Annotated in this window: 52 protein-coding genes (2 of these 52 cut by a window edge); 20 read left to right on the top strand and 32 right to left on the bottom strand. The window is 62.5% G+C overall.

Annotated features, from left to right (window positions below; translation table 11 throughout):
• The 6 genes from ABF859_RS04040 to ABF859_RS04015 form a co-directional block, all read right to left on the bottom strand.
• Positions 1-136, bottom strand: the beginning of a protein-coding gene (locus tag ABF859_RS04040) for an HAD family acid phosphatase (protein ID WP_415526369.1). The gene continues 551 nt to the left of window position 1, outside the view; only the first 136 of its 687 coding nucleotides appear in the window; it begins with the start codon at positions 134-136; its stop codon lies beyond the left edge, outside the window.
• Positions 133-1,299, bottom strand: coding sequence for an MFS transporter (locus tag ABF859_RS04035; RefSeq protein WP_415526367.1), 1,167 nt, complete (start codon positions 1,297-1,299; stop codon positions 133-135). The genes ABF859_RS04040 and ABF859_RS04035 overlap by 4 nt, the downstream gene beginning before the upstream one ends.
• 81 nt (positions 1,300-1,380) lie before the next feature.
• Positions 1,381-2,145 carry a CDP-diacylglycerol diphosphatase gene (locus tag ABF859_RS04030; RefSeq protein ID WP_415526365.1) on the bottom strand — a complete coding sequence of 255 codons (765 nt, stop codon included), beginning with the start codon at positions 2,143-2,145 and terminating at the stop codon, positions 1,381-1,383.
• A complete protein-coding gene (locus tag ABF859_RS04025; RefSeq protein WP_415526363.1) occupies positions 2,142-3,620 on the bottom strand; it encodes a Ppx/GppA family phosphatase in 1,479 nt (492 codons plus the stop codon). Before ABF859_RS04025 ends, ABF859_RS04030 begins: the two co-directional genes overlap by 4 nt.
• A gap of 5 nt (positions 3,621-3,625) precedes the next feature.
• Positions 3,626-5,785: an RNA degradosome polyphosphate kinase gene (locus ABF859_RS04020; protein WP_415526669.1), complete on the bottom strand. Its 2,160-nt coding sequence runs from the start codon at positions 5,783-5,785 to the stop codon at positions 3,626-3,628.
• 228 nt (positions 5,786-6,013) lie between these two features.
• Entirely contained in the window at positions 6,014-6,676 is a 663-nt protein-coding gene (locus ABF859_RS04015) for a DnaA ATPase domain-containing protein (RefSeq protein WP_415526361.1), read from the bottom strand.
• A gap of 153 nt (positions 6,677-6,829) precedes the next feature.
• On the opposite strand from ABF859_RS04015, the gene purM reads away from it, so the two are divergent.
• Together purM and purN are read left to right on the top strand one after the other, a co-directional pair.
• Positions 6,830-7,903, top strand: coding sequence for a phosphoribosylformylglycinamidine cyclo-ligase (gene purM, locus ABF859_RS04010; RefSeq protein ID WP_415526668.1), 1,074 nt, complete (start codon positions 6,830-6,832; stop codon positions 7,901-7,903).
• Positions 7,900-8,532, top strand: coding sequence for a phosphoribosylglycinamide formyltransferase (gene purN / locus ABF859_RS04005; protein WP_415526359.1), 633 nt, complete (start codon positions 7,900-7,902; stop codon positions 8,530-8,532). The genes purM and purN overlap by 4 nt, the downstream gene beginning before the upstream one ends.
• A gap of 24 nt (positions 8,533-8,556) precedes the next feature.
• Here the strand turns inward: purN and ABF859_RS04000 are convergent, their stop codons facing one another.
• Together ABF859_RS04000 and ndk are read right to left on the bottom strand one after the other, a co-directional pair.
• The gene (locus tag ABF859_RS04000; RefSeq protein WP_415526357.1) at positions 8,557-9,228 is read right to left on the bottom strand and encodes a glutathione S-transferase; all 672 of its coding nucleotides are present in this window, start codon (positions 9,226-9,228) and stop codon (positions 8,557-8,559) included.
• Between the two features lie 135 nt (positions 9,229-9,363).
• Positions 9,364-9,786 carry a nucleoside-diphosphate kinase gene (ndk, locus tag ABF859_RS03995; protein WP_011253445.1) on the bottom strand — a complete coding sequence of 141 codons (423 nt, stop codon included), beginning with the start codon at positions 9,784-9,786 and terminating at the stop codon, positions 9,364-9,366.
• A gap of 146 nt (positions 9,787-9,932) precedes the next feature.
• Between ndk and ABF859_RS03990 the strand changes: the two genes are divergently transcribed.
• The 4 genes from ABF859_RS03990 (at position 9,933) to ABF859_RS03975 (ending at position 15,960) form a co-directional block, all read left to right on the top strand.
• The gene (locus ABF859_RS03990) at positions 9,933-11,840 is read left to right on the top strand and encodes an ABC-F family ATP-binding cassette domain-containing protein (protein ID WP_415526355.1); all 1,908 of its coding nucleotides are present in this window, start codon (positions 9,933-9,935) and stop codon (positions 11,838-11,840) included.
• A gap of 243 nt (positions 11,841-12,083) precedes the next feature.
• Entirely contained in the window at positions 12,084-13,862 is a 1,779-nt protein-coding gene (locus ABF859_RS03985; protein WP_415526353.1) for a Hint domain-containing protein, read from the top strand.
• A gap of 116 nt (positions 13,863-13,978) precedes the next feature.
• Positions 13,979-15,124, top strand: a complete 1,146-nt coding sequence (locus ABF859_RS03980; RefSeq protein WP_415526351.1) for an AI-2E family transporter — start codon at positions 13,979-13,981, stop codon at positions 15,122-15,124.
• Between the two features lie 53 nt (positions 15,125-15,177).
• Entirely contained in the window at positions 15,178-15,960 is a 783-nt protein-coding gene (locus tag ABF859_RS03975) for a MerR family transcriptional regulator (RefSeq protein WP_415526349.1), read from the top strand.
• Here the strand turns inward: ABF859_RS03975 and ABF859_RS03970 are convergent.
• Genes ABF859_RS03970 through ABF859_RS03960 form a run of 3 tightly spaced genes read right to left on the bottom strand, consistent with a single transcriptional unit; the run spans position 15,923 to position 19,439 of the window.
• The gene (locus ABF859_RS03970; protein ID WP_415526347.1) at positions 15,923-16,345 is read right to left on the bottom strand and encodes a hypothetical protein; all 423 of its coding nucleotides are present in this window, start codon (positions 16,343-16,345) and stop codon (positions 15,923-15,925) included. The two genes, ABF859_RS03975 and ABF859_RS03970, sit on opposite strands and share 38 nt — an antisense overlap.
• Complete coding sequence (locus ABF859_RS03965; RefSeq protein WP_415526345.1) at positions 16,342-17,484, bottom strand: DegT/DnrJ/EryC1/StrS family aminotransferase; 1,143 nt, start codon at positions 17,482-17,484, stop codon at positions 16,342-16,344. Before ABF859_RS03965 ends, ABF859_RS03970 begins: the two co-directional genes overlap by 4 nt.
• Positions 17,481-19,439: a polysaccharide biosynthesis protein gene (locus ABF859_RS03960; RefSeq protein ID WP_415526667.1), complete on the bottom strand. Its 1,959-nt coding sequence runs from the start codon at positions 19,437-19,439 to the stop codon at positions 17,481-17,483. The genes ABF859_RS03965 and ABF859_RS03960 overlap by 4 nt, the downstream gene beginning before the upstream one ends.
• 87 nt (positions 19,440-19,526) lie before the next feature.
• Here ABF859_RS03960 and ABF859_RS03955 point away from each other — a divergent pair, with 87 nt between their 5' ends.
• Entirely contained in the window at positions 19,527-20,498 is a 972-nt protein-coding gene (locus tag ABF859_RS03955) for a glycosyltransferase family 4 protein (protein ID WP_415526343.1), read from the top strand.
• Between the two features lie 15 nt (positions 20,499-20,513).
• Here ABF859_RS03955 and ABF859_RS03950 read toward each other — a convergent pair whose 3' ends face one another.
• Entirely contained in the window at positions 20,514-20,915 is a 402-nt protein-coding gene (locus tag ABF859_RS03950; RefSeq protein WP_415526341.1) for a MarR family transcriptional regulator, read from the bottom strand.
• 302 nt (positions 20,916-21,217) lie between these two features.
• Positions 21,218-22,609: a leucyl aminopeptidase family protein gene (locus ABF859_RS03945; RefSeq protein ID WP_415526339.1), complete on the bottom strand. Its 1,392-nt coding sequence runs from the start codon at positions 22,607-22,609 to the stop codon at positions 21,218-21,220.
• Between the two features lie 59 nt (positions 22,610-22,668).
• Between ABF859_RS03945 and ABF859_RS03940 the strand changes: the two genes are divergently transcribed.
• The 3 genes from ABF859_RS03940 (at position 22,669) to fdxA (ending at position 25,966) form a co-directional block, all read left to right on the top strand.
• Positions 22,669-25,266, top strand: coding sequence for a helicase-related protein (locus ABF859_RS03940; RefSeq protein WP_415526337.1), 2,598 nt, complete (start codon positions 22,669-22,671; stop codon positions 25,264-25,266).
• Positions 25,263-25,541, top strand: a complete 279-nt coding sequence (locus tag ABF859_RS03935; protein ID WP_415526335.1) for an RNA-binding S4 domain-containing protein — start codon at positions 25,263-25,265, stop codon at positions 25,539-25,541. Before ABF859_RS03940 ends, ABF859_RS03935 begins: the two co-directional genes overlap by 4 nt.
• A 92-nt stretch (positions 25,542-25,633) precedes the next feature.
• Positions 25,634-25,966, top strand: a complete 333-nt coding sequence (gene fdxA / locus ABF859_RS03930) for a ferredoxin FdxA (protein WP_011253433.1) — start codon at positions 25,634-25,636, stop codon at positions 25,964-25,966.
• A gap of 184 nt (positions 25,967-26,150) precedes the next feature.
• On the opposite strand, the gene cyoD is transcribed toward fdxA, so the two are convergent.
• From cyoD to ABF859_RS03905, 5 genes are all read right to left on the bottom strand, one after another.
• Positions 26,151-26,486, bottom strand: a complete 336-nt coding sequence (gene cyoD, locus ABF859_RS03925; protein WP_062507471.1) for a cytochrome o ubiquinol oxidase subunit IV — start codon at positions 26,484-26,486, stop codon at positions 26,151-26,153.
• Complete coding sequence (gene cyoC / locus ABF859_RS03920) at positions 26,486-27,103, bottom strand: cytochrome o ubiquinol oxidase subunit III (RefSeq protein ID WP_062507473.1); 618 nt, start codon at positions 27,101-27,103, stop codon at positions 26,486-26,488. The genes cyoD and cyoC overlap by 1 nt, the downstream gene beginning before the upstream one ends.
• Positions 27,104-27,121: 18 nt before the next feature.
• Complete coding sequence (cyoB, locus tag ABF859_RS03915) at positions 27,122-29,110, bottom strand: cytochrome o ubiquinol oxidase subunit I (protein ID WP_415526332.1); 1,989 nt, start codon at positions 29,108-29,110, stop codon at positions 27,122-27,124.
• Positions 29,111-29,117: 7 nt separating this feature from the next.
• Entirely contained in the window at positions 29,118-30,056 is a 939-nt protein-coding gene (gene cyoA, locus ABF859_RS03910; protein ID WP_062507476.1) for a ubiquinol oxidase subunit II, read from the bottom strand.
• Between the two features lie 447 nt (positions 30,057-30,503).
• Entirely contained in the window at positions 30,504-31,274 is a 771-nt protein-coding gene (locus tag ABF859_RS03905) for a Bax inhibitor-1/YccA family protein (RefSeq protein ID WP_415526330.1), read from the bottom strand.
• A gap of 151 nt (positions 31,275-31,425) precedes the next feature.
• Here ABF859_RS03905 and thpR point away from each other — a divergent pair, with 151 nt between their 5' ends.
• Both thpR and ABF859_RS03895 read left to right on the top strand, forming a co-directional pair.
• Entirely contained in the window at positions 31,426-31,989 is a 564-nt protein-coding gene (gene thpR / locus ABF859_RS03900) for an RNA 2',3'-cyclic phosphodiesterase (protein ID WP_415526328.1), read from the top strand.
• Positions 31,986-32,591, top strand: a complete 606-nt coding sequence (locus tag ABF859_RS03895; protein ID WP_415526326.1) for a uracil-DNA glycosylase family protein — start codon at positions 31,986-31,988, stop codon at positions 32,589-32,591. The genes thpR and ABF859_RS03895 overlap by 4 nt, the downstream gene beginning before the upstream one ends.
• Here the strand turns inward: ABF859_RS03895 and ABF859_RS03890 are convergent, their stop codons facing one another.
• From ABF859_RS03890 to ABF859_RS03880, 3 genes are all read right to left on the bottom strand, one after another.
• Complete coding sequence (locus tag ABF859_RS03890) at positions 32,592-33,293, bottom strand: MarC family protein (RefSeq protein WP_415526324.1); 702 nt, start codon at positions 33,291-33,293, stop codon at positions 32,592-32,594.
• On the bottom strand, positions 33,290-35,350 hold the full coding sequence (locus ABF859_RS03885; protein WP_415526666.1) for a lysylphosphatidylglycerol synthase domain-containing protein: 2,061 nt from the start codon (positions 35,348-35,350) through the stop codon (positions 33,290-33,292). Before ABF859_RS03885 ends, ABF859_RS03890 begins: the two co-directional genes overlap by 4 nt.
• 87 nt (positions 35,351-35,437) lie before the next feature.
• Entirely contained in the window at positions 35,438-37,069 is a 1,632-nt protein-coding gene (locus ABF859_RS03880; protein WP_415526322.1) for a lysine--tRNA ligase, read from the bottom strand.
• Positions 37,070-37,279: 210 nt separating this feature from the next.
• Here ABF859_RS03880 and ABF859_RS03875 point away from each other — a divergent pair, with 210 nt between their 5' ends.
• Positions 37,280-40,213: an ATP-dependent DNA helicase gene (locus ABF859_RS03875; RefSeq protein WP_415526320.1), complete on the top strand. Its 2,934-nt coding sequence runs from the start codon at positions 37,280-37,282 to the stop codon at positions 40,211-40,213.
• Here the strand turns inward: ABF859_RS03875 and ABF859_RS03870 are convergent.
• The 8 genes from ABF859_RS03870 to ABF859_RS03835 form a co-directional block, all read right to left on the bottom strand.
• Positions 40,204-41,439, bottom strand: coding sequence for a toxic anion resistance protein (locus ABF859_RS03870; protein WP_415526318.1), 1,236 nt, complete (start codon positions 41,437-41,439; stop codon positions 40,204-40,206). The two genes, ABF859_RS03875 and ABF859_RS03870, sit on opposite strands and share 10 nt — an antisense overlap.
• Position 41,440: 1 nt before the next feature.
• Positions 41,441-42,298: a heavy metal-binding domain-containing protein gene (locus ABF859_RS03865; RefSeq protein ID WP_415526316.1), complete on the bottom strand. Its 858-nt coding sequence runs from the start codon at positions 42,296-42,298 to the stop codon at positions 41,441-41,443.
• Positions 42,299-42,349: 51 nt separating this feature from the next.
• Positions 42,350-43,303 carry a hypothetical protein gene (locus ABF859_RS03860; protein ID WP_415526314.1) on the bottom strand — a complete coding sequence of 318 codons (954 nt, stop codon included), beginning with the start codon at positions 43,301-43,303 and terminating at the stop codon, positions 42,350-42,352.
• On the bottom strand, positions 43,303-43,689 hold the full coding sequence (locus ABF859_RS03855; protein WP_415526312.1) for a hypothetical protein: 387 nt from the start codon (positions 43,687-43,689) through the stop codon (positions 43,303-43,305). Before ABF859_RS03855 ends, ABF859_RS03860 begins: the two co-directional genes overlap by 1 nt.
• 163 nt (positions 43,690-43,852) lie before the next feature.
• A complete protein-coding gene (locus tag ABF859_RS03850) occupies positions 43,853-46,834 on the bottom strand; it encodes a TonB-dependent receptor domain-containing protein (protein WP_415526310.1) in 2,982 nt (993 codons plus the stop codon).
• A 277-nt stretch (positions 46,835-47,111) separates the two neighbouring features.
• The gene (gene groL, locus ABF859_RS03845) at positions 47,112-48,752 is read right to left on the bottom strand and encodes a chaperonin GroEL (RefSeq protein ID WP_415526308.1); all 1,641 of its coding nucleotides are present in this window, start codon (positions 48,750-48,752) and stop codon (positions 47,112-47,114) included.
• Between the two features lie 50 nt (positions 48,753-48,802).
• The gene (gene groES / locus ABF859_RS03840) at positions 48,803-49,093 is read right to left on the bottom strand and encodes a co-chaperone GroES (protein WP_062027127.1); all 291 of its coding nucleotides are present in this window, start codon (positions 49,091-49,093) and stop codon (positions 48,803-48,805) included.
• A gap of 130 nt (positions 49,094-49,223) precedes the next feature.
• The gene (locus tag ABF859_RS03835) at positions 49,224-49,430 is read right to left on the bottom strand and encodes a DUF4169 family protein (RefSeq protein WP_415526306.1); all 207 of its coding nucleotides are present in this window, start codon (positions 49,428-49,430) and stop codon (positions 49,224-49,226) included.
• A gap of 42 nt (positions 49,431-49,472) precedes the next feature.
• Here ABF859_RS03835 and ABF859_RS03830 point away from each other — a divergent pair, with 42 nt between their 5' ends.
• Genes ABF859_RS03830 through ABF859_RS03820 form a run of 3 tightly spaced genes read left to right on the top strand, consistent with a single transcriptional unit; the run spans position 49,473 to position 51,218 of the window.
• Positions 49,473-50,198: a dienelactone hydrolase family protein gene (locus tag ABF859_RS03830; protein WP_415526304.1), complete on the top strand. Its 726-nt coding sequence runs from the start codon at positions 49,473-49,475 to the stop codon at positions 50,196-50,198.
• An 8-nt stretch (positions 50,199-50,206) separates the two neighbouring features.
• Positions 50,207-50,953, top strand: coding sequence for an SDR family oxidoreductase (locus ABF859_RS03825; RefSeq protein WP_415526302.1), 747 nt, complete (start codon positions 50,207-50,209; stop codon positions 50,951-50,953).
• A gap of 1 nt (position 50,954) precedes the next feature.
• Entirely contained in the window at positions 50,955-51,218 is a 264-nt protein-coding gene (locus tag ABF859_RS03820; RefSeq protein ID WP_415526300.1) for a hypothetical protein, read from the top strand.
• Positions 51,219-51,281: 63 nt separating this feature from the next.
• Here ABF859_RS03820 and ABF859_RS03815 read toward each other — a convergent pair whose 3' ends face one another.
• Entirely contained in the window at positions 51,282-52,172 is an 891-nt protein-coding gene (locus ABF859_RS03815; protein WP_415526298.1) for an S-methyl-5'-thioadenosine phosphorylase, read from the bottom strand.
• Between the two features lie 275 nt (positions 52,173-52,447).
• Between ABF859_RS03815 and hemF the strand changes: the two genes are divergently transcribed.
• Together hemF and ABF859_RS03805 are read left to right on the top strand one after the other, a co-directional pair.
• The gene (gene hemF, locus ABF859_RS03810; protein ID WP_415526296.1) at positions 52,448-53,365 is read left to right on the top strand and encodes an oxygen-dependent coproporphyrinogen oxidase; all 918 of its coding nucleotides are present in this window, start codon (positions 52,448-52,450) and stop codon (positions 53,363-53,365) included.
• Positions 53,362-54,444 carry a hypothetical protein gene (locus ABF859_RS03805; RefSeq protein ID WP_415526294.1) on the top strand — a complete coding sequence of 361 codons (1,083 nt, stop codon included), beginning with the start codon at positions 53,362-53,364 and terminating at the stop codon, positions 54,442-54,444. Before hemF ends, ABF859_RS03805 begins: the two co-directional genes overlap by 4 nt.
• 5 nt (positions 54,445-54,449) lie before the next feature.
• Here the strand turns inward: ABF859_RS03805 and ABF859_RS03800 are convergent, their stop codons facing one another.
• Positions 54,450-55,013, bottom strand: coding sequence for a Smr/MutS family protein (locus tag ABF859_RS03800; protein WP_415526292.1), 564 nt, complete (start codon positions 55,011-55,013; stop codon positions 54,450-54,452).
• 164 nt (positions 55,014-55,177) lie between these two features.
• Between ABF859_RS03800 and ABF859_RS03795 the strand changes: the two genes are divergently transcribed.
• Complete coding sequence (locus ABF859_RS03795) at positions 55,178-55,387, top strand: hypothetical protein (protein ID WP_024717082.1); 210 nt, start codon at positions 55,178-55,180, stop codon at positions 55,385-55,387.
• A gap of 126 nt (positions 55,388-55,513) precedes the next feature.
• A complete protein-coding gene (locus ABF859_RS03790) occupies positions 55,514-56,704 on the top strand; it encodes a lipase family protein (RefSeq protein ID WP_415526290.1) in 1,191 nt (396 codons plus the stop codon).
• Positions 56,705-56,783: 79 nt separating this feature from the next.
• On the opposite strand, the gene ABF859_RS03785 is transcribed toward ABF859_RS03790, so the two are convergent.
• A protein-coding gene (locus ABF859_RS03785; protein WP_415526288.1) for a cytochrome-c peroxidase crosses the window boundary here: on the bottom strand, positions 56,784-57,671 show its 3' portion. Its footprint extends 588 nt past the window's final position; 888 of the gene's 1,476 nt are visible here — the last part of the coding sequence; its start codon lies off the right edge, out of view; its stop codon occupies positions 56,784-56,786.

The following is a 57,671-nucleotide window of genomic DNA, read 5'->3' as shown; positions in this document are numbered from 1 at the left end:
AGTCACCGCTGTCATGATAGGCACTCGCTGCCAGAATGGCATCGCCCACATTGGCCGGCTGTTCGGCATACGCCGCGAACGGCATCAGGGCCCCACTGACAAGAAGGCCCGAAGCAAGCAGAAAAGAACGAATCATGGAGGAGCCACCTTTCGTGAAACAAGCACAAGTCCAACCCCGACCAGGGCCAGAGCCGTTCCGATAACGGAAACACCGCCATAGCCCAACCCCATGGACAGCGCGATCCCTCCCAGAGCCGCCCCAATCGCATTTCCCAGATTGAATGCCCCGATATTCATGGAGGATGCCAGTGCGGGCGCATCATGGGCTGCCTGCATCACACGCATCTGAAGGGCCGGCATGAGTGCAAAGGTAGCCGCCCCCCACAGAAGGGCCGCAAACAATGCGCCGGGAACGCTCTGCGCCATCCAGGGAAAAATCAGCATGACGATGCCAAGAATGGGGAAAAAGACCAGCAGACTTCCATCCAGCGACCGGTCCGCACTGCGCCCACCAATGGCGTTACCGATCGAGAACCCGACCCCCGTCAGCATCAGCGCCACCGTAATAACCGTCGGAGAGGCATGCGTGATGTGCTCGAGGATCGGCGCGATATAGGTGTAGAGAACGAACATCGCCCCCGCCCCGATCGCAGTCGTCAGCAGCGCCAGAAGGACATTGCCTTTCACGAGAACCCGCAGTTCCCGCCTGACTTCCGGTGCCGGACCGACCTCGCGGGCCGGCAGGGCAAGCTGCACCGCTGCCATGGTCACAAGCCCCAGCAGCGCCGTCACACCGAACGCGCTGTGCCAGCCGAAACTGAGCCCGAGCCAGGTCGCCGCCGGAACGCCGATGATATTGGCAATCGTCAGCCCCATGAACATGGACGCCACCGCACTCGCCCGCCGGGACGGCGCGACGGACAGGGAAGCCTCAACCGCTCCCAGACCGAAAAACGCCCCATGGGCCAGACTGGTCAGGACGCGTGCGGCAAAGAGCAGTTCGTAAGTGTTGGAAACAGCCGAAAGCAGGTTCCCCGCCACATACAGCCCCATCAGCAGGATCAGGGCCAGCTTGCGACGGAACCGCGCCATCAGGAGCGTAATGACGGGCGCCCCGATCATCACGCCCATCGCATAGGCCGTCACCAGCCCGCCAGCCTTGGGCACACTGACCTGAAGACCGTGGGCGATGACGGGCAGAAGGCCCATCGGGGTAAACTCTGTCGTGCCGATGGCAAACGCGCCAACGGCGAGCGACAGCAGGGGCCAGTTTGGTGGCGATTTCGCTGCCAGTTTCAAGACCGGTCTCCGGGAATGCAGATTGTTCGAGATTGATCGAACCCTGCCATACCCGAAATCCCGGAACAACCAAAAGTTGTTTTACATCATGCCGTTGGGATGCTCGCCCATGTCCATGCCATCCATGATCATGGTCTTGTGGTGAGGGTCATCAAGGTGGCAGGCATGATCCTGAAGCTCCTCGCCCGACCCGTGATCGAACACATGCGCCATGTCATCGAGCAGAATGAACCCGCCATGCTTGGCCGGCGTCACGACGAGCGTGTGAATGGACATGTCATCAGCCGCAATCACCCGGAACGGCGACGGATCCAGCGACGCCACGATCCGCGCCCGATAGGGATGGCCATAAAGCGAGACCAGAGACCAGCTCTCGGTGATCATGTTCTTGTCGAGTTCAGCCCGGGCATAAGCCGTCAGACAGTCCAGATGGATGTGCAACTGGTCCTGCGTCCGGCCGGGACGCGAATTGATGGCCATCGACAGATGGGAGTCAGGAATCTCGAACCCATAGGCCTGCGCCACATGCGCGCGCTCGCCCCAGGCTTCCGCAAAGTAGTTCGGCGTCTCGGGCTTCAGCAGCACAGGATCTTCAACGCCCGGAACCTTCTGCGTCGGGATCACGAGATACTGCCCATGCCCGAAATGATCCTTGAGAAGGGCATACCCATCCTTCTCGTCATAGACCGTGCAGGGCTTGTGCTGCGCATCCGGAGCGCAGCGTTCGTGCACGACCTTCCACAGCATACCCCGGTCATGGGATTTACCGCATCCCGACAGACCCAGGGCAACCGCCGCAGCCAGTAGGCCACATCTGGCCGCCGTCCCGTAATTCCGCAAACTCATTCTTCCCTTACCTGACATTCAAGCTGCATCGCCGCAGCCAGCCTCTCGAAACGACGACGGACTGCACTCCCTGCCGCACGCACACTGCGCGCCCCCAGGATCAGCACAAGCGTGCCGTCTTCCACGAGCAGCCTGCACTCGTCCAGAAGGACTTTCGTCCCCGCACAGAGGGTATAGGCCAGCCGGAGCGCCAGTCCCAACTGTACCGCCCGCTCGATTTCCGAGCGCGACAGAAGCTGCCGGGACGGTTCGATCAGCGGAGAATCCAGCGAGACCTCATAACGCACCGCCAGCGTCAGCCCGACGAAGGCCCGCGCCCTGTGATCGAAACCGACCCCATGACCATGCATTACGCGCCGGTATGTCTGCTCCGCCCGGTACTCGGGATGATCGTAAGACCCGATATCTGACAGCATGCAGGCCAGTTCCCGCAGACGCTTCTGGGTCCGCGTCTCATCGCGAAACAGCGGCGCCGTCCAGTTCACGAGAGGTTCGGCCAGCGACGCACTGCGTGCCAGACGATTGGCCATTTCCGCCGCCAGATCCGTCATCGGATCCAGATCCGCGACCGAAGACGCCACGTGGCGCATATACCAGCCTTCACGCAGCCCATCGACGCTGAACACGACCTTGGACGGACGGACCCGCTCCATCAGGCACCGCAGCACAACCGCCGCAAAAGGCGCATCCGCCAGACGTTTGCGCGGCGCACCGGGCAGCTTTTCAAGCGTGCGCTTGGGCGCACTGATGACCCAGTCCGCCATCTCACGCGCTTCCCCTTCGGAGAGCGTGAACAGATGCACCAGGTTCAGCGGATACTGCGTCCGGGCAATCTGCAGACGCGCCAGAGCCCGGAACGCGCCACCCACCAGATAGAGCGGCCGCCCCGTCATGCCCGGCAGCCAGCTTACCGCCGCCAGAAGCTCGTTCGCGATTTCAGCCGCCCGTTCGATACTGCCTTTGGCCCGGTCATGCAGCCGGATCACACCAAGCTTGGTCGTCACGGCCTCGAAATACTGACCATCGGCAACATGGATCAGCTCCAGCGAGCCACCTCCGATATCCGCCACCAGCCCGTTCGCTTCCGGCAACCCGCACAGAACGCCCCGCGCCGCGTAATCGGCTTCCTCGGTCCCTTCCAGAACCCGGATCGGCACACCCGGCATCCGCGCGCGGATCGCATCCACAAAGTCCGGCCCGTTGGTCGCGTCCCGGACAGCAGCCGTCGCAAGAACCTGAAACGGCTCCGCCCCCATCGCGCGGGCGACGGTGTGGAACCGCCCCAGCACGTCCATCGCCAGCGCCACGCCCTCTTCATTGAGGCGCCCCGTCGTATCCAGCCCCCGCCCGAGCTTGAGCGTGACCTTTTCGTTGAAGATCGGAAGGGGGTTGCGCGTCACCCCTTCAAAAACGACCAGCCGGACCGAGTTGGATCCAAGATCGACAATGGCGGAACGCTGTGCAGATGAGGACATGAAGATCAGTCTTCCAGAATCCTGTCGGGCCGCTCACGGGGGCGGTGCGCCTCCGGAAGGACCTTCTCCCGCGCGGCTGAACCTCGGCCGGACAGGGACGGATTGTTCATGAAGTATTCGTGGGCGGAGAACGGATGTGCGCCCGGCGAAACCCGATGCCAGTAGCCGTCCCTCGTGAGCGTCCAGCTCTGAAGGTTGTCCTTGATGTTCATCGTCATGATCTGGCCAAGAATCTGCGCATGGACCGTCGGGTTCGTGATGGGCACCATGGCTTCTACCCTCCAGTCCATGTTCCGCACCATCCAGTCTGCGGAAGAAATGAAAACTTTTGCCTTGGAAGACGGCATCCGATGCCCGTTTCCGAAGGCAAAAACCCGCGCATGTTCCAGAAAACGCCCGACAATCGACTTGATCTCGATATTATCCGAAAGTCCGGGCACGCCAGGCCGCAGACAGCAGATTCCCCGGATGATTCCGATGATCTTCACCCCGGCCTGCGACGCAGCATACAGTCTGTCGATCAGTTCGGCATCCACGAGGCTGTTCATTTTCAGCCAGATCCGCCCTGGCCGACCCGCCTTCGCATGGTCGATCTCATCCTGGATCAACTGCTCCAGCGTGGAGCGGATGGTGATCGGCGAGAACGCCAGCGCATCCATCTTCGCCGGGATGGCATAGCCCGTCATGTAGTTGAACAGACGTGCCGAATCCGAGGCCAGCTTCGGATCACAGGTAAAGAACGACAGATCCGTATAAATCCGCGCCGTGATCGGATGGTAATTGCCCGTCCCGAAATGCGCATAGGACCGGAGCGAACCGTTCTCGCGACGAACCACAAGGCTCAGCTTGGCATGCGTCTTGAGATGCGCGAACCCGAACACGACCTGCACACCCGCCGCCTCCAGCGCACGCGACAGGCGGATATTGGCCTCCTCATCAAACCGCGCCCGAAGCTCGACCATCGCTGTCACCGACTTGCCAGCCTCGGCTGCCTCGATCAGCGCATGCACGATCGGACTGTCGCGTGACGTCCGGTACAGCGTCTGCTTGATCGCCAGAACGTTCGGGTCCAGCGCCGCCTGACGCAGGAACTGCACGACCACGTCAAAGCTCTCGAACGGATGATGGACCAGCATGTCCTTCGCCCGGATCGCTGCAAAGCAGTCACCGTCATAATCCAGCACCCGCTCGGGAAAGCGCGGCGTATAGGGCGGGAATACCAGATCCGGACGGTCATCGACGATGAGCTGTTTGAGATCCGTGACACCCACAAAACACGGCAGGACGACAACGTCCTCTTCCCCGACGCCAAGTTCCTCACCCATCTCGCGGCCCAGCGCCTCGGGCAGCTTGCGGTCCAGCGCGAGATGAATGCACACACCGCGACGACGCTGCTTGAGCGCGGTCTCGTAGGACCGAACCAGATCCTCGGCCTCGTCCTCGAACTCCACATCCGTATCGCGGATCACACGCAGCACACCCGCAGCCCCGATCGCCAGTCCCGGAAAAAGACGCCCGGCAAACAGCGTAATCAGGTCTTCGAGCAGCACGAAACGGACCTGGTCCGGTGTTTCCTGTCCTTCCTTCAGACGCGCTGGCAGCCGCAGGAAACGGGGCACCTGCGTCGGCAGCAGGATCAGACCATCCATGACATGCGCGGACGAGGCCGGATCCTTGAGCCGCATGAGCAGCGCCAGTCCCATATTGGGAATGAACGGCAGCGGATGGGACGGATCGACCGCCATCGGCGTCAGCACCGGAAACACCCGTTCATCGAACAGCGTGGACAACTGCGCCAGATCCGTCTCATCCAGCGAGTCTGTCGGCAGAATGAAGATACCCGCTTCTTTCAGCTCCCCTTCCAGCACATGCCAGACCCGCTGCTGCTCGGCCAGAAGATGCCGCGCCTTCTGCCGCACCTGCGCAAGCTGCTGCCCCGGGGTCAGCCCGTCCGGACTGCGGACAACCATGCCCTCGCGCACCTGCCCCACCAGCCCCGCCACGCGCACGGAATAGAATTCGTCGAGATTGCTGGAACTGATGGACAGGAACCGCACCCGCTCCAGCAGCGGATTGCGGATATTTTCAGCCTCATCAATGACGCGCTGGTTGAAGTCCAGCCAGGACAGTTCCCGGTTGAGGAACCGCTCCGGCGATGTCGGCATGTGCGCGTAGTCCTCGGCCCGGGCAGCGGTCGTCTGGCGCCGGCCCCGGTTCCGGGCCGGGGTCACTGCGTTGCGGGGCTTGCGGGGAGAGCGGCGGCGCGGAGCTGGCCGGGAATCTTCAGTCGTCACGATGGGGTCTTCCGGAACACACAGAAATACAGGTCACATCAAGGGTCATCTCACCGTAAAGGCATGTCAAACGGAGTTTTTGTGTCACTCCCATGACGTTCACCCCTCAGGCGTCAGCAGATCCGGCAGCATTTCCATCGCCAGAGCCCGCGTGATCGGCTGCTTGCGCGCCAGAGCCGCCTCGTCCAGCCGCTCCACCGCCGAAACCAGCGCATTGCCCGTTCGGGGCAGATGCCGCCACAGCCACTCCGTCACAGACTGCGACACCACAAGCTGCCGGTCCGCCAGCAGCGACAGAAGCAGCGTCGCCCGCAGATCGTCCTCCGGCTCCCCGGTCGCCGTGGTCGCCGTCGCCCGCAGACGGCTCGCCAGATCGGGCAGCATGAAATGACTGCGCGACGGCGGAAGCTGCCCCGCCATCAGAACCCGGTCCCCCTGCGCAAACGCATCGTTCAGCAGATGCAGCATGGTCGCCTCGTCCCCCGGCGAATCGGCATTGTCGATCGCAAGATTGCCCTGCACCCGGATGCGCCCCCCTGCGGACGATGTCGAAAACAGCCGTGCATCCAGCACTGTCGCGTCATGCTCATGCGCCCAGGCCGTCAGAAGATGCGTCTTTCCCGTCCCCGAGGGGCCCCAGAGCCAGAGTCGCCCGTCAGGCCACTGTTTCCGCGCCAGCCACGCCCGCGCCGCCGCATTTGAAGGCCCGTTAATGAAACGCTCGGACGTCATGGCCGTCACCCGACGCAACGGAAACGCCATCTGCGCGGCCGCATGTCCTCCCATGGCCCTGCCCACATCCCGTTTCGTCATCCCAGGCCCCTTTTTCATGCCGTTACGCCTTCAAACAGGCGTTCCGCCAGCGCGCAGGATGCTCTAGAACGGCGTCACGTCAACCAGCGGGAACCTTTGACCATGACCGATCAGCCTGACACCTTCCCCGGCACGAGCTGCGGCGCAAGCTACGCACAGGCCGGCGTGGACATTGCCGCAGGCGATGCGCTGGTCGACGCGATCAAGCCCGCAGCCAAGGCCACGAACCGCCCCGGCACCATGGGTGGCCTGGGCGGCTTCGGCGCCCTGTTCGATCTCAAGGCCGCAGGCTTCACAGATCCCGTCCTCGTCAGCTGCACCGACGGCGTCGGCACCAAGCTGATGGTCGCCATCGCAGCCGGCAAGCATGACGATGTGGGGATCGATCTCGTCGCCATGTGCGTTAACGACCTCGTCGTGCAGGGCGCCACCCCGCTGTTCTTCCTGGACTATCTCGCCACCGGAAAGCTCTCCGTCGAGGCCGCTGCCACGGTCGTGAAGGGCATCGCCAAGGGCTGCGCCGAGTCCGGATGCGCCCTTGTCGGCGGTGAAACGGCCGAAATGCCTGGCATGTACGCCCCGGGCCATTACGATCTCGCAGGCTTCAGCGTCGGCGCGGCAGAGCGGAACAACCTGCTTCCCGCCAACATCGGCGAAGGCGACACGCTGATCGGTCTGCCGTCGTCCGGCGTCCATTCCAACGGCTTTTCGCTGGTCCGCGAAGTCGTGCGCCGCTCCGGCCTCGGCTGGAACGATCCCGCTCCTTTTGCCGAGGGCCATACCCTCGCCGAGGCCCTGCTGACGCCGACGAAACTCTATGTCCGCACGGTGCTCGACCTGCACGCCAAGGGCCTGCTCCACGGCTGCGCCCACATCACCGGCGGCGGCCTCCCCGGCAACCTGCCCCGCGTCCTGCCCGAAGGCCTCGGCGTCCGCATCGACGGCTCCGCATGGATCGTCCCGCCCGTGTTCCGCTGGCTGGCCAAAACCGGCAACGTGGCCGCTGACGAAATGCTCCGCGTCTTCAACTGCGGCATCGGCATGGTGCTTGTCACGTCCGAGCCCGAGAAGGTCATGGCGGAACTGGATGCCCGTGGCGAAACCGGCTTCCTCATGGGCCAGATCGTCCGCTCCGACGATGCCTACACCCTGACCGCGCCGGTCTCCTTCGCATGAAGAAGCCGCACCACAAAACCCGGGGCAAGGCCGCGCCCAAAAAGACCGAAAAAGTCCCCATCGCGATCCTCATCAGCGGCCGCGGGAGCAACATGCGCGCGCTGATCGAGGCCTGCGCCCGTCCGGACTATCCAGCCGAAATCGTGCTGGTTCTCAGCAACCGCCCGGATGCCCCAGGACTTGAAGTTGCCGAAGAAGCGGGCCTGAAAACCCTCGTCATCGACCACAAACCCTTCGGCAAGGACCGCGAGGCCCACGAGCGCGAAATCGACGCTGCCCTCCAGGCTTCCGGCGCCATGCTTGTCGTCCTCGCAGGCTACATGCGCGTCCTGACGCCCTGGCTGGTCAAGGCCTGGGAAGACAGGATGCTCAACATCCACCCGAGCCTCCTGCCCGCCTTCCCCGGCCTGCACACCCATGAAGCCGCCATCAAGGCCGGGGTGAAAGAGCATGGCTGCACCGTCCATCTCGTGACATCCGGCGTGGACGAAGGCCCGATCCTCGGACAGGCCAGTGTCCCCGTTCTGGAAACCGACACCCCCGAAACCCTCGCCGCCCGCGTTCTGGAGCAGGAACACCTCCTCTATCCGGACGTGCTGGAAATGATCTGCGACGTTTTTGCGAAGTAAGACAGTTCCGGAAAATATGGCCCTTTACGGCTTCGCATAAGCGTAAGGGCCACCTTTTTCGATGGCCCGGCGATAGGCCAGACGGGCATGGATCCGTTCCAGAAATGCCCGCACATTTGGCCGCCCGAGCAGCGCACCGGCCCGTGAAGCAGCAGCTTCAAGCGGAAAACTCATCTGGATATCCGCTCCCGTCAGATCCGTTCCCGCGAACCAGCCGGTTTTCGCAAGCTCGCTCTCCCAGAAATCCATGTTCTGCAGCAGTTGCGGGTCCACAAACCCTTTCTGCGCCCCCGAGGCGATCTTTCTGACCAGAGGGCGCAGCAGGAACGGCACCTTCTCCGGCAGCATCTGGAAAATCAGCTTCAGCAGCAGCGGCGGCATGGCAGAACCTTCCGCATAATGCAGCCAGAACACGAACCGCACCCAGTCAGACGTCTCCTCCGCCGGCATCAGACGCCCGTTACCATACCGTTTGAGAACATATTCGATGATGGCTCCCGATTCCGGAAGCACCACGTCCCCATCCACCAGAACAGGTGCCTTCCCCAGCGGATGCACCCGCTTGAGTTCCGGAGGCGCAAGCATCGTTTTCGGATCGCGTTTGTAGAACCGGATCTCGTAAGGCAGTTCGAGTTCCTCAAGCAGCCAGAGAATACGCTGTGAGCGGGAATTGTTCAGATGATGGACGACAAGCATCGGCTTCTCCCTTGATCGGGAGCTAACGGTCGCAAGCAGTGTGAGGTTGCCCCTGACACCCAGACCCCACATACAAAAAAAGGCGCGGACCGAAGCCCGCGCCTTTCCTTCAGGACAGAAAGTCCCCGCCGCGGATTACGGCAGGATTTCGGTCTCGGCGAAGAAGAAGGAGATCTCGTTCTTCGCGTTCTCGAGGCTGTCCGAACCATGCACGGAGTTGGCTTCGATGCTCTCGGCGAACAGCTTGCGAACGGTGCCTTCAGCAGCGTCGGCCGGGTTCGTCGCACCCATGACTTCGCGGTTCTTGGCAACGGCGTTCTCGCCCTGCAGAACCTGAACGACAACCGGCTCGGCAATCATGGAGGACACGAGGCTGCCGTAGAACGGACGCTCCTTGTGCACGGCATAGAAAGCGCCAGCCTGCTTCTCGGTGAGCTGGATGCGCTTCTGGGCAACGATACGCAGGCCAGCGCCTTCGAACACGGCATTGATCTTGCCGGTCAGGTTACGCTTGGTTGCGTCGGGCTTGATGATGGAAAGCGTGCGCTCGAGAGCCATCTTTCTTCTCCTGGTTAGGACCGGTCCTCGCGGGACCAGCGGGTAAATACCGCCGTTCCACTAGAGCAAATTCGTCGTTCCTGATAGGTCTGTCGCAGTTTTTTAACTGCCCCCTGTTTCTTTTCTTCCGACTGATCGAGGCGCCCGTGAGCCTGCTCACCATCACCGACCTGACCCTCCGCATCGCGGGCCGCACCCTGCTGGACAATGCGTCCCTCAGCGTGGACCCGGGACGCAAGATCGGTCTGATCGGCAAGAACGGCGCCGGAAAGTCCACCCTGCTGGCCGCAATCGCCGGTGACTTCGCCCCGGACGGAGGCACCATCACCCTGGCCGCCCGCGCCACGATGGGCCGCGTCAAACAGGAAACACCCTCAGGCAGCACCTCCATCCTCGATACGGTTCTCGAAGGGGACCTCGAGCGCACACGCCTGCTCGCGGAAGCCGAAACCGCGACCGACCCGGTCCGTATCGCCGATGTCCACGAACGCCTCATCGCCATCGACGCCTACACGGCCCCCGCCCGCGCCGGCGCCATCCTCTCTGGCCTCGGCTTCGATCAGGATGCCCAGAACCGGGCGGTTTCGGACTTTTCCGGCGGCTGGCGCATGCGCGTGTCGCTGGCCACGGCGCTGTTCCTGAACCCTGATCTGCTGCTCCTCGACGAACCCACCAACCATCTCGACATCGAAGCCACGCTCTGGCTGGAATCCTGGCTGGCGAAGTTCTCCGGGGCCGCGATCATCGTCAGCCATGACCGCTCCCTGCTCGACAACACGGTCGATGCCATCGCCCATCTCGATCATCAGAAAATCAGCGTCACCCCCGGCGGCTACGACAATTTCGTCCGCATCCGCACGGAACAGGCCCTCCAGCAGAACCGCGCTGCCGAACGCATCGCCGCCCAGCGCGCCCATATGCAGTCCTTCGTGGACCGCTTCCGCGCCAAGGCCACCAAGGCCAAGCAGGCCCAGGCCCGGCTGAAGGCCCTCGAACGCCTCCCGCAGATCGACAGCGTCGTGGAAGACACCCCCACCCGCTTCTCCTTCCCCGAGCCGCAGCCCCTGCCCCCGCCGATGCTGAACCTGAACAATGTCAGTCTCGGCTATGACGGTCGCGTCGTCCTCAAGGGCCTGAACCAGCGTCTGGACATGGAAGACCGGATTGCCCTCCTCGGCCAGAACGGGCGCGGCAAGTCCACCTTCGCCAAACTGCTCGCCGGTCGGCTGGAGCCGATGTCGGGCACCTATACCCACTCGCCCAAGCTGAAGATCGGCTATTTCGCCCAGCACCAGAGCGACGAGCTCGTCCTGACCGACACGCCCATCGACCACATGAGCCGCGCCATGCCGGACGCGGCTCCGGCCACCGTCCGCGCCCAGCTTGCCCGCTTCGGGCTCGATGAAAACCGTGCGGAAACGAAAGTCGGTGAACTTTCGGGCGGCGAAAAGGCCCGCCTGCTCCTCGCTTTGTCCACCCGCGAAGCCCCGCACCTGCTGATCCTCGACGAACCCACCAACCACCTCGATCTCGATGCCCGTGACGCCCTGATCCGCGCCCTGTCAGAGTTCGAGGGCGCGGTCGTCCTCATCAGTCATGACAGCCATCTCGTGGAGTCGGTCGCCGACCGTTTCTGGCTGGTCGAAGACGGTACGATCGCTCCCTTCGACGGCGACATGGCCGAATACCGCGCCTGGCTCCTCGAACGTGCCCGCAAGGCCCGCGCCGAGATGGCAGAGCGCAGCAAGGCTGCCACGACATCAGCCGATGGCGGCTCCTCGTCCGCCCAGAAGCGGATCGACCGCAAGGAACAGACCCGCGCCCTCGCCCCCCTGCGCCGCAAAATCCGTGACGCGGAAACGAAAATGGCCCAGCTCACCGGTGAGAAAAAGAAGATCGAGGACAGACTCGCCGATCCGGCCCTGTACCAGTCCGGTGATGCCGCGGAAGTGACGTCCCTGAACGTCCATCTCGCCGCCCTGAACGCCAGCCTCGAAACCGTCGAGGAAAGCTGGCTCGAGGCCCAGACGGAGCTTGAGGAAGCGACGGGCTGAATCCTTGTCATTTTATTGACAGGAAACTTTTAACAACATGATTTGTTATTTGTTAACCACTGCGGGAAGTGCATATCTCCAGTGGGTTAACGCCTTGTAACTGGTCCTTTCGGGACCAGCCCCAAGGCGACTCTGCTCCCGGATGCCCCGAGCAGGTGGCATTTCCAGTCCGACAGGTGGGTCTCGGGATGGAAAGACGCTCCAGCTCTCAGCAAAAAACCTGCTTTCCAGAGGATTAAGAACATGGTCCGCGACTATTATTCCTCATCCGACTCCTATTATGACCGTCCCTCCCATTCTCCCTCTTACGGGGCTCACGGCTGTTCCTACAGACCGCATCACGCCCAGTCAGCCTCCGGCCTGACAGTCAGTGGCTGTGGCCGGACCCTGTATGTCCTTGATGGCGATTCCGTCACAAAGACATCCGTCCTCAATGGCGGAACTGTCATTGTCGGATATGGCGGATCATCCAGCGCTGCCACGATCGGCAATAACGGTCTGCAGGCCGTCATCACGGGCGGGACATCCTCCAACACCACGGTCAAAACGGGTGGTGTCGAAGTCGTCTATTACGGCGGCCGCACCGCCCAGACAGTCCTCAACGGCGGTGACCAGGTCGTGTTCGGCGGAACAGCCAACAACACCACGGTCGGCAATGGCAGCACGCAGTATGTCCTGACAGGACAGGCCAGCGGCACGACAATCGGCAGCGGCGGCACGCTGGCCGTCTCCAGCTTCGGTACAGTCAGCAACGCGTCCGTCTATAACGGCGGCAAACTGGTCGTGAACTTCGGCTCCGTCGTCAAGAATACGAAGCTCTATACCGGCAGCACGCTGGATCTGAACTTCCTGCGCTACAACGGATACACAACGGCCACGATCAGCAACGACTATCTGGTCATTACCAGCAACCACGGGAAGATCACCTTCAAGCTGGCCGACAACTACAACGGCTATGCAAACCAGACCGTGACCCTGTCGCGTGACAGCGATGGCAGCACGCTCGTCCATCTTCAGGAAGTCTGCTTCCTGCCCGGCACCCTGATCGCAACACCCGACGGCGAACGCACCGTCGAGACGTTCGAGATCGGTGATAGCGTCATCACTCCCGACGGCGAGACCCGCACCATCACATGGGTCGGCCGCGCCCATGCACGCGTCCGCGCCGGCGTTCCCGACGATCAGGCCGGCTACCCGGTCCGCATCCGGGCCAATGCCATCGCCGATGGCATGCCGCATACCGACCTTCTGATCACCGGCGAACACTGCCTGTTCTTGGAGGACGGTTTCATCCCGGCCCGCATGCTGGTCAACGGCGCGTCCATCTCCTGGGATTACAGCATCACGTCCTACGACTACCTGCATGTCGAGACGGACGGTCATTCCGTCATTCTCGCCAACGGCCTGACAACGGAATCCTACCTCGACACAGGCAACCGTCGCAGTTTCACGCAGCCCGGCCGTGTCGTCGCCTTCGGTGGTACCCCCGCAAGCTGGGAGCATGATGCCGCAGCCGAACTCATGACGGACCGCGCCCGCGTCGAGCCGATCTGGACCGCCATCGCGTCCCGCGCCGGTGTTTCTGCCAGCGACGCGCCCACGACAACGGATGCCGAACTCCGCCTGCGCCTGCCGTGCGGGACGCTTCTTGCCCCGCGCCGCATCGCGGGTGACCGCGCCGTATTCAGCCTGCCGGACGGTGTGAGCGATGTCCGCATCCTCTCCCGCACCAGTCGCCCCTGTGACATGGTCGGCCCGTTCCTCGACGACCGCCGCGAACTCGGTGTTCTGGTCGGTGACGTGACGCTGTTCGAAAGCGCCTCCACCCGTCAGGTCACGACACACCTCATGACCGAGTCCGAAGGCTGGCTTGATCGTGAGAACGTGGCCCTTCGCTGGACATCCGGCAACGCCGCCCTCAGCCTCGACACCACGACAGCAGCGGTTCTGACCCTGCAGATCGTCGCAGCAGGCCCCTACAGCCTCAGTGAGGCCACAGCTCCGGTCGCCCTGCGCGCCTGAGCCCGGCTTTACGGACGTCCCCCACGGGGCCGTCCCTGAAAGAAGGGGGGCATTGACCCCCCGTCCCTCTGCCCATAAGCCAGTCCGCAACGACTGACCAAGGACAGACCTCCCCCATGCCCATATCCTTTTCCGATCCGGCAGAACGCAGCGAGACGGAACCTCGCGCGCGGGAGCTGTCCAGAATTGCCGGGCTGATCCGCATCACGCTGGCCCTGACCCTGCTGCTTCTGGCCATCTGGCTGATCGGCGACGTCCTTGCCGTGATCTTCGCCTCGGCCCTCGTCGCGATCGTCCTGCACGGTCTGGCCCGGATGCTCCGGCGTCACGTTTCCGTCATTCCCTATCAGGCGGCGGTCGCCCTTGTAACCACCGTGATCCTGGTGGCAGTGGTCGGCCTCGGCTGGTACAGCGGCCCCGCCATCAGCGACCAGTTCATTCGCCTCAAACAGGCCCTCATCACCCAGTCCGGTGAACTTCACGCTCATCTCTCCGGCTCCACGATCGGCCAGATGGTGCTCGATCACCTGCCGTCTTCCCTCGGCGGCAACGCTGCCGGTACGGGTGGCCTCGGCTCGCTGGGCTCCGGCCTCGCAGGTTCGGTGACGGGCCTTCTGAGCAGCGTGTTCGGTATTCTCGGAACGCTGCTGGTCATCCTGATCGCCGGTCTGTACTTCGCGCTGTCCCCGGCGATCTATATCGACGGCATGCTTCGCCTCGTCCCTCCACAGCACCGTCCCGCCGCGCGTGAACTGATGCTGACAGCCGGCGCAACCCTCTGGGCCTGGACCGCCGGACAGGCGCTGGACATGCTGGTGGTCGGACTTCTGTCCGGAATCGGCCTGTCACTTATCGGCGTGCCGCTCGCCCTGGCGCTCGGCGTGGTAGCAGGGCTGTGCAACTTCATCCCCTATATTGGCGCCATCCTCGGCGCGGTTCCGGCCGTGCTGCTGGGCCTGTCCCTTGGGACTCACGAAGCCCTGTTCGTCGCCATCCTGTACTGCGTGATCCAGTTCTTCGAGGGTAACGTCCTCGCCCCGCTGATCCAGCGCCGCGCCGTTCACATGCCCCCCGCCCTCGCCATCCTCTCGCAGACGGTGTTCGGCTCCATCCTCGGCGCTCCGGGCCTGATCCTGGCGTCTCCCATCACGGCCGCCCTGCTGGCCATGGGCGACAAGGCCACGGCCCCGCTCGAGGACGAAAACCAGACCCGCCGCGCCGTCGGCGAAGTCACGGAAGAAGAAGAAAAACAGCAGAAATGATTTTCTGCTTGCTCCTGACGTAAGGTCATCACCCTTGATGATGCGTCAGGAGCATGATGATGAACACACGAACCCTGACAATCGGCGAACTGGCCGCCATAACCGGCGTAACACCACGCGCCCTCCGGCACTTCGAAGCAGCCGGGCTGCTTCGCCCGTGTCGGGCGGAAAATGGCCGTCGCATCTACAACACCGCCGATGTCGGGACTCTGACGCATATCCTGCTCCTGAAAAGAGCCGGCTACACCCTGAGGGAAATCGCCTCCCTTTCGCACGGGCCGCTCAACGCAAAACGACTTCTGCAGGTCCAGCTTTCTGTCCTTGAAACACGTCGCGCAGACCTTGATGCCGTTATCGGTCAGATCAGGGCTGCCTGTACGCTGATGTCGGAAGACACCGTGCCGGACCTGAAGTCCTTCTGCGCCCTTATCAGTAAAGGACAGGATCACATGACACATGACGCCATGAAAGACGTGTTGCGCCAGTACTTCACGCCCGAAGAACAGCAGCGCTGGCAGGACATGGCCAACAGCCATTTCCCGCCGACCGACCGCACGGCCTACGCGGAACAGTGGGAAAAACTGATCGCCCGGTGCGAAGACGCCCTAAGCCGGGATGTCTCTCCCAAAAGTAGCGAGGCAGCCGAACTGCTGGCGGCCTGGAAAACCCTTCAGCAGCCGCTTCAGAACGCGACCGGCCCCGAGCTGTGGCGCAAGGCAAACCGGATGTATCTGGAACGTACCAACTGGGAGACGCCCGAGCGGAAGCTGCCTTTCAGCCCGGACGTGCAGAACTTCATTATTGCGGCCGCGCACCATCAGGCTGAAGCGCCATGAGCTGTGCGTCCGGAAAGGCATTCATCCGGTAGGGGCCGTTCTTTTCAAGCTGAACACCAATGATGTCGTCCTGCTTCTTCTGCTTCCAGATGGACACGATAACCGGCTGCCCCTGCGCCGTGGTCATTTCCAGAATGACCTGTCCCGGCGCAGGCGGACGCTCGCCCGACGGCCCCCAGGCGGTTTCATGCGATTGCAGCCACAGATTGACCTTCTGAACCTCGTCTGCCGTGAGTTCACGACTGACGGGCGCGCTCAGTTGCCCGGCAGTCACCTCCGGCAATTTCCAGGCATGCAGCAGCGGCCAGGTTACAAACCAGATGATGCCCACCGGAATGAGGACAAGGGCCGCAAAAACCAGCAGAAGTTTCTGTTCGCGTCTCACGCCTGTTCTCCTGCCCAGCGATTGAGGGCTTCAGTGATGTAACGGACGTCATCGTCCGTCAGTTCGGGATGGATGGGAAGCGCCAGAACCCGCGCACCAAGCCCTTCGGCCACCGGCAGCGAAGCCCCGTCATGATGCGGCGCATAGGCCGGCTGACGATGCAGCGGCTTCGGATAATAGACGGCGGTCGGAACGCCAGCATTTTTCAGGAATGCCTGAAGCGAATCCCGTTTCGCCGCGTCGGGAAGCAGGATCGTATAGATCGCCCAGGCGCTCTCACTGTCCGGCACACGAACCGGGGGAACGATCCCCGCAGGCATCGCGGCGTCATAGGCCGATGCAATCGCATCCCGACGCTTCAGTTCCGCCTCAAACACATCAAGTTTCGCCAGCAGCACCGCAGCCTGAAGCGTATCCAGACGGCCGTTGATGCCGATCCGCTCGACTTCGTAGCGCGTGCGGCCTTCCCCATGCGTGCGCAGGGAATGATACAGCGCGGCCAGATCGTCATCATCCGTCAGGATCGCACCCCCGTCCCCATAGCCACCCAGCGGCTTGGACGGGAAGAAGGACAGCGTGGTCGCCTTCACTTCGTGCCCCAGACGACGGCCATGATACGTCGCCCCAAAAGACTGCGCACAATCGGAAATCAGCGTCAGGTTCTCTTCCGCCGCCCAGACCTTCAGCTCGTCCCAGGGAGCGGGCTGACCGAACAGATCCACGCCGATCACGACCCGGGGCTCCAACTCCCCGGCCTGACGCACGGCCTCAAGCCGCTCCTTCAGAGACTCAAGGCTGATCTGGAACGTCTGCGGATCCACATCCACGAAAACCGGCGTTCCACCCAGCAGCAGCACGACTTCCGCCGTCGCCGTATAGGTGAAGGCCGGCAGGAAAACCGCATCTCCCGGCCCGATCTCCTCGCCCATCAGCACCATCAGCAGCGCATCCGTCCCGGAAGACACACCAATCGCATGTTTCGCGCCGCCGAACTCCGCCAGACGCTGCTCCAGTTCCTGCACCTCGGGGCCAAGCACGAAACGGCAATGCGCCATGACGGCGTCCACACGTTTCTGGATACTGCCTCCGAGGCGCGCCTGCTGGGCGGGAAGGTCGAGAAAAGCAATCTGCCTTGTCATGGCTCTGTCATCTCCGGATCGGGATGGGAGACCGTAACCGGCGTATTGCCGTCACGGTTGTGAAGGAATTCCGGCACCAGCCTGTACAGGATGGCCATGATTGCGCCCAGATCACTCGCATGACAGGCCGCCTCCAGCTCATCCATCGCAGCCGTGGCGACGGCAAAATCGACAGTACGGGGAGAGGCCATCCGCAGACCGGGCGCATCGGTCGGAACCGGCGCCTCGCGTCCATGGAACAGCTCCTCAAACAGCTTCTCGCCGGGACGCAGACCGGTAAAGCGGATCTCGATATCGCTCTCGGGCCGCAACCCGGCCAGACGGATCATCTGGAACGCCAGATCCATGATCCGCACCGGATCGCCCATATCGAGCACGAATATGCCGCCCTGCTTGAGACGCCGGTCCGTTGCATCGTTTTCCGCGCGCTCATGCGTCCCGCGCACGGCCGCCTGCAACACCAGCCCCACGGCCTCGGGCACTGTCATGAAATAGCGCGTCATGTCCGGATGCGTGACCGTCAGCGGCCCACCATGCTCAAGCTGCCTGCGAAACAGCGGCACGACTGAGCCCGTAGACCCCAGCACATTGCCGAACCGCACGGTCACACAGCGCATGCCGCCCTGACCGGCCCGCGCCCGCATGTCGAGCGCCTGCCCGTACACTTCGGCACAGCGCTTGCTGGCCCCCATCAGACTGGACGGATTGACCGCCTTGTCCGTGGAAATCATGACCATCGCCTGCGCCCCGGCCCGCTCGGCCTCATCCGCGACGATCCGCGTGCCGATCACATTGGTCAGCACACCCTCGACCGGATTGTCCTCCACGATCGGCACATGCTTGAGCGCGGCCGCATGAAAGACAATCTGCGGCCGGTACGTCCCGAACACTTCGGCCATCCGCCGCCGGTCCCGCACATCCGCGATGATCTGATGGCGCGCCACGTCACCAAAGCGTTCCGAAATATCCAGATTGATCTGCCACAGCGCATATTCACTGCTCTCGATCAGCAGGAGCATGGAGGGCTGGAACGACGCAATCTGCCGCGCCAGTTCGGAGCCAATGCTCCCCCCCGCTCCAGTCACGGCAATGACGCGCCCGCAGATCATGCGCGCCATCCCCTGCGAATCGAGCGCAACCGGCGGACGGTTCAGCAGATCCTCGATCGCGATGGGGCGCAGTTCCACCCGGTCCGCCGGCTGCAACGCCGTCAGGGACGGTGTACGCTGCACGTCGATGTCATAGACCCGGGCCGCCTCCAGTATACGGGACAGCGCCTTGCCCTTGATCTCCCCCGCCGTAATAACCAGCGCATCCGGCAGTTTTCCAGTTGCGGACAGGCGCTCCAGAATGGTCGGGGTTTCCGAAATCGTTCCCAGGATGGGGCAGTCGTGAATCCGTCGCCCGGCCTGCTGCGCCCCGCCGGTCAGAAGCCCCACCACGCGCCGGTTGTTCTCGCTGTCACGCTCCATCGCCCGGATGAACAGATCCGCCTCATGATCCGCTCCGAGCAGCAGGATACGCTCCCCCCCCAGCGCCAGACTTTTACGCCGGGCCGCGAGACGCCACATCATCCGGATGGCACCGAGAAACACCAGCAGGACCAGAGCATGGATGATCGGGAAAGTCGGCGTCGGCAGCGGATACCCCGCCACATGCAGCAGACCCGCAAACAGCAGCGCACTCAGAACAGACGCACAGGCGATGTTGAAAAGATCTGCCACGCCCGAAAAACGCCAGTACTGCTGCGGTATGCGGAAGGGCAACCCACCCACGAGCAGCGTGATCCCGCCTCCCGCGACGAACCACAGCGGATGCAGCCACCCCCCGGCCGGATCAGCCAGCCAGCGCGCCACGGGTGCGGCTGCGGCGGAGACGACTCCGTCCAGCGCGACATTGAGTGCAATGCGCCGCGCCTGCATCGACGGACGCGAGGACGGGCCTGAAGGGGGCATTGAGGCCGGAGACGCGGGCCCTGTAGGATGAACTGATGTCACGCGCCCCTTATAGCGCCAAAAGCCTCCCTCCCATAAAGTCGTCCCATGCCCTTTTCTTTGCAGACCCTGACCAGCAGCGTCACATTCCCCTGTCTTGCCGCCGTTGTACTGTGCAATCTCCTGATCCTGCTCATGATCCGCGCCGGCGTTCTGGACCATCCCGTCGCCCGCAGTTCCCATACGCGCCCGACCCCAAAGGGCGGCGGGATCGGCATCGTCGGCGCCTTCGTCCTCTGCCTGATCCCGGCATTGCACGCAGCCCATGCCTCCGCGCAGGTCATTCCCCCCGTCACCGGACTGCTTCTGGGCATGATCCTGCTCGGCGCGGTCTCATGGCTCGATGACGTCCGCCCCTTCCCCGCGCGCTACAAACTTGCCGCGCAGTTCGTGGCCGCCATTGCCGCCGCCATCGGAACGGGGGCACCGTTTTACGAACTGGTCCCGTTCATTCTTGCCGCCGTCTTCATCACCAACGCCCTGAACTTCATCGACGGCATCAACGGCCTCGCCTCCGGCGTCATGGCCATATCCGCGCTCGTTCTGGCCAGCGCGGGAATCATGCCCGCAACATTCGTACTGCTCGCCGTCTGCCTGCTGACCTTCCTGCCGTATAATTTTCCGAAAGCCCGGATCTTCATGGGCGATGTCGGCAGCCAGCCGATCGGTCTCGCCATCGCCTGGGGTGGGATGACCGGTTTTGACGCTGGAGGCGGACTGCTCGTCATCGCCCTGCTCTCGGGAGTCCTGTGGGACGTGACCTTCACGCTCATGCGCCGGGCACGCGCAGGAGACAGGCTCGCACAGGCGCATCGCGGACATCTCTATCAACTGGCCGTCCGCTCTGGACTACCCGTACCGCTCGTGACGTCGATTTACTGGGGATTTGCGCTGTGGGGCGCGGTAGCCTTCGCCACAGGTCAGATCATCACGACCATTCTGATGATCCTCCTGCCACAGATCCTGTGGACAGGGTATGTCTGCACGCGGGCCGGAACCCGCGTGCAGGACCGCTGGTAAAACCAGCGGGTTCAATCAGCCGGCGCGACGGCTGCTCAGACGCTCGACAGAAGCCGAAGCCCGGTCCGTACGCGTCGAGCGCGTGCCGGAAGCTTCCGCCATGACGGCGCGCATCTCACGCAGGAAGGTGGAACCCTTCAGCGTGCGCTGAACCAGCACGGAACGACGGTCCAGCGGATCGACCTTGCGGCGGGCCAGATCCAGTTCGCCAAGACGGTCAAGCGCGCGCGTGATGGCCGGCTTGGAAACCTTGAGTTCCAGAGCCAGACCACGAACCGTGTGGGCCCCGTCCCGCAGATAGCAGGTCAGGAAAACGGCAAGCTGGCGTGCCGAAAGGTCGGGTCCGTCACGACGGACCATGGAAACGATGGTGTCGCACAGAAGGTTGAGCATCTGATCATTGGTAGCCTGGGGCATGATCTCTCTCCTAAGCAGTCCCTCCCTCATCTGTTGTCCGATCCCATAACAGGAGCCGACGGAATGAGGGTCGACGTGAAATTGTGTCTGTCTCTCCCCTTCAGGAAAGACCGTAGTTGCAATCAGGTGGTGATTCGAAACGCATACGCAAGCATACGGGTTCCAAAACAATCCGGTGGACGATGACTCAGCATCGAAACGATAAGGGGCATATGCCTCATCGAAGCGCATTTGACACCCTAATCTTTCAGCAGACTGCCGTCTGAACACACTATTCGCCGTCTGAAACGTCTCAGGAGGGCTCAGGAATTATTATGAATTCGTGACAATGTTTCCAGAATTGCCCGAAGACCCAGCACTTCTCCGCCCTCGGGACGCCCCGGCCGAGCACCGTCATTCCACGAATAAGTGTCGATATGCGCCCATTTCTGGCCATCCGGAACGAATTTCTGAAGATAAAGCGCCGCCGTAATCGCGCCCGCCATCGGCTTGGACGTGACATTTCCGAAGTCGGCCACCTTACTTTCCAGCCATGCATCATAGCCATGCCAGAGCGGCATTCTCCACATTACATCGGCCGTCGCTTTTCCCGATTCGAGAATGAGTGAGGCCAGTTCATCGTCATTACTGAACAGCGCCGGCACATCCGGACCGAGCGCAACGCGCGCGGCACCCGTCAAAGTTGCAGCATCCAGAATGGCATCCGGACGGCTTTCAGACGCTTCCGTTATCAGATCACACAACACCAGACGCCCTTCCGCATCCGTGTTGCCAATTTCGACCGTTTTGCCACTCCGCGTCCGCAGCACATCGCCCGGCCGCATGGCATGGCCGGACACACTGTTCTCCACACAGCCCAGACGCAGCTCCAGATCCACATCCAGCCCCACATCAATCGCCGCACACATGACCGCCAGCATCAGCGCAGCACCACCCATGTCCTTTTTCATGCGCAGCATCCCCGCCGCGCCCTTGAGATCGTAGCCGCCCGTATCGAAACAGACGCCCTTGCCAATCAGCGAAATCCGCGGCGCACCCTCACGCGCCTTCCAGCGCGCCACCACCACAGCCGGCTTGCGTTCCGACCCCTCACCCACACCGGCAAGACACGGATACGCACCCCGCAGATCATCGCCATCGACAATGCTGACGCTCGCCCCCCGATGCACCAGCGCCGCACCGGCCATGTCCGCCAGTTCACGCGGCCCCAGAAGATTGGCCGGCATATTGATGAGATCACGCCCGAACCAAACCGCCTTCGACAGCGCCACCAGCCGCTTCGCATCATCCGGCACGACCATCCGCGTTGTCAGAGGTTTGGCCTCACCAAGGCTGAACCGGTACGCCCCCATGCAGAACCCCAGCAGCGCGCTCTCAAGCGCCGCTTCCTCGAGCCCATGCAGCACGACCGTCCAGTCACCTTCCGGCAAAGCCGTCCCCAGAGCCCCGAAAGCCGTCGGATCGTTCACCCGCGAGGACGAAACACACAGAAGCGCCGCCCCGACACCGCCTTCACCCGGCAGCAGCGTGAACGCCCCGTCCTTCGCGGAAAATCCCTGACCCTGAAGAAACGCCGCATGTTCTCCCAGAAGGCTCGACACGGTCGCACTGTCCTCACAGGACACCAGATGAACCAGGCGGGCCGAGGGCGCTTCGGCAGAGGTCACAAAGGGAAGCTGGGGATGCGGATTCATATGACTTTCTTCCTCAAATACAGGCCCGACCCGAGAAAGATCAGCCGGGAGGGCTTCAGATGCTTGCTTTTGCCCCGCAGGCACCCGACCATTCAGACATGAAGGGTGCATTCCACGGAACCTCGTCCAGCTATCATACCATGCCAGCCAGCATCCGTGCTGCCCTCGGCCCCACCAATACCGGCAAGACCCATTATGCCCTGACGCGCATGATGGCTCATGCGTCCGGCATCATCGGCTTTCCCCTGCGCCTGCTGGCCCGGGAGAACTACGAGCGCCTCGTCAAAATCAAGGGCGAGCGTCACGTCGCCCTCATCACGGGTGAGGAAAAAATCGTACCCCCCGGCGCGCGCTGGTTTTCCTGCACCGTCGAGGCCATGCCGCTGGACCGCAAGGCCGAGTTCGTCGCCATCGACGAGATCCAGCTCGCCTCGGACCCCGATCGCGGCCACGTCTTCACGGACCGCCTCCTCCACGCGCGCGGCACCGTCGAGACGCTCTTTCTTGGTGCCGAAACCATCCGCCCGCTGCTCCAGAAGCTCGTCCCCGGCATTGAGATCGACATCCGCACCCGGCTCTCCAGCCTCGCCAGCACCGGACACACAAAACTCTCCCGCCTGCCCCCACGCTCGGCCATCGTCGCCTTCTCCATGAGCGAGGTTTACGCACTGGCCGAAGTGATCCGCAGGCGTCGCGGCGGCTGTGCGGTCATCATGGGCCAGCTCAGCCCCCGCACCCGCAACGCCCAGGTCGAACTCTACCAGAACCGCGAAGTGGATTATCTCGTCGCAACCGACGCCATCGGCATGGGCCTGAACATGGACGTCGATCACGTCGCCCTGGCCCAGCTCAGCAAGTTCGACGGCACCGTCCCCCGCCCCCTGTTCCCGCAGGAAATCGCCCAGATCGCCGGACGCGCCGGTCGCGGCATGAAAGACGGCACCTTCGGCACCACAGCCGACTGCCCGCCCATGTCCAGCGCCCTCGTCGAAGCCGTCGAGCAGCACCGTTTCGACCCGATCCAGCGCCTCTACTGGCGCAACCACGAGCTGGACTTCACCAACCCTGCAAACCTGCTCAAAAGCCTGACCCGCCCCCCACCGCTGCGCGGCCTGACCGCAGGCCGTATCGCCTCCGACGTCACCACACTCGAATCCCTGATGCTCGATCCCGACATCCGTGAGGCCGCCCGGGGGAAACGCGCCACCGCCCTGCTCTGGGACGTCTGCCAGATCCCCGATTTCCGCAAACTGGGCGATGACAGCCATACCCGCCTCTGCGCGCGCCTCTACATGCACCTGCTCAGGGAAGGCAGTATCCCCGCCACCTGGATGGAAGGCCATATCCGTGGCCTCGCCAAAACCGAAGGCGATATCGACACGCTGATGCACCGCCTCACCGGCGTCCGCGTCTGCTCCTACGTCGCCGCCCGCACCGAATGGAGCCGCCATTCCGCCGCCTGGCAGGACCGCGCCCGTGAAGTCGAGGACCTGCTCTCCGACGCCCTGCACGAACGCCTCACTGCCCGCTTCGTGGACCGACGCGCCACCTCCCTGCTGCGCCGCCTCGACAGCGACGGCGATCGCACCCTGCTCTCCGCCGTAAAACCGGACGGCGAAGTCCTCGTCGAAGGGCACAGCATCGGCCGCATCCGCGGCTTTACCTTAGAAACGGACGTCGCCTCCGGCCCGGACCGCCAGATCATCCTGCGCGCCGGTCGCAAGGCCCTCATTCACGAAATCCCCCGCCGCATCCGCCTCCTGCAGGACGCGCCGGACAGCGCCCTGAAACTGGACACCACGAACGGCGAACTCTTCTGGGAAGACACCCGACTCGCCCGCCTTACCGCAGGCCCCTCCCTGCTCCGCCCCGCCCTTCAGCTTTTCGCAGCGGAGTTCACCGACACCGTTCAGAAAACGCACGTCGAAACCCGCCTGCTGGACTTCGTGGCCCAACTCATCACGACGGATCTCAGGCCCCTCTATCGCGCCCACGCCCTGGCCGAACGCGAGCCCCAGCTCCGCGCGATCCTGCACCGCCTGATGGAGGATGGCGGCATCACCGAAACCCTGCCCGAAGACCACGCCCTCCCGCCGGGTTTACGCAACAGGCTCTGCAAGGGCGGGGTCGAGGTCGGACGGTTCTCGGTCTATTGCCCCGCGCTCTTCCGCACGCGCCCTCTCGCACTGCTCGGCCTCCTGCACGCCCTGCACAATCAGACTCCGATCCGCACCCCCGCGCCCGGTCGCGTCTCCCTGCCGTGGCGCGTCGTCCAGGGACAGTTCGGCTGGATCCGCGCGGGCGACACGGCCGTGCGCCTCGACATTGCAGAACGCTGTATCACGGACATGCACCAGCTCTCGGCCCGCCGGGATCACGCGGCCCCGCTCAACCTTGCATCACGACTGGGCGTGAAAGCCGAGAACGTCCCCTCTGTCCTGAAAGGACTCGGCATCGCGCATCAACCCGCCGAGCCCCAGTCGCCCACCCATGCAGGTCCGCCGCGTCCCCTCATGATCCTGAGCAACCGCAGGACCCGGGCCTCCCGCCGACGCAGATCCGCGCCACACCAGGCGCCTCCCAGACGCCCGGCCCCGCCCCGGACCGACAGTCCCTTCGCAGCGCTCGCAGCCCTCAGGGAAAAAGTCCGTCCATGAGCGAAGACTACCAGCGGCTGGACCAGTGGCTGTATTACGCCCGCGTCGCCAAAACGCGCCCACTCTGCGCCGCCATCGTCGGCAAGGGCCGTATCCGCATCAACCGCCAGCCGACCAGCAAACCCCATGCCAAACTTCACGTTGGCGACATATTGACTTTTCCGGCCGTTTCTGGCGGAGAAGTGCGCGTGTGGCGCGTCTTGGATCTTGGTGAACGCCGCGGTCCGGCAAAAGAAGCCGCACTTCTTTATGAAGCCATCACAGAAGACGGCTGACGATGCTTGCGTCTGACGCCAAACCTTCGCATATCATCCCGCTCGGATGAAACCGGCCGGATGCCGGACCAGCAAGACGATCGGAGACGTCAATGACCTATGTGGTCACCGAAAACTGCATTCGCTGCAAGTTCACGGATTGCGTGGAAGTCTGCCCCGTAGACTGCTTCTACGCCGGTGAGAATTTCCTCGTCATCAATCCCGACGAATGCATCGACTGCGGCGTGTGTGAGCCGGAATGCCCGGCTGAGGCCATCTTCCCGGACAGCGACAATCGCGCCGCGCCATGGATCGAGATCAACGCGAAATATTCGACGCAGTGGCCGAACATGACCCGCAAGATCGACGCCATGCCTGACGCGGAAGAGTGGAAAGACAAACCCGGCAAGGCCGCCATGCTGTCCGAGGCGCCTCACAAGGACTGACCCCGCCTTTTTGCGCGGCATCTTTCACCCGGCCTCCCAGGAGGCCGGGTTTTTTTGTGCCTGCTCTGCAGAAGCACGCCAGGCACATCCGCCTCAAAAACCATCCCGACCGGAACGCCGGGCACAAAAAAAGGGCTGACAGGATTTCTCCCGTCAGCCCTTCCCTCAGGTCTCGAAAGAAACCTTAGCGGGACATCATGTTGATCGCAGTGTCATGCATGATGAAGATCGTACCGCCGATGATGACGATCACCGATGCCGCAGCAAAGATGAAGCACATCAGGTTCCAGCTCTGCTCGGTGCTGGTGTTCATGTGCAGGAAGAACACCAGGTGGACGACGATCTGCACGACGGCAAGAACCGTCAGTGCTGCAAGCGCCATCCCCGGAGACAGGGCGTGGGACATGACAGCGGCAAAGGATGCCACCGTCAGGATCACGGCCAGAACAAAGCCGATCAGATAGGACGGATAAGAGCCGTGGCTGTCACCCGTCATCGTGGTGGTAGGAGCCTGGGTCATTACATCACTCCTGCGAGATAGACGAACGAGAAGACACAGATCCAGACGATGTCAAGAAAGTGCCAGAACAGGCTGAGGCAGGCCAGCTTGTTCATCATACGCTCGGACAGATCCTGCGGACCCATCATCTGCACCATCAGAACAGCCATCCAGATCAGGCCGCAGGTGACGTGCAGACCGTGCGTTCCAACCAGCGTGAAGAACGCGGACAGGAATGCGGAACGGTCCGGACCATTGCCTTCTGCGATCATGGAGCTGAACTCATTCAGTTCCAGACCGACGAAGGAAAGACCCAGCACAAACGTAACGGCCAGCCACAGCAGGACCATCTTCTTGTTCTTCGCCAGCGCATTGAGCGAGGCGAAGCCGTACGTGATGGAGGAGAACAGCAGGATAGCCGTCTCGATCCCCACGTTCGTCAGGTCGAACAGTTCCTTGCCCGACGGGCCACCGGCATACTGGTTCCGGAGGACCGCGAAGGCAGCGAAGATCGACCCGAACAGAACACAGTCCGTCATCAGGTAGAGCCAGAAGCCGAACACGTTGGGGGACTCGTGGTGTTCCCCGTGGTGGTCGTCAGCGTGTGCCAGAGGCGACATGGTTGCTTCGTGAGCCATAAGTCTTATGCGCCCCTCTTACTCTGCTGCCTGGGCAGCAGCGATACGACGGGAATAGACTTCCTCGTCATGCTCGATTTCACTCACCGGGACATAGTAGTCGACGTCGCGGTCAGCGCTGCGCAGGATCATGGTTGCAACGATACCGATCAGGCCGATGGCAGCAAGCCACCAGATGTACCAGATCGAAGCGAAACCGAGGATGAAGCTGAACAGACCGATGAAGACACCAGCGGATGTGTTCTTCGGCATGTGGATCGGAGCCAGGGGCTTGCCGTGAGCCTGACGGCCCAGCTGCTTCTCGGTGTGGAACGTGTCGAGACCATGGATGTCAGGAATGACCGCGAAGTTATAAGCCGGCGGCGGAGAGGAAATGGACCACTCCAGCGTACGGCCGTTCCACGGATCACCCGTCAGATCAAGGTTCTCGGGCAGGTTACGGTCACGGATGGAAACGTAGAGCTGCGTAAGCTGGCAGACGATACCGAGAGCGATAACGATTGCACCAACTTCAGCAACGAGCATCCACGGATACCAGTCGGGGTTGTCGTAGTGGTTCATACGACGCGTCATACCCTCGAGGCCAAGGACATAAAGCGGAACGAACGCAAGATAGAAACCAACGAACCAGCACCAGAAAGCGCGCTTGCCCCAGGCTTCGTTCAGCTTGAAGCCGAAAGCCTTCGGGAACCAGAAACCCATGCCCGCAATGTAGCCAAAGTACACACCGCCGATGATGACGTTGTGGAAGTGGGCGATCAGGAACAGGGAGTTGTGCAGGATCCAGTCAGCGGCCGGCATGGCCATCATGACACCGGTCATACCACCGATGGAGAAGGTGATCATGAAGCCGAGCGTCCAGTGCATCGGAGCCGTGAATTCCACGCGGCCCTTATACATCGTGAACAGCCAGTTAAAGATCTTCACACCCGTCGGGACGGCGATGATCATCGTCATGATACCGAAGAAGGTATTGACGTTGGCACCGGCACCCATGGTGAAGAAGTGATGCACCCACACGACGAAGGAGAGCACCATGATGGAGCACGTGGCGTACACCATCGTCTTGTAGCCGAAGAGCGGCTTCTGGGAGAACGTTGCAGTGACCTCGGAGAAAACACCGAATGCCGGAATGACAAGGATGTAAACTTCCGGATGGCCCCAGGTCCAGATCATGCTGAGGTAAAGCATGACGTTGCCGCCGGCATCGTTCGTGAAGAAGTGCATGCCGAGGTAACGGTCAAGGCTGAGCAGAGCCAGCGTCACCGTCAGAACCGGGAAGGACACCATGATCAGAACGGTCGTGCAGAAAGCAGTCCAGGTGAAGACCGGCATCTGCATCCAGCCCATGCCAGGCGCACGCATCTTGACGATGGTCGTGAAGAAGTTCACGCCCGTCAGCAGCGTACCGACACCGGAGATCTGAACGGCCCAGATATAGTAGTCAACGCCGACACCCGGGCTGAACTGCATCTCGGACAGAGGCGGGTAAACCAGCCAGCCGCACTGAGCGAACTCACCGATGAACAGCGAGATGTTGATCAGCAGGGCACCGACCAGCGTCATGTAGAAGCTGAGCGAGTTCAGGAACGGGAACGCAACGTCGCGAGCACCGATCTGAAGGGGAACCACCAGGTTCATCAGGCCCGTCATGAACGCCATCGCCATGAAGAAGATCATGATGGTGCCGTGAGCGGAGAAGATCTGGTCGTAGTGATGCGGCGGAAGGTAACCTGGGTTACCCTTGTAAGCCAGCGCGAGCTGGGTACGCATCATGATGGCATCCGCGAAACCGCGGAACAGCATGACGATCGCCAGGATGATGTACATCACGGCAAGACGCTTGTGGTCGACAGTCGTCAGCCAGTTACGCCAGAGATAGCCCCATTTGCCATAATAGGTGACAGCACCCAGTACGGCGAGACCGATGACAGCAACACCAAGGAATGTACCGACAAGAATCGGCACATCCAACGGTATGGCTGATAAGGAGAGTTTTCCGAGCATCTGTCGGTTATTCCTTCATGCCAGTGTCGGACGGTGCAGCGTTGGAAGCAGACTGCATGTGCATGACCTTGCCCGTCTTCTTGTCCACCATCATGCCGTTGTTATACTTGGCAACGATGCCGTCGAAGAGATCCGGCTGGACATGCGCGAAATACTGTACCGGTGCAGCTTCCTGCGGTGCAGCATATTTCGGGTATGTGGTGTCGTCGAGATTTTCGCTTCCGCTCTTCACCTTCTCAACCCAGTCGTTGAACTGAGCCGGATCCATGGCAAGAGTGCGGAACTTCATATCCGAGAAACCACGGCCGCTGAACTGTGAAGCCTCACCGAGGTAATCCCCGGATTCACTTGCAAGCAGATGCAGCTGGGTCTGTTCACCCGGCATGGCGTAGATCATCGAACCCAGACGGGGAATGAAGAACGACGTCATGACGGAGTCAGACGTGATCTGGAAGTTCAGCGGCGTGTTCGTCGGCACATCCAGCTGGTTGATCGTTGCGATCCCCAGGTCCGGATAGATGAACATCCACTTCCAGTCGAGAGAGACCACCTGGACATTCAGGGGCTTGACGTTGTCAGCCGTCTGAAGCGGGCGGTACGGGTCATAGGCATGCGTGCTCCACCAGCTGATGGCACCAAGGATGGCGATCAGCAGGGCGGGCACGCCCCAGATGACATATTCGATTGCGGTCGAATGATCCCAGGTCGGGAGGTATTCGGCCTCTTTGTTGGAAGCACGATACTTCCACGCAAAATAAAGCGTCGCGGCGCAGGTAGGAACCACGATCAGCATCATGATGACGAATTCCGCCACCATGACATCGCGGTTCATTTCTGCGACCGGGCCGCGCGGCTGAAGCAGATCAACCGTACAACCCGATAGCATCAGCGCCGGCAACGCTGGGAGATATCGCCAGAGTTTTTTCATCGGTCCTGCTTTCATCATCCGTTCCGGCTTGCAGTAGTCGCCGGGAAACGGTTTGACACGATAAGGTCCGCATCAGTGCCGCCGAACGCTGCCATAGTCTGCTACCTTTCTCGTTCGTATCCTGACGTCAGGAACCGGATCAAAGATCCGACCCTGAAATTCATTCAGCATGGGACACGGCTGTCCCGGTTCCTCAGGTTTTTTCCGCCTGAATCGCCTCAAAGACAAGGCTTATCACGGATTTCGTGAGCCCTCCCCCAGGATAGCGGTCAGGATGAAATGGCTGTTTTTCGCCACATTTGATCTAATTACGACTTTCATTAATCATGAACATTACAGATTTTTAATGTAAACCCGTTTAGAATTGGCGGAAATAATTCAAGACTTTTTTGGTCCAAAAAGCAGAAAGGGGCGGCATTAACTGCCGCCCCTTCCATGATGACCAGTATCGTCGGAACAGTACTGTCAGTCGTTGTTACCAGACCGTACGCCCATGAACTGAATGAGAAACTGAAACAGGTTCACGAAATTGAGATACATCGTCAGCGCATCATAGACGCTCAGCTTCGCGACTTCCTCTGGACCAGCATAGGCCATGTACTGCTGGTACGTGATCTTGATCCGCTGCGTGTCATAGGCCGCCAGCAGGGTGAAAAGACCCACACCTATTACTGAGACCAGCATGGCCAGCGGCGAACTGTGCAGGAAAATGTTCACCACCGACGCCAGGATGATCCCGATCAGCCCCATGAACAGGAACGAACCGAGTCGAGCAAGATTGGCACCCGTCGTGTATCCCCACAGCGACATTCCAGCGAATGTAATGGCCGTCACGAAGAAGGTCCGGGCCACGGAAACGCCCGTATAGCTCAGCAGAAGGCTGGCCATGCTGGCCCCCATCGCGGCACTGAACAGCAGGAAAATCCCCTGCACTGCCGGACGCGAAAGACGGTTGACCCCGAAGGACAGGACCATCACGAACACAAGCGGCGCAAAAATGCTGATCCCGCCCAGAAGGGTGGGCCGCAGAACAATGGCGCCGTTCGGAAGCTCGGCCAGATGGAAGAACAGCGCGCGAAGGGAAGTCTGCGCAACGCCATAGGCGACCATTCCCGTGATCACCAGACCAAGCGCCATCCAGTTGAAGACCCGGCACATATAGGCCCGAAGTCCGGCATCGAGACTGCCGGCTCCGGCCTGAACACCGGCTCTGCTGAAGTTGGTATTGAAAGCCATGACACCTTTTCCAATGAGATGCCCTTCTGAAAAGGGCGCTTGACGAACCCGGGAGGGCCGTCCGTACACTCGGACTGAATGTGGGGTTTTTGCCGGAAGGGTCAAGAATACTCCGCCGTCCCTTACTTCTTTTTCATGGGAAACGCGCCTCTTGAGACTTTTTGTCGCACTCGACCTTCCTGCCGATCTCCGGGAAACGCTTGCGCTGATGCGCGGTTCCATGCCCGGTGTGCAATGGGTTCCAGCCGAGAATCATCACATCACCCTCCGTTTCATCGGGGAGGTTACTGACCGACACCGGATGGAGGAGATTGATCTCGCCCTCTCCCGCCTTGCCTGGAAACCGTTCGAACTGTCCCTTGCCCAGGCCGACATCCGCGAGGGCCTCAACGCCGACAGCCTCCTCATAGGCGTCGAACGCACCCCGCAACTGGATGCGCTCCAGTCCCAGGTGGAGAGCGCCCTCCGGCGGGCAGGATGTTTCCCTGCAAAACGACGCTTCCAGCCCGCCGTCACGCTGGGACATTTCTCCCCCAGCCAGCGGGCCGATGCGATCCAGTGGGTCCAGCGGCACAATCTCTTCCGCAGCAAACCGATGTCCGTGGAACACGTTACATTATTCGAGAGTCTGCGCAGCCTCGGGGAGCATGTCTACGTTCCCCGGGCCGAATACGCCTGGCAGCCGGACATGCCGCTGATCCCCGAGGAAGAATGACCTCTCCCCCCAATCAGACCCAGCAGCGCCTTGATGCGCTCCTCACGGAAGTCCGCGCCTGCCGGGTCTGCGAGGCCCATCTTCCCCTCGGAGCCCGGCCACTGATCCACGTTTCCGCTACCTCCCGGATCCTGATCGCCAGTCAGGCCCCGGGCACCAAGGCCCATATCGCGGGAAAATCCTTTTTCGATCCGTCCGGAAACCGCCTGCGCGACTGGCTCGGCATTTCAGAAGACATCTTTTATGACACACGCCACATCGCCATCTTTCCGATGGGCATGTGTTATCCCGGACGCCAACCCAAGGGTGGCGACAATCCACCCCGCCCCGAATGCGCGCCCCTCTGGCGCCGTCGCGTGCTTTCCCTCATGCCGGACATCCGCCTGACGCTCCTTGTCGGAAGCTATTCCCAGAATCACGTTCTGGGGCGCGGTTCGGTCACGGAGCGCGTCCGGAACTTCCGTGACTACCTGCCAGACTACTTTCCCCTGCCCCACCCCTCATGGCGCACAGGTGTGTGGGAAAAGAAGGCGCCGTGGTTTCAGGAAGAGGTCATCCCCGCCCTGCGCGAACGCGTTCACGCGATACTGGCCGAGCGCTGATCAGACCGCCTTGGCCTGCTTGAGCGCCTCGACGAAAAACCCTTCCACGCCCGATGCCAGGATCTGCACACCAATCGCCAGCAGGATCAGCGCCGCAAGCCGGCTGACAATCCGCGTCCCCGTCACCCCCAGCATTGCCACGACACGTTCGGCATAAGCGTAAACGACCGCCACCACGACGGCCATGGTCGTCGCAGCAGCAGAGACACCAACATAATAGTCCGCCGTGGGCATATGCGGAGGCGTGGACGAACTCAGGGCAATGGCCACGGAAATGCTCCCCGGCCCCACCGTGAACGGCATGGCCAGCGGAAAGAACGCCGTCTCCCGCAGATCCGGCGTACTCACGGTCCGCCCGCCCTGCAACGCCTGCTTTTCCTTGCGCGCCTCGGACGTCTCGGGCTGCAACAGCATCAGCCACGCACGGGAAGCCACGACCAGACCGCCCGTAATCCGCAACGCATTGATCGAAATGCCGAAGAACCCGAGGATCCAGCTCCCGAACCAGATGGACACCAGCATGATGCCCAGCGAATTCAGCGCGACCTGACGGGCGAGTTCGACAACCTCGCGGCGATCACGCCCCTCCGTCGCCTGCGCGAAAATCAGCGAGGCCCCCAGAGGGTTGATGATCGAGAAAAGCGCCGGAAAGGCAATCAGCCAGCTGCTGAGGGTATTCCCCAGCCCGGGTGCAAGGCTCATGAGCCTGTCAGACCTGACGCAGCCTGTGGCTGGCGCTTGCGAGCCAGACGTTCCTCACCCTTCAGAAAAGCCCGCAGCATCCGATAGTCCTCGGAAAAACAGCACACCGTCCCGGCCGTCCTGTCCGGACAGACCGTCAGTCCCAGATCGTTATAAACCGCCATCAGCGACTGGCCAACCTGTATGAAGGCGAGCTTGCACCCTTCCTGCAACGCCAGATCCCGCAGCCGCCAGATCGCCGCGACACAGTTCCGCTCAGCCCCCGCCGGATCGCCCAGCCCGATGATGAACTGCCCCGTTCGCAGGAAGGGAATGGCCGCACGTCCCGCCTCGTCCAGCAGGAGCCCGGTCGGACGGCGTCCGCCCAGTTGCGGCAGCGCATGGGCCAGACTGTGATAGCGATGCGCGTTCTCCGCCGTCCAGGCTTCAAACCGGATCCGCGTCCGACGCATCCCGCGCCACAGGACATAGAACCCGCACAGCGCCGAAAATCCGAGAAACCAGCGCCCCACAGCCGTATGGGCATCATAGATCATGGACCGCCACCAGATCGGCCCCAGATGACGCTGCACGGCCACCCAGCCGACACCCAGCAGTCCCAGCCCCCACAGCGAGAGCGGCGCCAGCATTGATGGCGTCAGAGGCGCTGCCAGAAGATGCGCGCGGCGGTAGTAGCAGTTCCGGAACGGCAGCAGCAGCAGCATCACGAGAATAATGACCACCGGCCCTTCCCAAGGCGCATGGCGCAGCATCAGCAGCACAACCGCTGCACCCAGCATTCCGAGAGAAAACTTCCACGCCAGCGCCACACGCTGCGACAGCCCCCACGACAGCGCCACCAGCCCGACACCCGCCACTGTCAGCAGCAGATCCGCAATCTGCGACACCGCCGCGCCAAGCGATGTCTGAAGCGGCGGCAGGTTCGCAACCAGCGCATAAAGCACCAGCAGAATGCCCACCACGGCCTGAACGCCCGTCGCCACGGCCACGGAAAAATCAGCCTCGGATTCCCGGACAACCTGACTGGGCCGCACACGGCGCGGCGTCTGTCCGGCTGATACCAGAGCCTGCTCGCCCCGCAGGAAAAGCTCATGTCCGGCAAACATCAGCCCCGCGAGAAGCAGCGGAATGATGTAATAGAAAAGCCGGAAAACGAGGATGGCCCCCATGATCTGCGACGCCGGCAGGTACGCCTGCAACGCCAGCAGCATGGCCCCGTCAAAGACGCCCAGGCCCCCCGGAACACTGGCCACAAGACCCGCCGTATAAGACGCCAGATAAATCGCAAGGAAGGTCCCGAACCCGAAATGCGCCTCAGGCGGCAGCGGAGGAAGCACGCAATACGCAATCAGCGCCGTCGCCGCCATGTCCGCCGCACTGACCGCAATCTGCGCGATCGCAATACCGGGCCCCGGAAGCTCGATCTCGTATTTCCAGATCCGCACATGCCGCCGCACACGCGCCACCAGCACATAGGCCAGCAGCACGCCCCACAGCCCCAGTCCCGCCAGCCGAAGCAGAAACACCGGCAGATGAGACAGAACCGGCACGGCATGCGGCTCGATGATCAGGATGCCGCCGATCAGCGCCATCGTCCCCAGCAGATAGGTCGCCGAGCAGAACGCAATGATCTGCGCAATCGCGCCCGGTGCGACACCCCAGCTCCGATAGAGCCGGAAACGCACCGCCGCCCCCGAAATCGCCGCACAGCCCAGGTTATGGGACAGCACATAGGAGCAGAACGCCGCAAAAGCCGAGCGCTGATAGGACACGTCCGCCCGCACATGCAGACAGGCCAGACGGTCATAGAAAGACAGAATGAAATAGGACAGAAGCGTCGCCGCCCCGCCCGCCAGCAGCGCAGAGCCCGGAATGGCACTCAGGCTGGCAGTGATGTCGTGCAGCGACAGATGCCGCAGTTCCCGCCAGATAACGGCCACTGCCGCCACCAGCAGGATCAGCCCCACCAGAGCCGGCGCACGGGAGATCAGAACCTGCCACCGCCGCTTCGGCTGCCCGGCTTCCGGACACACGGCATCCGCCGGCCCCGTGATCACGGATGCCCCGGCTTCCTCCACAACGGAAGAAACCTGAACATCCTGTGGCCTCACGTCCGGTCTGTTATCCCTGGGCATGCCCACGGCTCAGTCCTGCACAGGCTCTTCAACAGGCCGCGCGAGAGCATCCCGGATCAGGCCGACCGTTTCCGGCAGCCCAAACAGGGACGCAAAAATCCCGAAGCGCGGCCCTTCGCTCTGACCCAGCAGCACCTCATACAGGCACCCGAACCAGGACCGCAGTTCCGGCTTGGCGAAATAGCGCTTTCCCACCTCGAACACCACATCCTGCACTTCGCCCGGCGGCGTGTCCGGCGCCAGCTTCGCCAGTTCGTCCGCCAGATCCACCAGCCCCTTGCGTTCGGTCTCCGTCGGCGCACGATAGGTCTTGTTGGGGTAAACCTGCTCCTTGAAATAGGTCAGCGCACAATGCACCAGCCGGTCCACATACGGATGCGTCTCGGGCGACAGCGTCGGGTCATAGCGCCGCAGGAACTTCCAAAGCGTCTCCGGCTTGTCGGCATTGGCCACGTTCGCAAGATTCAGCAGCGCCGTATAGGACACCGGGCTGGTATCCTGCGGACGGATCGTCCCGCCATGGATGAACCATACCGGATTGGCCATCAGCTCCGGCCCTTCCTGCGTCTCAGCTTTCTGCACGAGCGTCAGGTAATCATCTGTCGCACGTGGAATCACGTCGAAGAACAGACGCTTGGCCCGGGTCGGCTGCTGGAACATGTACTGCGACAGGCTCTCCGGCGTACCGTAACGCAGCCACTCCTCAACTGACAGACCATTGCCCTTGGACTTGCTGATCTTCTGCCCCTGCGCATCAAGGAACAGCTCATAGGTCAGACCCGCAGGCGGCTCCTTGCCCAGAATACGGCAGATCTTCGAGGACAGCTTCACACTGTCGATCAGATCCTTGCCGGACATTTCGTAGTCCACGCCCAGCGCATACCAGCGCATGGCCCAGTCGGCCTTCCACTGCATCTTGGCATGACCACCCAGAACAGACGTCTCGAACGTCTTACCGGCCTCGTCCTTCCAGACAACGGTCCCGGCCTCCGGATCAACCTTGATGATCGGCACCTGCATGACCTGCCCGGTCTCGGGATGAATCGGCAGAACCGGCGAGTAAGTGGCCCGGCGCTCCGGACCAAGCGTCGGAATAATGGTCGCCACGACTTCATCATGGACTTCAAGCATACGGCGCAGCGCCGCATCGAAGGTGCCGTTCGTATAGTACTGCGTGGCGGAGGCGAACTCGTAATCGAAACCGAAACTGTCGAGGAACTGGCGAAGACGCGCGTTATTATGCGCGGCAAAGCTGTCATATTCGCCAAACGGATCAGGCACCCGCGTCAGCGGCAGCCCCAGATGCTTGGTCAGAAGCTCCTGCTGCGGCACATTGGTCGGCACCTTGCGCAGCGCATCCATGTCATCGGAGAACGCGAGCAGACGCGTCGGACGGCCGGTCAGCGCCTCATAGGCCTGACGCACCCAGGTCGTCCGCGCCACTTCGCCAAACGTGCCGATATGCGGCAGACCCGACGGGCCATAACCCGTTTCCAGAAGGGCCGGAGCCTGCTCCGAAGCATCAGAAGCGCGCGCATCCATGCGCGCGGTGATTTTTCGCGCCTCTTCGAACGGCCATGCTTTCGGAAGCGGCGCGTCAGGAGAGAGGGACGGGGCGATAGGTGTCTTGGATTTCTGCATGATTACCGGAAAAGGTAGGGAGACACTCCTCCCCGGTCAAGCAATACGACACATTACGGTTTCAGCCAGACACATCCTTGTCATGACGAAATATTTCAGGGACTTTTCCGCACCTCCCAGGCCTTTGCAGACAGCCAGCTTTCACGTTCCGTTCGCAAAACCCGCAAAACATCCTCGCCCGCCTTTCCCCTTCCCGCTACACTGGCGACAATGCCCCGCGCCCCCACCTTCCTGTCGCCATTCGACGCTCCGGCCCTCGTCGCCCGTCGCGGCCTGTCCTCGCTCCTGACACCGGACGGCGAACTTCTGGACCTCACGGCGGAAGAAACCCGCGACCGCCTCACCCAGCTTCCCCCGCCCCTTCTGGTCCACGGCCCCGCCGCCCTGCGCGCGCTGGATCTCTCCCCGCTTTCCCAGCCCGTGCCGTGGTTCGACCTGCTGGACCTCTTCCTGTTCGTCCGCCCCGCCACAACCGTCGCTCCCACCCCGCGCGGACTGGCCCTCGCCCTCGGCATCGAACCACCCGAAACCATCGGCGCGGACCTCCTCCCCGTCCTGTGCGAAACCCTGCTCGACGAACTGCGGCACAAGGCCGAAACCCCCGAAGGCACCCGCCTGCGCGCCCTGATGGTCCCCCTGACCCGCGCCGGCTGGGCCTGGAGCGGCGAAGTCACGGACGTCCTCGGAACCCCACGAGACACAACAGGCGCCCATCCCTACGAAGCGATCCGCATCTGGAAACGCCTGCCTCGCTGGGAAGAAACCGCTCCGCGCCCTGCTCCCGGAAGCCAGCCCGTCTCCCCCAACGCCGCCCGCCAGCGCCTGCGTGAAATCCTTGGAAAAAATGCCGAAATCCGCCCTGGACAGGCTGATTTCGCCTCTGTCGCCACAGCCGCTTTCGAGCCGCGCGAAAGCATCGGCTCCCCCAATGTCGTCCTCGCCGAAGCCGGAACCGGCACGGGCAAGACGCTGGGCTACATCGCCCCAGCCAGCCTCTGGGCCGAACAGAATGACGGCGCCGTCTGGGTCAGCACCTATACCCGCCATCTCCAGCGCCAGATCGAACAGGAACTCCGCCGCCTTTATCCCGACGAGACAGTCCTGCGGGAGAAAGTTGTCGTCCGCAAAGGCCGCGAGAACTATCTGTGCCTGCTGAACATGGAAGACCTGCTCAACGTCGCCACCTCCCGTGGCCCTGACGGTTACGCCGCCCTGCTCCCCATGGCCCTGCTCGCCCGCTGGGCCGAAGCCAGCCGTGACGGGGACCTCATGGGCGGCGATCTCCCCGGCTGGTTTGGCGAACTCTTCGGCCACGGCACACTGTTCGGCGTGGCGGACCGGCGCGGCGAATGCATCCACGCCGCCTGCCCCCATTACCAGACCTGCTTCGTCGAACACGGCATCCGCCGCGCCCGTCAGGCCGATCTGGTCGTCGCCAACCACGCCCTTGTCCTTTCACAGGCCGCCTGGGCAGCCCTCGCCCCACCTGGCCTGCCTGACGAAGACACCACACCCACACGCTATGTCTTCGACGAAGGCCATCACATCCCGGACGCCGCCGACAGCGCCTTCGCCACGGCCCTGTCCGGCCTTGAAGCCGCCGAACTCCGCCGCTGGCTGCTGGGTGCCGAAGGCAGCCGCTCCCGCGCCCGTGGCCTGCAACGCCGGCTGGACGATCTGGTCGAACGCCTCCCCATGATCGACACGCCGCTGCAGGCCGCACTTCAGGCTGCCCGCGCCCTGCCCGCGCCCGGCTGGAGCACGCGCCTGCGCCCCGAGAGCCCCGCTGACGAAGATCAGGATTTCATTCCGCCACCCAGCGCCCCTGCCCTGCTGATCCCCGAAGAGCCCGCACCGGAAAACCCGTCCGAAGCCTTCCTGCGCGCTCTGGACCACCAGCTTCGCGCCCGCCAGACCAAAGACAGCCGCGACGGCTATATTTCGGCGGAATGTGACCTGCATCCCGTCAATGAAGATGTCGCCAGCGCCGCCGAAACCCTCAGCCGCGCCCTCACGCGCCTGCGCGATCCACTGAAACTTCTGGCCGACCGTCTCGCCGCACAGGCCGAGGACGATGCGGAAATGGACTCCCCGACCCGCCAGCGCATCGAGGCCATGATCCGCACCCTGCACCGCCGAGCCATCAGCCGCCTGTCCGGCTGGATCGGCATGCTGGACGCGCTTCAGACGCCACCAGAACCCGACGTCACCCCCACTTTCGTGGACTTCATCCGCACCGAACGCCTGCCCCGCACCCGCGCGACACAAGGGGATCACGACATCGGCCTGTACCGGCACTGGCTGGACCCGACCATTCCCTTCGTCTCGACAATCCAGACCCCCGCCCACGGCCTGCTCATGACGTCCGCGACCCTGCGCGACCAAACCGGCCATGGCGACACACAGAACGAGGCAAGCTGGCACGCCGCCGAACTGCGTCTGGGCGCCACGCATTTCCTCAAGCCACCCATCCGCGCCTCGGTCATGAGCCCGTTCGACTACGCCACACAGACGCGCGCCTATGTCATCACGGACGTCTCGGGCGAAATCCCGTCCCTCGCCCACGCTTTCCGGGCCCTGTTCGAAACCGCAGGCGGGGGCGCGCTCGGCCTCTTCACGGCCATCCGCCGCCTGCGCGAAGTCCATCGCCGCATCCACGAGCCGCTGGAAACACAGGGCTTCCCGCTTTACGCGCAACATGTCGATGCCATGGACAACGCCACCCTCGTGGACGTCTTCCGCACCGAAACCCATAGCTGCCTGCTGGGAACGGACGCGATGCGTGACGGCGTGGACGTCCCCGGCGAAGCCCTGCGCATGGTCGTGTTCGAAAAGACCCCCTGGCCCCGCCCCGACATCCTGCACCGCGAACGCCGCCGCCTGCTGTCCGAAGGCCGCCCCGGCGATTACGACGACCGCATCACCCGCATGCGTCTGCGGCAGGCGTTCGGCCGCCTGATCCGTCAGGGCACCGATCGCGGTGTCTTCGTCATGCTGGACCGCCGCATGCCTTCACGCCTGCTCTCCGCCTTCCCGGACGGCGTAGACGTCCGCCGCATGCCGCTGGCGGACGCACTGGAAGACATCGCCCGCTTCCTGCGCCCCGAGGAGCAGGAAAACGGACCGCCCCTCCTTCAGGACTGACCTGGGGGCTGAACCGACTGCTGCGCCAGGCTGCGCATGCTGGTTGCCAGACGGTCCCGAAGCTGATGCAGTTCCTTTTCCTGCTCCTGCGCCCGCTCGGCCGCGAGCCTGTCGTTCTGCGCCATTTCGCCCAGAGCCTGCGTGACCTTGTCAGCGGCCTGCGCCAGCGCTTCCATCTGCCGCGGGTCCACGCCCCGGCTCGCAGCGGTCGTCCGCGCGGCATCCAGCGCACCATCAGCCACAAGCCCCAAAATCTTGTGGTCTGCCTCATTCAGCGCATCGCGCGCCGTAGCGGCATTGCGGTTGTCCACCTGCCCCACTGCCACCGCACAGGCCGCCTTCAGATTGGGAATGGTCTTCGTCAGCGCCGAATGCAGCGCCATGATCCGCGCTTCCGCCGCCTCACGCGTGCTCTTGATCATCGGAATGGTCAGGGCAGCCCGCATCAGTCCTTCGCGCTGCTCACTCAGATGTCCCGAGAAATTTGCCAGACGCCCGCGCAGTTCCATGACCTCGGCCGCATCCACGGGATCCTGCGTCTCCAGAGCATGCTGCCGCAGCGCCTCAACTTTCCGCTCACCGTCCTCAAGCGCAAGCTGCCCAGCCGCAATATCGATATTCAACTCCCGCACGCCATGCCGTAGGGCCTGATACATGTCCTCAAACGAGGTAATGTTCCGCTTGAGATCGGCAATCGTAACCCGCGCTTTAGCCTCCTGCTGGTCCATCAGGGCATTGAACTTCTTGCGGTTTTCAGCAAATCCGCTCAGCGCATCCTTCGCGCCCCCCAGCAGACCACCCATTTTCGCCAGAAACCCACCAGGAGCCCCCCCTTCGCCCCGCGCCAGCTTCTGCAGATCCCCGATCCGCAGGATCTTCACGCCATCCAGAACACCCGCCGCGATTTCCCCAACCGCATCACTTTCGCCCAGCGTCCGTCCGGCCAGCATGCGATCCGAAACCTTCGCAAGCTCCCCAAGCGCGCCCATGCCATGCGACAGAAGCGTGTTCAGATCCCCGAAATCGATCGTTCCGGCCCGCCGATGCGCCTCCTCAACCATATCCGCCGGCAGACGGCTGATCTCCACCAGCCGCGGAAAAGCCGGCATCGGCTCCAGCGCCACCGGCACAGCCCCACTGCTAACCGGGGCCTCAACCTTCACAGGAGCAGGCTCATCAGCATAAAGATCGCTCAGATCCAGCGGTCTGGTCTCGTCAGCACTCATGTCAGTCATCCAGCGTCAGGGTGAAGGTCGGATCGATGCGGAAGTTCGGGTCCGGCTTACCGGTATCGTACATCGCCGTCCCGACTGCCAGAAACTCGACGATATGGTCGCCCCAGACATGCGATTCCTCACGCAGTGTCGTGCCGATGATCTCATTGGCCCCGACTTCCGCCGCATGGGCCGACATCCGCTCCATCGCGTGCTCGCGCGCCGTGTAATAGGCCTGCGTGAACAGATCGAGCTCCACGCACTGCATGGCCTGCTTGAGCGTCGTCATCAGGCTGCGGCGCGGAATATGCTGCACACAACACCCCAGAACCAGATCCAGCGGCCGCCGCCCGGACCGCAACGCCAGCGCGAAATCCTGCCCCGACAGATCGGACGTAAACGGCCGCCCGTCCGGTCGCCGATACCCCGGATGTCCCTCGGCATGAACGATCGCCGTCCCGAACGCCCGGAACTCCAGCATCCCGCTATCGGCAAGCTGTGAAATCTCCAGCCGCGTCCCCACGATCCCGTCCGCGCCAAGCTGCTCGGCCTCCTCGCGCATGATCTCGACCGCCTTCTCACGCGCGCCATACATGGCCCCCGTCAGATCCGTCAGTTCGTAGGACGTGTTGCGGAACTGCGTATTGGCCTGCACCTTCCAGATGCTGTTCCCCAGACACAAGCCCAGCGCCCGGAATCCGGCCTGCTCGACAACCAGCAGTTCGCGCACGCTGAAATCCGACGTCGCAACCCGGCCTCCAGAAACCCTCACCGGGAGCGCTTCGCCACCCTGCGCCGGTTCGGACGCACCGCTGCCGCCCCAGCCCGGAGGAAGACTGTCAAAACCCGGAACCTGATCAAAGATACCCATGGGAATCCCGCTGCAAAATCCAAAAGAACACGAGGTCACTCAAAACGCGCCTCAGAAAAGATCGCCCAGCCCGTCAAACAGACCACCGAGCCCCTCGGTCACTTCGCTGACAACCTCGCCGCCAACCTCAAGCCCCAGAACAGTCGCCTCAACGCGCCCTTCCCCAGCCTCTTCCTCAACTTCGATCCGGTTGGACACCCCAGCAAACAATGGCCGGTGCTGCATGCCGGTTCGAACCGTCTCCTCCAGCCCACAGACCATTGAGGGCAAGACTGCGCCCTGTCCCCCAATCCGCCGATACCCGAGGATACTCACAGCCGCCCGGACCTGAATCGACCGCACGACACCCCGCTCCGACCGGACCACCAATCCAACCGTCTCATCATGCCCCAGTGCGCCATCCCAGTCCTGACACACCGGATCGTTCCGCAAGCTCTGCGCCGCCGCATCCCGCGCCGCCCGCTTGGCCTGCGTCAGAAGCGCGCTCTCCCCGATGCTTATCGCATCGAAAAAACCCTCCAGAGGCCCCGTATACCGGACCTCTTCCCACGTCCCGACGCCATAACTCACCGGCACGATCCCCGCCGCAAGCGCCACATCAAGCGTCGCCGCATTCCACGGCACACAGGGAATCACGCCGCGCCCCGCCAACTGCGGAATCCGCACGGCCTCCCCATGCAGCATGAACCCCAGCCCACCTCCATGATGCTCCAGCCGATACCGCAGGTTCAGAACCGCATCCGCCCCCAGCGCCCGCGCCTGCTCACGGATCCGGTCCGTCGCCGTCCGCCAGCCCGCCTCATGCACGGCCTGCCAGCCCAGACCGGATTTCCACCAGGTTTCCGCATGAACATTCCCGATCGGCACCATCGCCATCGACGGCGCCAGCAACGCCTGTCGCACCGAGCCCAGCCGCACCAGCGGCCGGGGCCGCCCCTCCAGTTCATGAAAAGCCCGGGATTCAGGCTCCTTCTTCGCACCGGACGACCACGGAAACAGCCCCATCACGGCTGGAAATCCGTCAACTCCGCCGCGGCCTGTCCCTCACCCGAAACCGCCAGCCCCGCCTCATGCATTTTCTGACGCAACTGCATGATCCAGTCCCGGATAGGAACCTGCTTGCGGCTGATGACCACGCCGCGAACCTCATGCGCAATCTCGGCCACGACCGCAGCCCCCTCACGCCGAAGCACAAAAACCCGCGTCTCGAACCGAAGCGCCAGCCCCTCGATCTCGACCGTCCGCTTCAGCCAGCCCCGAGCCCTGCGTGAGACGGTCGTCTGACGCGGAAAAGCCTGCTCGCAGAACACGGCGAACTTCTCCAGAAAGCGCTCACGGCCGCCCTCGGCTTCCCTGACCAGCGCCGCAAGATCGTCGATATTCCCGCTCATGAGCCCCTCTCCGAGATCCCTGTTACATTTCGACAGGTTTCAGCGTCCGTCAATCAGGAAATTACGCCCCCGGAAAGTTCGTACAAAAAAAAGCCCCCGACCACACGGGCCGGGGGCTCTTCAGGACCCCGAAAGGTCCAGGCCGTTTTTCAGACTGACAGGATCAGAAGTTCAGACCGGCCTGCAGGAAGAAATAACGTCCCTGATAGAAGCTGCCATAGGTCGCGCCGGCGCTATTATCCACGCCACTGGCCACGAAGGGAGGCTTCTTGTTGGTGATGTTGTTGATGCCGCTCTCGAAATTCCACTTCTTCCAGCGATATGCCAGCGTCAGATCCTGTTCGATCATCATCGGCGTCTTGTAACGGCCAGCCGTCGTGGAGTTCAGGAACTCGGACTGATCGTTCCAGCGCATACCGCCGATGAACTGCACCATGTAGGTCGCCGTGAAGGCGCCATGGGTCCAGCCGAACGTCGCATAGTCACGAACGCGCGGAATGCCATAAGACGCATTGGGGTTGTTCGGACCACCTGCATACAGCAGCGCACCGGTGTAATTGGTGAAAGAGCCACCCGGGACCAGCTGCTGGGTGTAGTTCAGCAGGTACTGGAAGTTGTTGGAGACCGACAGGACATCGTGACGTGCCACCCGGATGCGGTAGTCGAAATCGAAGTCCACACCGCTCTCATGCAGCGCACCCGTGTTCTGGTTCATCGCCGAGACCGTATTGATCTGGCCATTCGACAGACGGTTGATCGTATTGCACAGCGAAGGGCTGGTGCCCGTGTAGCATCCGTCCAGAATATACTGCGTCGGAAGCGCGCTGATCGTATGGTTGACCGAATAGTGCCAGAACTCACCCGAAATGGAGAGGTTCGGGATCCAGCGCGGCGTGATGATCGTACCGAACGTGTAGGTCCGCCCGATTTCAGGTGCCAGATGCGAATTGCCACCACCCAGCGTCGGAACCTGGCCCGTACCGGACTGATGGAACGTGGAGGTGTTGATCCCCTGCTTCGCACAGGTCGCCGCAACCGCCGCCGAAGCAGCACCATACGTGCCGACCTGACCCGCATCGCAGGGATCATTGGCAAGGTTGTAGCTGAGCGACTGACCGCCATACAGCTCATAGACGTTCGGCTGACGATAGGACGTGCCGATCGTACCACGGAAACGGATATCCCGCGTCGGAGCCCAGTTGATGGACGCCTTCCAGTTCTTCGCCGTGTCGGACGTCGTGCTGTAGCCCGATGCACGTCCCTGCACGTCGACCGTCAGATCCTTGGCGAGGAAGACGTTCTTCAGCAGCGTCGCCTTGGCTTCCGCATAACCTTCCGTCACGTCGAAGCCGCCGCTGGTCGGCAGAACCGTATTGGTCAGGCTCTGTCCGCTGCTGATCAGTTCGTCAGGCGTGTTGGTCAGCTGCTCACCACGATGCTCGAAGCCCACGGCAATACCCAGATCGCCGCCGCCCTTCCAGGGCATCGTCGTCACGTGGTTGTTGTTGATGCGCAGGTTCCAGTCACGGAGCTGGTAATGCGAATGCGTGTTCGTGTTGTAGTTGACGTAGGACGCGGCCTGACTGCCCATCGTCCCGAACGGATTGCTGCATCCGAAAGACGGGCAGACCGACGGGTTGTAGACCAGAGCGCTCGTCGCGCTGGACGGGTCAGCCTGCTGCAGACCATAGGCGTTCAGCAGGTTCGTGTACGAACCCACGTTCTCCAGGTGATCCGTCGACATGTTGGAACCGTAGGTATACGACAGGTCGTAATTCCAGCCATACGCAATCTCACCATTCACACCCACCTTGGCGGTGACCGTGTCGGTGGCGTTCTCGTCGCGGCGGTCCCCGAGCTCCGTCAGACGCTTCGTGATGTCCACATCCTGACCGAACGGGTTGTTCGGATCATTGGCCGGCACCGTCAGAACGGACGGCAACGTGCTGGGCTGGACAGAACCATCAAACGGCTCGGCCGCCATATAGGTGGAGCTGGTCCGATGCGAGTACATCACATTGGAGTACAGGTTGGCATGCCGGTTGAACTCGTAGTGGAAATCACCCGAGAGGCTGGCATCCTGAAGCTGGTTGAGCAGGCTCTGATGCCGGCCGTAGTCATAACGGTTGTTCGTGCCCCAGTTGCTCACCGTCTTGCCGTCCGGCGCGACAGCGGCGTCTATGCCTGCGGCATCGTTCTTGACATGCGTATAGTTCGAGTAGCCTGAACCAAAGGTTTCCGGTCCTGAGCCAATGGGATTGTCGGACAGTTGCACCGGGTTGGCCCAACTGCGGTCACGCTGCAGAACACCGCCCTGCGTCATGTACTGGCCGAACAGCGTCAGGTTGCCCTTGTCATGATCGAAGTTCCAGCCCTTGTAGGCGGAGATCATGCCCGTATCGTTGTCACCATGGCCAGTGATGCCGCCACGGATCGTGATGTTTCCATCCGACAGGTCATGGCGCATCTTGATGTTGATGACGCCCGACACGGCATCGGCACCATAAAGCTCGGAACCACCGTCCTTCAGGATTTCGACGCTGGCAATCTGCTGGACCGGCAGCGCATTCAGATCGATACAGTTCGACTGACCGTTCAGCGTGGCGCGCTTGCCGTCGATCAGGACGAGAACGCGGTTGGACCCGAGGTTACGGATATCGGTGCAGGCCGCGCCGCCCGTACCGTTGGTTTCCGCGTTGTTTGACCCCGTCCCGCCGATGGACGGAATGCGTGCGAAGAAATCGCTGAGCGTCGTGGCACCCGTCTGCTGGATCTGCTTGGCAGTCACGATCTGGACGGGATTGGCGTTCTGGTTATTCGAGGAGGCCAGCGCCGACCCCGTGACCACCATACGCTCGGTGCCGCCCGAAACGCTCGGGGTTTCCAGAGCGGCCGCACGGCGACGCCGCACTGCGGAGGACGAGGTCGTGGTGACGGGCACGGCAACGCTGGAGGTGGCGGCCGGAGCAACAACGGCGGATGTGGTCCCCTGGGCCGCAGAGATCGGCGCGGCTGCCTTGTGAGACACGGCCTTGTGAGCCCGATGTCCGGCCTGTGTCGTGGACGCGGCAAATGCCGTCCCCGACAGGGTTCCCACTCCGAGAATTGATGCACACAGCAACAGATGACGGCGAGATGTGTTCATCAACGAACAATATCCTTCAGAAGAATGATGCCGCCTCTCTAAAGATGTCAGAGCGTTGCTGTCACGGAAAATACATACCAGCCATGCTTCCAGTGGCCACTTGCATGCCACAAGTGTGAAAAATGCAACACCTATACCCCATCCGGGTTTTATCGTTATCTTTCAGCAACTAAATCTCCAAAGAAAAAGCCCCTGACCCGAAGGCCAGAGGCTTTTTAGCAACATATCGGATCTCCTCCGGCCCGTCAGACAGGCCGGAGGACAGACTGGACTTCGATCAGAAGTCCATGTCACCCATGCCGCCCATGCCACCCGGAGCAGCGGCCGGAGCCTTCTTCTCGGGGCGCTCGGCAACCATGGCTTCCGTCGTGATCAGCAGACCGCCAACCGAAGCGGCGTCCTGCAGAGCCGTACGCACAACCTTGGTCGGATCGATGATACCGGCCGCGACCAGGTCCTTGTACTCACCCTTCTGGGCGTCGAAGCCGAAGACATAGCCGTCGTTCTCAAGCACCTTGCCTGCGATGACCGCACCGTCTTCACCGGCGTTGAACGCGATCTGGCGCAGCGGAGCCTGCAGGGCCTTGCGGACGATCTCGCCACCGACGCGCTGGTCGTCGTTGTCGAAGGTCAGACCCTTCAGAGCGGACGATGCGCGGGCCAGAGCCGTGCCACCACCCGGAACGATGCCTTCTTCAACGGCAGCGCGGGTTGCGTGCAGGGCATCGTCAACGCGATCCTTGCGCTCCTTCACCTCGACCTCGGTGCTGCCACCGACGCGGATGACGGCAACGCCACCAGCCAGCTTCGCCAGACGCTCCTGGAGCTTCTCGCGGTCGTAGTCAGACGTCGTTTCCTCGATCTGCGCACGGATCTGGTTGCAACGGCCCTTGATGTCTTCGCTGTTGCCAGCGCCTTCGACAATCGTGGTGTTTTCCTTCTCGATGTGGATCTTCTTGGCGCGACCCAGCATTTCGAGCGTAACGGATTCCAGCTTGATCCCGATGTCTTCGGAAATCACCTGGCCGCCCGTCAGGATGGCGATGTCTTCCAGCATGGCCTTGCGACGGTCACCGAAGCCCGGAGCCTTGACGGCAGCGATCTTCAGGCCACCACGCAGCTTGTTCACGACCAGCGTGGCCAGTGCTTCGCCATCGACGTCTTCGGCGATGATCACCAGCGGACGGCCGGACTGCACAACGCTTTCGAGAAGCGGCAGCATCGGCTGAAGCGAGGAGAGCTTCTTTTCGTGGATCAGGATGTACGGGCTGTCGAGATCAGCCGTCATCTTCTCCGGGTTCGTCACGAAGTACGGGGAGATGTAGCCACGATCGAACTGCATGCCCTCGACAACGTCGAGCTCGGTGTGCAGGCCCTTGGCCTCTTCCACCGTGATTACGCCCTCGGAACCGACCTTCTGCATGGCAGAAGCGATCATCTCGCCGATCTCGGTCTCACCGTTGGCGGAAATCGTTCCGACCTGGGCGATCTCTTCCGGAGACGTGATCTTCTTCGTATTGTTCTTCAGCTCGTCAACAACAACGGCAACAGCCTTGTCGATGCCGCGCTTCAGATCCATCGGGTTCATGCCAGCGGCAACAGCCTTGGCGCCCTCACGGATGATGGCCTGGGCGAGCACGGTTGCGGTCGTGGTGCCGTCGCCTGCGATGTCGTTCGTCTTGGACGCGACTTCGCGGACCATCTGGGCGCCCATGTTCTCGAACTTGTCAGCCAGTTCGATTTCCTTGGCAACCGACACACCGTCCTTGGTGATGCGCGGTGCGCCAAAGCTCTTGTCGAGAACAACGTTACGACCCTTCGGGCCAAGCGTGACCTTGACGGCATTTGCGAGGATATCAACGCCACGCAGCATACGCTCGCGGGCATCAGCGCCGAACTTTACGTCCTTGGCAGCCATAATTCTTACTCCTGAATGAGGTTCTTATGAGAGGAAACGGGGACGGCTGATCAGCCGATCACACCCATGATGTCGCTCTCTTTCATGATCAGCAGCTCTTCGCCGTCGATCTTGACCTCGGTGCCGGACCACTTGCCGAACAGCACCTTGTCACCAGCCTTGACGTCCAGAGCCACAATCTGGCCCTGCTCGTTACGGGCACCCGGGCCGACGGAAACGACTTCGCCTTCGGTCGGCTTGTCCTTGGCGGTGTCAGGAATGATGATGCCGCCAGCGGTCTTCTCTTCGCCCGTCAGGCGACGGACCACTACGCGGTCATGAAGGGGACGAAACTTCGTCATGGATCGCTCCATTTATGGCCACACCCTTGTACAAAGCAGCGTGACCGGGTTGTTGCACTCAATGACTGCAGTGCATTTTGGCACTCTCACATGGAGAGTGCCAAAGACATAGTCGCCCCCACCTTCTGCGTCAAGGATTCTCGCTTTCGTCCGGAGGTACTCCGGAAGAAAGTCTGCGCCCGTCCAGAAGCGCCTGCATCCGCTGTTTCTCAAGCGTTTCAGCCAGTTTTTGCCCCCTGGTCCGGCCGTGCAGACGGCGGCTCGCATCGGCGACCTTCGCATCCTCTACGCTCTTGCGGCGTTTGCGTTCCCGACGGAGATTGATGACGTCGCTCATGGCTCATGGCCTTCCGGGCATTACAAGACTGGATACACAGACATGAAACACAGCCCCTCGGACAACAAAACCCCCGCTTCCAGCGCTAACGGTCACATGACCAGCCTGACCGCATCCGATGGCCATACCTTCAAGGCCTGGGAAGCCGGCTCTGCGGAGTCGCCCCTCGCCGTCATTGTCGTGCAGGAAATTTTCGGCCTCACACCCCATATCCGCAACGTCTGCAACGACTTCGCAGCCGAAGGCTTCCACGTTCTCGCCCCGGCCGTCTTCGACCGTGCAAAGTCCGACGTCATTCTGGAATATACCCAGGCTGGAGTGACCGAAGGTCTGGAGCTGCGCAGCCAGATCCCGTCCGAAAAGACCCTCGCCGACATCGCCGCCTGCGCCAAAGCCCTGCGCGATGCCGGTCATAAGAAAGTTGGCATCATCGGCTTCTGCTGGGGTGGTCTCCTCGCCTGGCTCACCGCCACCCGCACCCATGACGTGGACGCGGCCGTGAGCTGGTACGGCGGCAGCATCGGCAACCATGTGGAAACCGCCCCGAACTGCCCGGTCGAACTGCATTTCGGCGGCGAAGATTCCTCCATCCCCCATACCGAAATCCAGAAGATCCGCGACGCCCGCCCCGAAGTCGAGGAATACGTCTATGACGACGCCGGTCACGGCTTCGGCTGCCCCGAGCGACCGAGCTTCAACCGCGACGCCCGCGACCTCGCCTGGTCCCGCAGCGTCGATTTCCTAAAGTCTCATCTCGAACAGAAGTGAGCCCCACCATGACCACGGACAACATCGCCGGAAAGGTCGTCCTCATCACAGGCGGCAGTTCCGGACTCGGCGAGGCCACGGCCCGTTACCTCGCTGCCCGGGGCGCAAAGGTGGCCATCGCCGCCCGCCGCCGTGACCGTCTGGACGAGATCGTCTCCGAACTCACGGCACAGGGCCAGACCGCCCGCGCCTACACGCTCGACGTCACGAAACGCTCCGAGGTCGAAGACACCGTCGCCGCCGTCACCCGCGATTTCGGCCGTCTGGACGTTCTGGTGAACAACGCCGGTCTCATGGCCATCGCCCCCCTCCAGAAGCTGATGGTCGATGAGTGGGACCGGATGATCGACATCAACATCAAGGGCGTGCTCTACGGCATCGCGGCTGCCCTGCCAGTGTTCGAAAAACAGAAATCCGGACACGTCATCAACCTGTCCTCGGTCGCCGGACTGAAGGTCTTCGCTCCGGGCGGCACGGTCTATTCCGGCACGAAATTCGCCGTCCGCGCCATCAGCGAAGGCCTGCGACAGGAAGCGGGCAACACCTTCCGCGTCACGTCCATCGAGCCCGGCGCGGTCCAGAGCGAGCTCAAGTCCGGAAGCGGTGACACAGACAGTCGCAAAACCGTGGAAGAGTTCTATAAGATGGCAATCCCGGCGGACTCAGTGGCCCGTGCCATCGCCTTCGCCATTTCACAGCCTGACGACGTGGACATCAACGAGATCGTTCTGCGCCCGACCAGACAGGAGTTTTAAGATGAGCAGCAATCCGCTCGAAGCCGACCCCAAGCGCGACGCCGCGATCCGCCACGAAGCGCGCCTCCTGTGGGAAGCCGACGGCAAGCCGGCCTGTGGCCCCGAAGGCTATATCGAAAAGGCCACCGACCTGATCGCCATCAAGGGCGTCCCCGAAGGCACCCCGGTCAAGGACCTGCCGCCGCCGGAACTCGACGGCGTGGAAATCGACGATGCCCGTGCAGGTATCGACCTGAACGCAGACCCGAACCACAACTTCGACTGATCCCCTCAGCCGATCACGGTTCCAGCCGCGCCCGCATCACGCAGGCGCGGCATCCGCAGGGCCTCAGCCCTGCTTCAGAACACGCCCTGCAACAGCATCAAGCTTGGCCACCAGCTTCGGATCACGGGCAGCAGGCGCCGTGATGATCGCATGATCCAGAGCCCGTTCGGCGCTCGCATCCACCGGACGCTTCTTCCCGAGCACCGGAATGACCGCCTTCACCAGGCGACGCGCATTCTCCGCATTCCCCGTCATGACCTTCACAACGGCCTCAACCGTCACACTGTCATGGTCGGAGTGCCAGCAGTCGAAATCCGTGACCATCGCAACGGTCGCGTAGTTCATCTCCGCTTCACGTGCCAGCTTGGCTTCCGGCATGTTCGTCATACCCACAACCGAACAGCCCCAGGACCGGTACAGCTCGCTCTCCGCCCGCGTGGAGAACTGCGGACCTTCCATCACCAGATACGTCCCGCCCCGCGTGAACGGAATCCCGAGCGAAGCCGCTTCGCCCTGCACCACATCCAGCACACGCGCCGAAACCGGATCCGCCATGCCGACATGCGCCACACAGCCCGTATCGAAGAAGCTCTTCTCACGCGCAAAGCTGCGGTCGATGAACTGGTCCACCAGCACGAAATGTCCCGGCGGCAGCTCTTCCTTGAGCGAACCCACAGCCGAAAGCGACAGGACATCCGTCACCCCGGCCCGCTTGAGCGCATCAATATTGGCACGGAAGTTCAGACGCGACGGCGGAATGGGATGCCCCCGCCCGTGACGCGGCAGGAACACGCACTGCACGCCCTCGAACGTCCCGAACAGCAGTTCATCGGAAGGCTCACCCCAGGGCGTCTCAACCCGGCGCCATTCCTTGTTCTCGAGTCCGTCGATGTCATACAGCCCCGAGCCACCGATCACACCGATGACGGGCTGGATTTCCTGTTCCGAAGACATATGCGTTCCTGACTGTTGATTGATCCGCTCCGCCCGTTCTGGACCACGAGACGGCCCAACACGCAAGCCTTGGAGCCCACAGCCTTCGCCACATCATCCCCAGAGAAACTTTTTCACAAAACAGAAGCATTTTTACGAAATGAAAACGTCTTTGCGCCATCGTCCCGCCACGGATCACCGGCAGGCATGCATCAGCCAACTGTTCGGCGACGGCACGATTTGCTAGGACACTGCGCGTAACGAAGTTTTGTCCTGTATAGACGGGGGAAGAAAAAATGGACCAGATCAGCCCCGGTTTCGCTGAAACCGTTCGTCCAGATGTGCCTCACGACGCCCTCAAGCAGGACGCCAAAGCCTGGTTCGAAACCCTCCGTGACCGCATCTGCGCGTCCTACGAAAAGCTGGAAGACGAAGCCGCCGAAGGTGGCTCCCAGGTCCTGCGTGACCGCACGGCTCCCGGCCGTTTCGAACGCACGGCATGGCAGCGTCCCGAAGGCGGCTCCGGCGTGATGTCCGTCATGCGCGGCCGCGTGTTCGAAAAAGTCGGCGTCAACGTCTCGACCGTCTGGGGCGAGTTCTCCCCCGAGTTCCGCAAGAACATCCCCGGCGCTGACGAAGACCCGCGCTTCTTCGCCACCGGCGTCTCCCTCGTCGCCCATCCCTGCAACCCGCATGTGAGCGCCGCGCATTTCAACACGCGCATGATCATCACGACAAAGGGCTGGTTCGGCGGCGGCGGCGACATCACCCCGATGTTCCCCGAAAGCGCGGAAGCGCAGTCGGACGCCGCCTATTTCCACAAATCCTTCGAAGACGCCTGCAACCGCCACGACCCGGAGCACTATCCCCGCTTCAAGGAATGGTGTGACCGCTACTTCCACCTCTCTCACCGCAACGAACCGCGTGGCCTTGGCGGCATCTTCTACGACCAGTTCTACACCGGGGACGCGGATCTGGACTTCGCCTTCACGAAGGACGTCGGCATGGCGTTCCACGATGCCTACCCGGCCGTCGTCCGCCGCCGCATGTTCACGCCTTGGACCGAAGCCGACCGTGACGCCCAGCTCATCCGCCGCGGCCGCTACGTCGAATTCAACCTGTTGCACGACCGTGGCACCCTGTTCGGCCTCAAGACGGGCGGCAACACCGAAGCCATCCTGATGAGCATGCCACCGGAAGTCCGCTGGCCGTGAGACTGACCCGACGTGCAGCCCTGAAGGGGCTCGCGGCTCTCACCGGCGCCGCCCCCCTCCTGAAAAACCCGGCCCGCGCTGGCACCCTGACGGATGTCCAGCTCCTTCTGGGCGGCACGCTCGCCTCCATCCCCGGCCAGTTCGCGGAACTCGCAAACGGTGCCCTGTCCCATGCGCTGGAACTGGACGCACTCCTCGAACTGACCCCCGACATCGGACAGGACGGCGTCCGCGCCGCAAACCTGTTCGACGCCAACAGCGCGCCGGACGGCAACACCGCTCTGGCGCTTCCCGGCGCCACCCTTCTGGCCTCGCTGACCGGTGACTCCCGCGTCCATTACGACTTCGGACGCTGGACCCCCGTCCTCGTGGCCTCCACGACAACCGTCGTCATCGCACGGACGGAACTGCACAAGACCCTCCGCAGCCGCCTGACAGGGTTCTTCCACGATCACCCTGTCCGCCTCGCGGTCTCGCGCCCCGGCGGCCCGGAGCTGAACGCCCTCATGGGCCTCTCGCTGCTTGGCCTGCGCCCCATTCCCGTGCCCGGCTACGTCGACTCATCGAAAGCCCTGACTGCCCTGCATGACGGTACCGTCGATGCGGTGCAGATTTCCCCCTACACGCTCGACCGCCCGCTGGACGAAGTCCTCGCCAATCTGCCCGAAGGCACGAGCGCAATCTATTCCACCGGCGACCTGACCGACACCCATTCGACAACCATTCCCATTTTCATGGAAGCCTACCAGCAAGCCCGGCACCGCCCGCCCGAAGGCCCGTTCTATCACGCCTGGCAGGCGGTCTCCGCCGCCGCCGACACCGCCATGGCCATCGCGCTGCCCATGCTGACCCCGCCCGAAATCGTCACCCGGTGGAGCCACGCCTGCACGGCCGCAGCGGCGGATTCAGGCGTACGGCACTGGGCCGACATGCATCATTTCAAGCTGGCCACCGGGGAAAACGCTGCCCCGTTCCTGTCACGGACAGTCCCGGATCTCGGAGCCACGCTGGCCCTGCGCCGCTGGCTCGCCGTCAACACCCCGCGCTGGCGTCAGGGACAGGAAACCCGCCACATCTGATTCAATCAGCGACGGCGCGTCTTCAGCAGGATCCGGACCGACCCGTGATTGGCGGCATGGGGATGCACCACGGCCAGAACCATGGACCGCAGATCCGCCCGCTGAAGCCACAGGGGCAGTTCGCGGCGGATCAGCCCGCTGGTCTGCCCGCTTCCCAGCCCCGTCACGACTTCCACACACCGCCAGTTCCGCACCCGCGCCCGCTGCATGAAATCATACAGCCGCTCAAACGCCTCCTGTACGACATAGCCATGCAGATCGAGCCGCGCATCCACCTTCATCTGCCCGCGTGACAGACGCTTCCAGCTCGTATCATCCAGCCCCGGCGCCCGGACACCGACGGCAAGCTCCGCTGTCCACGACACGGGCTTCTTTGGCGGGGCGGGAACAAAGGAACGCCGCACTGGCAAAGGCGCAGACCGTGCAACTTCCGGCATGGGTGCGGGCGGGTCGGCCTTAACCATGGGCACCATGCGTTTCGGGGCCCGCGGAGAACGCAGCGGCTTGATGTCGCGGACCACCATCCGCCACAGGGTTGCCTCGTCCTCCCTCAGATCCCGCTTCGCCACGCCGCCCTCACTTCCTGTCCGACCACCCCTTCCGAAAACGGGATTCAGGTCCCGAGCATGTAACGGCTTCCGGCATCATTGAACAATGTTCTTTCGGGATTTCGGCACCTGCGCCGCCCTGATACGTTCATGGTTCAGGTTTCATTTCAGCAAAGAGCAGAACCATGAGCCACCTCACCCAGGAAGAACGCGACAGCCTGCCCGACAGCGCCTTCGGCCTCCCCGAAAAACGCGCCTACCCGATCGACACCCGCGCCCGCGCCAGCAACGCCAAGGCCCGCGCCACGCAGGAATACGAGCGCGGCCTCCTCACGGCGGAAGAACGCGACCGGATCGACAAGGCCGCCGACCGCCGCCTCGCGCAGGACGACTAAAGCAGCCCGCCCCGATCACAGGCAGCATCGGAAATTCACTTGACCTTAAAGGTCATGGCGTCAGTCTCGCCGACACCGGGCGTGAGAATGTCCGGCCCGCAAAGCCAGACTGACCAAGGATTTTTCATGCCTCTGCCTCCCCTCCGCAAGTTCATCCCCCTTCTTGCAGGCACGGCCCTCTGCGTCTCCACGCTTGCCACGCCGGCGATCGCGGCCCCGTCCGGTGTCCAGAAGCCCGGAACCGTCACGGCCTCGACCCCTCTCGCCGACGCCCTCGGCCTTCCGGACGCCGGACGCGCCCTGCGCATCACCTACCTCGCAACCAACGGCATCACCGGCCGGGGCCTCGTCCCCGTCACCGCCGAGATCATCCTCCCCGCAGGCCCCGCCCCTCAGGGTGGCTGGCCGATCGTCGCCTGGGCCCATGGCACCGTCGGCGTCGATGACAGTTGCGCGCCGTCCCTCAACTCCTACAGCGACCGCAACCGCACCTATCTCTCCACCTGGATGAAGCGCGGTTTCGCCATCGTCGCCACCGACTATCAGGGCCTCGGCACACCCGGAACCCATCCCTATCTGGATACCCGCGTCGAAGCCTACAGCGTCCTCGACAGCCTCCGTGCCGCGCTCGCCACCGTCCCGGACCTGCAAAACCGCATCATGATCGTCGGCCAGTCGCAGGGCGGAGGCGCCGCTGTCGCCACAGCCGCCTATGCCCCGACCTACGCCCCCGATCTGGACATCCGTGGCACAGTCGCCACCGGTACCCCTTATGTGACGCCCGAACTTCTCGGCGGCCTGCTCAAAGCCGCCTCACAGCCCGGAGCCGGCTATAGCCCTCTGATCAACTACGTCTTCTATCTCGCGGCCGGACTGGAAGGACGAAACCCCCATTTCCGCCCCGAACAGGCTTTCACGCCCAAAGCGCTGCCCGTCTATCGCAACGCCGCCCATGAATGTCTGACCTCCCTGTCCCGGCAGGCAAAGGATGCTGGTCTGACCTTACAGAACACCCTGCAACCCACCTTCCTCAAGGCGATGAGCCCGGCCCTGAAGGACATGGCCTTCCCCACCCTCAAACTGGCCCGGCCTCTCTTCACCGGCACCGGAACGGAAGACCGTGACGTGCCCCCCGCCCTCCAGCTCGGTCTGGTCAAGGCCGCCTGCGCCGCAGGCTCGACCGTGCAGGCCCATATCTACAGGGGGCTGGACCACAGTCAGGTCGTGAACGGCTCCCTGCCGGACTCCGCCACCTTCACCACAGCCGTCATGACCGGCCAGCCCGTCACCCCGCAGTGCAATCCCGTTCCCCAATAAGCCACCACAACCACAGCCCATAAAAAAACGGCCCCGGATCATCCGGGGCCGTTCTTCATTCATGCACGTTAAGCAGACTTCAGTTCGAAGCCGGAGCCTGCAACGGCTGGTCAGCCGGCACATCCTTCAGCGGAATACCTTCGTACTTGCCCGTCAGCGTCTTCAGGAACGCCACGATATCCGTGACATCCTGATCGGCAATGTCATGATCCGGCGTCTCGTAACGCGCCATCTCCCGCACAACCTGCTCCAGCGTGGTGGCCGAACCGTCATGCAGCCACGGCCCCGTCAGCTCGACATTACGCAGGTTCGGAACCTTGAACCGCTCCCTGTCGCCTTCCTTATGCGTCACGGCCATACGACCTTCGTCCGCATCCGTCAGCTTCGTATGACGGTTCTCGAAATACGGCCCTTCCAGACCAAGGATCTCATAAGCGTCACCACCCACGGCAATGCCGCTATGGCAACCCGAGCAGCCGATTTCCTTGAAGCGCTCATAACCGCGCTTTTCCTGCGCCGTGATCGCCTTCGCATCACCCTTCAGATACAGGTCAAAGCGGCTGTCCGGAGTGATCAGCGTCTTTTCATATTCCGCAATCGCCGCCGTGATCGTGTCCTTGTCGATCTGCTCAGAACCGAACGCCGCCGTAAACTGCTCGGCATAACCCGGCGTGCTGCGGACATGATCGGCTACGGTGTTCCAGTCATGCGAACCCATTTCCAGCGGGTTCATGACCGGCCCTGCCGCCTGCTCCGCCAGATCCTTCGCACGACCATTCCAGAACTGCGCCATGCTGAACACGGCATTATAGACGGTCGGCACATTGATCGGCCCCTTCTGGCCCCCAATGCCCGTCGCCGTCGTCAGGTTGTCCACACCGCCCTTGTTCAGACCATGACAACTCGCACAGTTGAGCGTCCCGTCACCCGACAGACCCTTGTCGAAGAACAGCGCCCGGCCCAGTTC

It is taken from the genome of Gluconobacter sp. (assembly GCF_047722525.1).
Classification (GTDB): Bacteria; Pseudomonadota; Alphaproteobacteria; order Acetobacterales; family Acetobacteraceae; genus Gluconobacter.
The sequence above is the reverse complement of the archived record's forward strand: the minus strand, read 5'-3'. Positions and strand labels throughout refer to the sequence as shown.

Bases quoted from the DNA above. Each gene is read 5' to 3' on its own strand.
- ABF859_RS03875 (WP_415526320.1), top strand. From the start codon at position 37,280: ATGCCCCGCGCCCCCACCTTCCTGTCGCCATTCGACGCTCCGGCCCTC.
- ABF859_RS03820 (WP_415526300.1), top strand. From the start codon at position 50,955: ATGAGCAGCAATCCGCTCGAAGCCGACCCCAAGCGCGACGCCGCGATC.
- ABF859_RS03795 (WP_024717082.1), top strand. From the start codon at position 55,178: ATGAGCCACCTCACCCAGGAAGAACGCGACAGCCTGCCCGACAGCGCC.
- groL (WP_415526308.1), bottom strand. From the start codon at position 48,752: ATGGCTGCCAAGGACGTAAAGTTCGGCGCTGATGCCCGCGAGCGTATG.
- ABF859_RS04025 (WP_415526363.1), bottom strand. From the start codon at position 3,620: ATGTCCTCATCTGCACAGCGTTCCGCCATTGTCGATCTTGGATCCAAC.
- ABF859_RS03955 (WP_415526343.1), top strand. From the start codon at position 19,527: ATGCCCTTTTCTTTGCAGACCCTGACCAGCAGCGTCACATTCCCCTGT.
- ABF859_RS03880 (WP_415526322.1), bottom strand. From the start codon at position 37,069: ATGCAGAAATCCAAGACACCTATCGCCCCGTCCCTCTCTCCTGACGCG.
- ABF859_RS03895 (WP_415526326.1), top strand. From the start codon at position 31,986: ATGACCTCTCCCCCCAATCAGACCCAGCAGCGCCTTGATGCGCTCCTC.
- cyoC (WP_062507473.1), bottom strand. From the start codon at position 27,103: ATGGCTCACGAAGCAACCATGTCGCCTCTGGCACACGCTGACGACCAC.
- ABF859_RS03870 (WP_415526318.1), bottom strand. From the start codon at position 41,439: ATGAGTGCTGACGAGACCAGACCGCTGGATCTGAGCGATCTTTATGCT.
- fdxA (WP_011253433.1), top strand. From the start codon at position 25,634: ATGACCTATGTGGTCACCGAAAACTGCATTCGCTGCAAGTTCACGGAT.
- ABF859_RS04015 (WP_415526361.1), bottom strand. From the start codon at position 6,676: ATGGCGTTTCCGTTGCGTCGGGTGACGGCCATGACGTCCGAGCGTTTC.
- ABF859_RS03865 (WP_415526316.1), bottom strand. From the start codon at position 42,298: ATGGGTATCTTTGATCAGGTTCCGGGTTTTGACAGTCTTCCTCCGGGC.
- ABF859_RS03935 (WP_415526335.1), top strand. From the start codon at position 25,263: ATGAGCGAAGACTACCAGCGGCTGGACCAGTGGCTGTATTACGCCCGC.
- ABF859_RS03850 (WP_415526310.1), bottom strand. From the start codon at position 46,834: ATGAACACATCTCGCCGTCATCTGTTGCTGTGTGCATCAATTCTCGGA.
- ABF859_RS04000 (WP_415526357.1), bottom strand. From the start codon at position 9,228: ATGCTTGTCGTCCATCATCTGAACAATTCCCGCTCACAGCGTATTCTC.
- ABF859_RS03960 (WP_415526667.1), bottom strand. From the start codon at position 19,439: ATGCCCCCTTCAGGCCCGTCCTCGCGTCCGTCGATGCAGGCGCGGCGC.
- ABF859_RS03890 (WP_415526324.1), bottom strand. From the start codon at position 33,293: ATGAGCCTTGCACCCGGGCTGGGGAATACCCTCAGCAGCTGGCTGATT.
- ABF859_RS03790 (WP_415526290.1), top strand. From the start codon at position 55,514: ATGCCTCTGCCTCCCCTCCGCAAGTTCATCCCCCTTCTTGCAGGCACG.
- ABF859_RS03830 (WP_415526304.1), top strand. From the start codon at position 49,473: ATGAAACACAGCCCCTCGGACAACAAAACCCCCGCTTCCAGCGCTAAC.
- ABF859_RS03965 (WP_415526345.1), bottom strand. From the start codon at position 17,484: ATGACAAGGCAGATTGCTTTTCTCGACCTTCCCGCCCAGCAGGCGCGC.
- purM (WP_415526668.1), top strand. From the start codon at position 6,830: ATGACCGATCAGCCTGACACCTTCCCCGGCACGAGCTGCGGCGCAAGC.
- ABF859_RS03905 (WP_415526330.1), bottom strand. From the start codon at position 31,274: ATGGCTTTCAATACCAACTTCAGCAGAGCCGGTGTTCAGGCCGGAGCC.
- ABF859_RS03835 (WP_415526306.1), bottom strand. From the start codon at position 49,430: ATGAGCGACGTCATCAATCTCCGTCGGGAACGCAAACGCCGCAAGAGC.
- ABF859_RS03985 (WP_415526353.1), top strand. From the start codon at position 12,084: ATGGTCCGCGACTATTATTCCTCATCCGACTCCTATTATGACCGTCCC.
- cyoA (WP_062507476.1), bottom strand. From the start codon at position 30,056: ATGATGAAAGCAGGACCGATGAAAAAACTCTGGCGATATCTCCCAGCG.
- groES (WP_062027127.1), bottom strand. From the start codon at position 49,093: ATGACGAAGTTTCGTCCCCTTCATGACCGCGTAGTGGTCCGTCGCCTG.
- ABF859_RS03950 (WP_415526341.1), bottom strand. From the start codon at position 20,915: ATGCCCCAGGCTACCAATGATCAGATGCTCAACCTTCTGTGCGACACC.
- ABF859_RS03815 (WP_415526298.1), bottom strand. From the start codon at position 52,172: ATGTCTTCGGAACAGGAAATCCAGCCCGTCATCGGTGTGATCGGTGGC.
- ABF859_RS04020 (WP_415526669.1), bottom strand. From the start codon at position 5,785: ATGCCGACATCGCCGGAGCGGTTCCTCAACCGGGAACTGTCCTGGCTG.
- cyoD (WP_062507471.1), bottom strand. From the start codon at position 26,486: ATGACCCAGGCTCCTACCACCACGATGACGGGTGACAGCCACGGCTCT.
- ABF859_RS03860 (WP_415526314.1), bottom strand. From the start codon at position 43,303: ATGGGGCTGTTTCCGTGGTCGTCCGGTGCGAAGAAGGAGCCTGAATCC.
- ABF859_RS03980 (WP_415526351.1), top strand. From the start codon at position 13,979: ATGCCCATATCCTTTTCCGATCCGGCAGAACGCAGCGAGACGGAACCT.
- ABF859_RS03855 (WP_415526312.1), bottom strand. From the start codon at position 43,689: ATGAGCGGGAATATCGACGATCTTGCGGCGCTGGTCAGGGAAGCCGAG.
- cyoB (WP_415526332.1), bottom strand. From the start codon at position 29,110: ATGCTCGGAAAACTCTCCTTATCAGCCATACCGTTGGATGTGCCGATT.
- ndk (WP_011253445.1), bottom strand. From the start codon at position 9,786: ATGGCTCTCGAGCGCACGCTTTCCATCATCAAGCCCGACGCAACCAAG.
- purN (WP_415526359.1), top strand. From the start codon at position 7,900: ATGAAGAAGCCGCACCACAAAACCCGGGGCAAGGCCGCGCCCAAAAAG.
- hemF (WP_415526296.1), top strand. From the start codon at position 52,448: ATGGACCAGATCAGCCCCGGTTTCGCTGAAACCGTTCGTCCAGATGTG.
- ABF859_RS03825 (WP_415526302.1), top strand. From the start codon at position 50,207: ATGACCACGGACAACATCGCCGGAAAGGTCGTCCTCATCACAGGCGGC.
- ABF859_RS04030 (WP_415526365.1), bottom strand. From the start codon at position 2,145: ATGAGTTTGCGGAATTACGGGACGGCGGCCAGATGTGGCCTACTGGCT.
- ABF859_RS03975 (WP_415526349.1), top strand. From the start codon at position 15,178: ATGATGATGAACACACGAACCCTGACAATCGGCGAACTGGCCGCCATA.
- ABF859_RS03940 (WP_415526337.1), top strand. From the start codon at position 22,669: ATGCTTGCTTTTGCCCCGCAGGCACCCGACCATTCAGACATGAAGGGT.
- ABF859_RS03945 (WP_415526339.1), bottom strand. From the start codon at position 22,609: ATGAATCCGCATCCCCAGCTTCCCTTTGTGACCTCTGCCGAAGCGCCC.